A 57,671-nucleotide genomic window follows, 5' to 3' on the forward strand; every position below is an offset into this window, starting at 1 on the left:
CCTTGCTTATGCATCGAGCTATTGAATCCTTTACCATCATCGCTAATATGCAGAGCTACATGATGGCGATCTTCTTGTAAAGACAGACTTACAATCGTGGCATCTGCGTGTTTGATAATATTAGCAAGCGCTTCTTGTACAATAAGAAAAAGCTGACGTTCTTTTGCTTCCGTCAGTCGCCCTGTTAACTCAATATCTTGCATTCCTTTAAGCCCATTGTGACGACAATAATCTGGAAACCAGAATTCTAATGCTTCTGCTAAAGAACGCCCTTCCAGTTCTAAAGGTCGAAGTTGTGTAATCAATGCTCGCATTTGTTTTTGCGCTAATTGCGACATTTGAATCACTTGATCCATGACGATCTTGGCTTGTTGTTCATTTTTTTCTAACATTTTCGGTAACGATGAAGCAGACATATGAATAGCAAATAATTGCTGACTGACTGAATCATGTAGATCACGAGCCATCCGTCGTCTTTCTTCCAATACCGCTCGTTCGGTCTCAATCGCACGCTCCATGACTTCTTTTTCACCCAATTGCTGTAAAATTCGCATTTTTCGTTCAACTGTACTCATCATCGTATTGAACTGTTCATGCACCCGGTTAAATGATTCATCTTCTGTAGGCTCCATCCGTATACTAAAATTCCCTTTGCCTACCTGAGCCATTTTTAAATGAACATAATCAATCCGGCGCTGAACACGTTGACCTGCTATATAGCCTGCTGCCATACAGATCAGAATAATACCTGCAATATAATAGTACCAAACATAGGGTACACTGAGTATAATGTACCCTTGTCTGATCGCTAGAAAAATAATAATAACGGTCAATAATCCACCTGTTGTGAAAAAGCCGATTAATTCCCATTTGATATTTTTAAACCATTTTGTTCGCATCCATTAACCCACCCGACTAATCTGAATATCACCGATAAAAGCATTGACTACAAGTTCTATTTGCTTGCCTGCTTCTTCATATCCGATCGTTTCACCATCCATATGACTCATCATACCTTCGCGCTCACGTCCAAGAATATTCATATCGCCGATAAATGAATTGCCTTGCGCTTTGATGCCTACTTCAATTCCACTTGGAATATAGACTTTCACATCACCGATAAAAGCAGAAATTTCGATACGGGTTACACCATAAGCAATCTGTGCTTTGGTTAAGTCTAACATGGTATCACCAATAAAATGAGAAATATTCATCGGTTTGAGTTCAAAATAATCTTTACCGATATGCACATCACCGATAAAACCAGATTTGGTTTCTACTGAAGGATCATAATCGTAATCATAATCATAACCGCATTTTTTGCGATGATGCTTTTTCCAGTCATGACGATGCTGTTTCCATTGTTCACGATGTGCATCTTTATTTTGATTTTTATAATAAGAACGAATATCTTCTTTATTTAAATTGATTTTGGTGCGAAACGATTGCTGATCTGTACCATACGTAGAACGTGGGGATTGTGAAGATGATGAAGAACGCTCTACAAATTCTTTAGTATAATCTGTTGAATGCACCGGTTTGCCTTTACGCTCCATTTCTTGTTCAAACCAATCATCTAATGGAGATGCAGGCGGTGGTGGTGGCGGAGCAGAATAATCTTCATTCAATGGTGGTTGTTGTTTAGAAGACTTTTTCGGTTGACGTCGATTGAAGATCAAATGCAATCCACCTAATACCAGTAGCAATGGCATCATCATTTTGACTGCATCGATTAACGAATAATCAATCATCCCTATATTTCTACCTAAAAAGTAAACACCTAGAACGGTCATAATCCAACCACCGATATCACGTTTACATTTAAAAAGTAATTCGTTTAATCCTATTTCTAATAAAATCAGCGGCCATAACAATGAAATCACATCGCCGATGCCCCAATCAATCAAATTCATTCTATTTAACATAAATACGACGCCAATTCCGATTAAGCCTATACCCCAGAATGTTTTGCGGAATAAATGTCTATTCATTCTCGTTCCTCGCTTTCTGTACTTCTATATATGTAGTGTACTCATAATTAGAACAGAACAATAGTGGCATCAGAATGAACTTCGTATCCGCCTATAGACGGAGAAAAGCCCTAATCAGTAAATCATACCTGAATTAGGGCTAGTGTAACAGCTTATAAATGATAACGAAATAGCCAACTATACGTTATTTAAAAAATAGTACGATCTGCAATTTGGTCACGTAACATTTTGATCGTTTCTTCGACAGACATCATACCGATATCGCCTTCGCCACGTTTACGAACAGACACCGAATCAGCGTTCATTTCGTTTTCACCAACAACGAACATATACGGAATTTTTTCCAATTGTGCTTCACGAATTTTGTAACCTAATTTCTCGTTACGTAAATCGGATTCTACAGTTACTCCGCTACGACGAAGATCGTCTTCTACTTTGCGTGCATATTCTTCAAATGCGCCGGATACTGGAATGACTTTAGCTTGTACAGGAGCCAACCATAATGGCAATGCACCAACAAAGTTTTCTAATAAGAATGCTGTGAAGCGCTCCATTGTACCCAAAATACCGCGGTGAATAACGACCGGACGATGTTTTTGTCCATCTTCGCCGATATATTCTAATTCAAAGCGCTCTGGCAATAAGAAGTCCAATTGTACAGTAGACAATGTTTCTTCTTTACCTAATGCTGTACGAATCTGTACGTCTAGCTTCGGACCGTAGAATGCTGCTTCGCCTTCTGCTTCATAGAAAGGCATATCCAGACCTTCAACAACTTCACGTAACATGCGTTGCGAATTTTCCCACATTTCATCGTTAGGGAAATATTTCTCTGTATCTGCAGGATCACGATAAGACAGACGGAAACGGTAATCGGTAATACCGAAATCTTTGTATACTTCCATAATCAATTCGATAACACGTGCAAATTCTTGCTTGATCTGATCTGGACGTACGAATAAGTGAGCATCATTTAGCGTCATCGCACGTACACGATGTAGACCTGTTAATGCACCTGACATTTCGTAGCGGTGTTGCATACCCAATTCTGCAATACGAATCGGAAGATCACGATAACTACGTAGATCACTTTTATACACCATCATATGATGCGGACAGTTCATCGGACGAAGCACTAATTCTTCATTATCCAATACCATTTTCGGGAACATATCATCCTGGTAATGTTCCCAGTGACCAGATGTTTTGTACAAATCTACGTTACCTAATACTGGTGTATATACATGGCTATAACCCAATTTTTCTTCCAAATCTACGATATAGCGTTCCAGTGTACGACGCAATTTGGCACCATTTGGCAACCAGATCGGTAGACCTTGACCGACAAGTGGAGAAAATGTAAACACTTGTAGTTCTTTACCTAGCTTACGGTGATCGCGTTTTTTAGCTTCTTCTAAGAAATGAAGATGTTGCTCTAGTTCTGGCTTTTTGTTAAAAGCTGTTCCGTAGATACGTTGCAACATTTTGTTTTTGCTATCTCCGCGCCAGTAAGCACCTGCTACACTTAGCAATTTAAATACTTTTAATTTAGAAGTGGATGGTACATGCGGTCCACGACATAGATCAAAAAACTCGCCTTGATCATAAATTGTGATTACACTATCTTCTGGCAAAGCTTCGATCAATTCGATCTTGTACGGATCTTCCAGTTCACGGAAAATGTTAAGTGCTTCTTCACGACTCACTTCACGACGTGTAATCGGTAGATTTTCAGAAACGATACGTTCCATTTCTTTTTCAATCTTTTGCAAATCTTCTGGATTCAAAGGATGTTCCAAATCCATATCATAATAGAAACCATCTTCAATCACAGGGCCGATTCCCAATTTTACTTCATTTTGACCAAATAAACGTTTTACAGCTTGTGCAAGTAAATGCGCTGTACTATGACGAATCACTTCTACGCCTTCCGCGCTATCAGGAGTAACAATTTCGACTAACGCTTTGTCATGGAGTGGTGTATTTAAATCAACTACGATACCATCCAATTTCCCTGCTACTGCACTTTTGAACAAACTTTTACTGATTGAATTGGCTACATCTCCAATTGTACTGCCTGCTTCATACTCGCGGACAGAACCGTCCGGTAAGCTAATCTGAATCGCCATATTATTTCCTCCTTAGTAATATACATCTATTGGTGTATCTGCATGCACTGTTATCAACTGTTTTATTCGTAATGTTTACAATTAAAAACAGCAAAAAGCACCCATCCCGCAAGGGACGAGTGCTGTGTATGTACCCGTGGTTCCACCCTGATTCGATCTGTTCGTAGAATAAGCTTCTTTTTGGCAGATCCTTCATTCGACATCTGATAACGGGGATGATCCGATAAAATATAATACCGAAACGACATACAGATTCGGATTCAATTTTATAGCTCTAAAGGGGTAAGATTATAGCTGTCACAGGAAGGAATTGCAGCGTCTTACTTTCCTTCTCTCTGTACAGGACTATCACTATAACTCATATCTTTATCGATGCTTTGTCCATTTAGATGATACATTGCTTCATCATTATAAAAGTGTATCGGTCAAGCGTCAAGAGAATGAGATCGATTTGATCATATTCTCATCAAAGTCTTTCACTGTAAATGTACCATGTTCCAAAATACCGTATGAATTAGGATAATCTTCTTTCGGTAAAGCGACAGAACCTGGATTAAGCACATAGATATGATCTTGTAGATCAGCTACAGGTACATGAGTATGCCCTTGAATAAATACATCTCCTGGTTGCAACAGCGGTAGATTATCAATACTGTATCCATGACCATGCGTAACATAGATGCGCATCCCTTCATGATACAACATGATATAGTCTGCCATCATCGGAAATTCAAGTAACATTTGATCCACTTCAGAATCACAATTTCCTCGTACAGCGATAATTTTGTTTTTATATAAATTCAATGTATTCGCGACTTCAGACGGATTATATTCTTCCGGTAATGGATTACGTGGGCCATGATACATATAATCTCCTAAAAAGATCAATTGATCTGGTTGCTCAATCTCAGCTTTTTCCAACACCCGTCTTAACCAGTGTAATGATCCATGTATATCAGAAATAAACATTAATTTCATAACATCTAAAGCTCCTTCAACAAATAGGTTATTCTAGCTTTTATGCCAGTGAAAAAAGATGTGCTAACGTAAATGCACTTATATATTATATCACTAACTTCGATATAACCCTATTATCCACCTAACAGCTTTTATTACGGTAATTGATTGGATATAGCCACATCAGCTATCGGGTACTGATCTACAAAAGATTGAATACAGTCAATAAATTTCTGTGCCGCAGGTGACATCGTTTTGAACGAAGTTGCAGCGATCCCAATCGTTCGATGATGTGCTCCAGCCAGTGGTCGCAAACACAAATCTTCTGTATACATGGAGTGCAAAATCATTTCAGGTAACATACTAATGCCCAGACCATGTTTCACCATCGCTATAATGGCATGATCATCTTCTAACCGATATTTGATTGTCGGAGTCATATGTGCTTGATCCCAAATCATTTGTACATCGGTATCACAACCTGCTACTGGCATCACAAACGGTTCATCTACAATCTGCTCAAGCTCAATATAATCGTATTGGTGCAAAGGATGATGTGCAGGTAATACACATAACATTTGATCTTGATACAAAGAAATAGATTGTAGTGTTGAAAATACCGGTAAGTTCACAAATCCCAAATCTGCATGACCTTCCACAATCCAATTCTCTATCTCATCATAATTACCATCTAATAATTGAATATCAATATGAGGATACTGTTCTTGAAATTGTTGCATAATCTGTGGCAACCACTGAATCGATACACTTGAAAATGTGCCTAAAGTGACTGTACCTGTCTCTAATCCTTTAATAGCATCGACTTCGATCAGCAGTTGATCATTGATCTGCAACAGTTCGTTTATCTTTTTCAATATTCGTTCTCCACTATCCGTCAGTCGAATCCCTGATCGATTACGAATTAACAATTTCAATCCTAATTCATTTTCCAACCCAGATATCGCGTGACTTACCGCAGATTGAGTAAGATTGAGAGATTGAGCTGTTTTGGTCAGACTTCCCAACTTCACGACTGTACTAAAAATCTGATATTTATGAAGATGTATACTATCCACCTCTTTTATACTTGAAAATAATTCATACTTATTATTATAAACATTCATTTTATTTATGCGAATAGGCTAGATATACTTAACTCAAAGTGAAGTGAAAGGATGACGAATATGAATCTATTATCCAATCGTTTTGAAGTACCTTATTATGCAGTAATTTTCACCAGCCAACGAGCGACAGGTGATCAAGGATATGGGCAAATGGCAGATCAGATGGAATCGATGGGACGAGATCAAGCCGGATTTCTAGGAATCGAAAGTTATCGTGAATCTTCAGGAGCAGGTGTGACGATCTCTTATTGGAAAACACTTGAAGATATTCGTCACTGGAAAAGTAATCCCGCTCATCAGATTGCTCAAGATAAAGGAAAACAAACATGGTATCAATCGTATTCGGTGAAAATATGCAAAGTAGAACGTGCTTACGATTTTGAAAATATGTAAGAATATTCTCCTTCCTATCTAAAAGTACAAAATGATGTACTATGTTCATTAAAATTGCCTTCTTTGCAAATAAAATGTTCAAACGTATGATGGTTTTGGAACTACTCTATCGACTAGAGTGGACTAATTACACTTCATAGTAATGCATAGCTATACGTTATGTACTATTTGATAAGATGGAAGGATGAATATAATGAGTAATCGGGTAGCCGATATTCTTGGAATTGAAAAGCCTATTATACAAGGCCCTATGAGCTGGATTACAAATGCTGAATTTGTAGCGGCTGTCAGTAACGCAGGAGGTTTGGGGATTCTTGGCCCTAATGCTGGTCAAACGACTGTTACTGTTTCGCCAGAAGAAACCGCAGAACGAATGCGCCGCGAGATTCGCAAAACTAAAGCACTCACAGATAAGCCATTTGGAACAACTGTTATTGTCGATGGCGATTTGAAATACACCTGGCCTATTTTGGAAATTATTATTGAAGAAGATGTCAAAACGGTTCTTCTTAATGGGGCTGAAGGAACACTCACAGAAAAGATTGTAAATCCTTTAAAAGAAGCGAATATTAAAATTATTTATCGTCCTTTGAATCCAACTTTAGAAGATGCTAGAGCTGCTCAAGCTATGGGTGTAGATATCTATGTCGTAACAGGATTCGATGAAGGCGGTACTTTACCAACAAGTATTATTGGTACATTTACGATCACGCCTATGATTGTCGATGTACTTGATATTCCAGTCGTCTCTGCTGGTGGAATTGGTGATGCTCGCGGGGTTGCAAGTGCTTTTGCTTTAGGGGCAGAAGGTGTCTTTTTGGGAAGTCGGTTTATTCCTACGGTTGAAAATCCAGCAGCAGAATCGGTTAAGCAAAAAATTGTAGATGCTTCTGCTTCTGATTTGTTGTTATACCGCACTTTGCCTGCTTATTATCGTTCACTACCTACACCACTTGTTGAGAAATTAGTAGACATGGATCAACAAGGAGCATCTCGTGAAGAAATTGCTCAAGCTGCTGGTGGTGCTGGTGCTATACGTATCGGTATGCTTGAAGGCAATGGCGAAGGTGGTATTATCACTGTCGGAACGGGCATTACACCTATTACCAAAATCCAAACTGTACAAGAAGTCGTAGATGAATTAGCAACAGGTATCCGCTAAGCCTGTCACTTTAATAACAATATTCTACTTTCATTTTGAACATAATTATCAACAAAAAAAAGCTCAACGATCATTATAAACTGATCGTTGAGCTTTTTTATGATTACATACAGATTAGTTCTGCATAATAAAGTCATGAGCAACTTTTTGCGTCTCATCGTTAAATACTTTGAGAATATTATATTTGGTATCCCGTTGAGCAGGAATCTTGCCTGCTTCACGAATAATTTGCAACGTTTGCTCAATATTTACTTTGTGCGTTGTACCTGCCGCAGATACTACGTTTTCTTCCATCATCGTACTACCAAAGTCATCGCAACCGTAATGAAGAGACATTTTACCTACTTCTGGTCCCATGGTTACCCATGAGGATTGGAAATGCTTGATATTATCAAGTACGATTCGGCTGATGGCTACATTTTTTAGATATTGTTCTGGTGTTTGTTTTTCAGCTTTCATATTGGTGTTATCCGGTTGGAATGTCCACGAAATAAAAGCAAGGAAACCTTCAGAATCATAGCCATTACGGATACATTCATCTTGTGCTTCACGTACACGCAATAAATGAAGAGCACGTTCTTCCATCGATTCACCGAATCCGATAACCATTGTCGCTGTGGTGTTCATGCCTACTTTGTGAGCTGTCTGCATAACGTCCATCCAATCACGCCAAGAACCTTTCAAACGACTGATTTTACGACGAGTACGATCATCTAGAATCTCTCCACCACCACCTGGCAATGAATCAAGTCCAGCTTCATGAATCGCACGTACCGTATCTTCCAAAGACATACCAGAGATTTCTTTCATTTTCATGATCTCAGCAGGCGAGAAAGAATGCATCGTAATATTAGGGAAATTCTTTTTAATCTTTTTCAAAAGATCGGTATAGTATTCAAAAGGAAGATTGGGATTTACTCCACCTTGCATCAAAATTTCAGTTCCGTTTACATCTTCGGTTTCCTGAATTTTTTGCAAAATGACCTCATCCGATAGCACATAACCTTCTTTTGAATTCGGACTACGATAGAAAGCACAAAAACGACAAAATACGTCGCAGACATTCGTATAGTTAACATTACGCCCAATCACAAACGTTGTAATTGGATCTGGATTTTTGCGTAACATTAATTGATTGGCTACATGTCCCATTTTCTCGATCTCATCGGACTCATATAGCATAATAGTTTCTTCTAAATCTAAGCGTTCGCCCCGTTCGGCTTTTTCCAAGATACGGTTTACCGCGCTCATATTGCAGCCTCCCTTATCCTATTCAGACATCTTACTGGTGTCTGAAGGTGAATTTGAGCATTGTCCTATATATAACCCATTTAGGCACAAAATGCATATCTAAAAATTGAAATAATGACAACACATTCATCGTACCATATTTCACAAATGAAAAATAGTCGTTGACTGTGACAGGAAGGTGATATTTTGCAATAATAATTATACATATCGTATCAAATAAATGCCGATCAAATAAGGGAATTTAGCGATTTTATCATTTGAAAATAATTTATTTTCATTTTAGAATATGATATAGTATAAGTATATACAACATTATATTGTGAATTAGATACTTGTCGCTTTTTAGATGTATGCTATAAAAAAGCAGTAAAGATGCGTCAACATCTTTACTGCTTGGCAACAGTCTGCTTTAAGAGCAGTCGGCAACTCAGGTGGATCTAATTTATTGAAATAGACCGAAACCTTGCTACAGGCGGTCTATTTCTTTTTGTTTTGGTTCATAGCTACTATAATCGTCACAACCAAACCCAGTATTGAAACAATAAGGATACCAAATTGGATCATTAACGTTAATGTATCTTTAACCTCCACAAGCATCACCTCCCTTCTATCGGGAGACTAGCCGACCGCCCATTAAACCTTCTGTTGTTATTTTCAGTATAACAAAATAACGCATCTAAGAATATATGTTTCTATAAACACTTTTATGCGAGTAAATTATCATTTTAATATTTCAATTATTTACCTCTAATTCTACTTGTTATCATACATAAAAGCGGTATACCCTATTTTAAAAGGTATACCGCTTTTTTTCACACTTTTAATTTCTATATTCAAGACTAATCTTGTAAAGCTTGTTCCAGATCAGCAATCAGATCATCAATATCTTCCAAGCCTACAGAAAAGCGTAACAATCCGTCGGTTATACCACGTTCTTTGCGTACGCCTTCACCCATAGCGGCATGAGACATTGTTGCCGGATACGATAAAATACTTTCGACTGCTCCTAGACTTACAGCCACTAAAGGCAATTGCACTCGATCCAATACTTTTTTGGCACGCTGTCCTGAACCAACATCAAAGGAAAGCACAGAACCTGCACCTGACGATTGAGCCGCATGAATGGTAGCTCCTGGATGATTGGCTAATCCCGGATAATATAATGCTGTAATATCATCACGTTGACTCAGCCAGTCTGCTAATTTGGCAGTACTTTTTTCAGAATGATTCATTCTAGCTGCAAGAGTCTTCATTCCCCGAATAAGTAACCAGCAATCTTGAGGGCCAAGTACCGTTCCCAGTCCATTTTGTAAATGCTTGAGTTGAGCACCAATCTCAGGGGTACGTGCAACCGCTAATCCTGCCAGTACATCACTATGTCCACCTAGAAACTTGGTCGCACTGTGCAACACAATATCGACGCCCATTTCGATTGGACGCTGATAATAAGGAGTCATAAACGTATTATCTACCATAGTAAGTAGATGATGTTCTTTCGCCCAAGCGGTCACTGCGCCGATATCTGTAATTTTGAGCGTTGGATTTGATGGTGTCTCCATATAGACAGCTCTTGTATTGGGACGAAGTGCATTTTTCACTTGATCCAGATCGGTCATATCTACAAAGCTAATCTCGATATTCATTCGATTCAATACAGTAGTCAGAAAACGATATGTACCACCGTACACATCTTCAGTCACGATCACATGATCACCTGCGGATAGAATCAGAAAGGCAGTAGAAATCGCCGCCATTCCTGAAGCAAAAGCATATCCTGAAGCTCCGCCTTCTAACAAAGCAATATAATCTTCTAACGCTTGACGGGTTGGATTGCCTGAACGACTATAATCATGAAGTGGTGGATTCGAGATATCTTCTTGATGAAAAGTAGACGCTTGATAGATCGGTACACTGGATGCACCTGTTGTTTTGTCGATTTCAGCACCAAAGTGAATCAGTTTGGTATCTATTTTGCGTGAAGCTTGACGATCTGAAGAATAAGTCATTATCGATCACGCTCCTTCTACTTCAAGGCGTGCTACTTCCAGCGCTTGATCAAGATCAGCGATCAGATCATCAATATGTTCAATTCCTACAGAAAAGCGCAATAGACGATCATCGACACCAATCGCTTCACGAATCTCAGTTGGAATATCTGCATGTGTCTGTACCGTTGGATACGTCATTAATGATTCAACGCCACCTAGACTTTCAGCAAAAGCAATCAATTGAATACTACGCAAAATCGGTTCAATATAACGCGCATCTTTCACTTTAAACGAAAAGATACCTGTATTTCCGCTAGATTGGCGATTTTGGACATCATATCCCGGATGATCCGGTAGTGCAGGATAAAACACTTCTGCAATCTGCGGATGATCTACCAAATGCTTCGCCATTGCTGTAGCATTATATTCATGACGCTCCATCCGCAATGCCAATGTTTTCATTCCACGCATTAATTGATACGAATCGGTTGGAGACAATACGGCTCCGATAGAGTTGTGCAGAAAAGCCATTTCAGCGGATAATTCTTCCCCTTTGGTCATAATCAATCCTGCTAAAACATCATTATGTCCACCTAGATATTTGGTAGCACTATGAATCACGATATCTGCTCCCAGTTCGATCGGACGCTGGAAAAAAGGAGTCAACAGCGTATTATCAACAATCGTCAGCAACTGATGGCTTTTCGCCCAGGTAGCTACAGCTTTGATATCGGTAACCATCATTAACGGATTAGTTGGCGTCTCAATAAATACAGCTTTGGTATTCGGTTGAACTATTTTTTCTAACGCTTCTAGATCATTGGTATCTACATAAGAAGCAGTTACTCCAAATTTGGATAAAATTCGCTCCAACAGACGGTATGTGCCACCATACAGATCAAGCGATACGATCAGATGATCTCCCTGACCGAAAAGCGCAAAAATGGTCTGTAAAGCAGCCATACCGGAACTACAGGCAAATCCTGCATCTGCTGATTCTAATGCTGCTGCCGCTTGTTCTAGGACAGCCCGAGTTGGATTGGTTGTACGAATATAATCAAAGCCTGTACTTTTACCAAGAGCGGGATGACGGAAGGCAGTTGATTGATAAATCGGAAAATTAACCGCCCCTGTTACCGGTTCATTAATCGAACCGATCTGTGCCAATTTGCTTTCAATGTTAAGAGTTCGTTCGCTTGAATGATGATCCGTCATACTATAATTCCTCCTCTGAAATAACAATCGATTGGGTTGATCTCAAATTAGATACAGTAATTACCTGCTTCAGCTTTGGCACTTTCCAAATCATATGGTGTTTCTTGGTATACATAATAGTTTAACCAGTTGGAAAATAATAAGTTGGCATGAGCACGCCATGTAGAAGGCGGTGTGCGCGATGGATCATTATTAGGAAAATAATTTTTCGGCGGTGCGACATCCATTCCTTTAGCGATATCACGTTCATATTCCCATTTTAATGACAATGGATCATATTCAGAATGCCCTGTTACAAAAATCTGACTGCCATCTTTGGTAGCGGCTAGATATACTCCTGCTTCTTCCGATTCTGATAAAATCTCCAGTTCAGGAATCTTAGCAATATCTTCATGACGCACTTCGGTATGACGGGAATGAGGCGCAAAGTACAACTCATCAAATCCTCGTAACAATTTTACATTTTCTTTATTTAATGTATGTGGGAATACACCAAAACACTTTTCAGGCAAATCGACTTTGGGAACACCGAAATGATGGTACAGACCTGCTTGTGAAGCCCAACAGATATGCATGGTTGAAGTAACATTCTTTTTACTCCAATCAAAAATCCCTTGAATCTCTTCCCAATAGTTCACATCTTCAAAGTCCATTGTTTCTACAGGAGCGCCTGTCACAACCAGACCATCAAAGCGTAGATGTTTGACTTCTTCAAATGTTTTATAAAATAAGTTCAAATATTCAGTCGATGTATTTTTGGAAGTATGGGATTGTGCATGTAGCAAATAAATATCAATTTGAAGCGGGCTATTTCCCAGTAAGCGTAGTAACTGCGTTTCGGTTGTTTCTTTAGTAGGCATCAAGTTCAATATAGCAATTCGCAATGGACGAATATCCTGTTGAAATGCTTGGCTATCATCCATTACGAAAATATTTTCTCCAGTTAATACTTCTTTGGCAGGTAAGCTATCCGGAATCTTAATTGGCATGTTCGTTCACTCCTTGGATGTGTGTATTTCTTATCATTTCAGGAGAAAGGTTCATTATAAGTATATACAAAAATGACCTTTCTCCTGATACTTGAGAAAGGTCATTTGCGATATGTTCGCGTATATAATAGACGCCTCTCTCATCTGTCAGCAGATATTAAGTCTAGAATGATCCATCAACTTATATCTCTGCAAGAATTAGCACCGTGCGGTTATACCGCCGGTTGCCGGGTTTCATCGGGCTAGTCCCTCCACCTGCTCTTGATAAGATTTGCTTATTCAATTTAAAATAACATGTTTTGATACTTTTCTTATACCATAATTTATACTATTCTACGGTCTGCCGTCAAGTGCTGTGAAAAATGTATTAGATTGAACCGATAAATAAGTTGTTGGTAACTATATTGGTTGATTTCAAAAGAGGTTTCTTATTTAAGCTTGAAAGGCTTCCACGACCACGGTATACTTAACAAGTATTTGACGTTTTTTCATGGTTTTCATAAATATCTAAATCACAAAGAGGTGAATTTCAAAATGGAAGGCGACCCGAGGCCCAGTTGGCAGCAGGACGGATGGACAAATTGCAGGAAACAAACGACAACCATAGGGCACTGGAGTAACGCGCCATTATTGAAAAATCTTCTCCGTTTTTCATAAATTATAGCGAAGCTTTGTAAACAAGTGTGCGGTTGCCGCTTCTTTCCCTGCTCATTTCATAATAAAGGAGTAGAACACAATGAAAGTTCGGCACGTCAATGCTGGAGCATTTACTCCAGTAGAAAATATTACCGACACACTGGTAGCACCTGAAGAAGGATTTTATTGGATCGACGCAGATTTGGAAGATTTGATTGAACTACAACCACTTTTTATGCTTCATGATCTGGCTGTAGAAGATTGCTTGAGTGAAGAAGAACAGCGTCCTAAGATCGAAATTTATGAAAGTCATTACTTTATTGTAGTCAACAGTATTCGTTTTGATAACGAAGAGATTTTTTTGCGCGCCTTGAATATTTTTCTAGGACGGCATTATATTATTACAGTGACCAAGCAGAAAATTAATGAATTGCGTGTCCTCAAACCGATTTTATGGGAAGAAGAAGTGAGTCGCGCTGATAAATTTATGTATTTGTTAATTGACCTTGTCGTTGATAATTACTTCGCTGTCGGTGACCGGATCGAAGATCAGATCGAACTACTGGAAGAAAATATATTGATGCATACCAAAAAATCGCATTTGAACGAAATTATCGGTTTGCGTGGCGAAATTTTATGGCTCAAACGTGTATTGGGACCTCAGCGTGAAGTCATCAATACATTGAATAAAAAAGACCTCCGTTTGATCGATGATCAATTGCAAAAATATTTCAGTGACGTGTATGAGAATGCGGTTAAAGTATCTGAGATGTTTGATACGTTCCGCGATCTGATGGGTAACTTACGAGAAGCTTATCAGTCCAGTATCTCTAATCGTGCGAATGAAATCATGCGTGTATTTACAGCGATCACAACGATATTTATGCCGTTGACTGTAATTACAGGTATTTATGGAATGAACTTTGAAGATATGCCTGAATTGCATTGGCGTTTCGGTTATCCACTGGTGATCGGGATTATGATTACGTTAGGTTTGACTATGTTTTTCACTTTCCGCAAAAAAGATTGGATCTGAAAAGATTAAAGCTGCCCTTATTCATCGTCAATTGATGAACAAGGACAGCTTTTTTTGATTTCACTTGTTCGCGCTTATACTGCCAAGCGCTGATGGTAAAATATTTTGCCAAGCAAAAATCACTTTCTTATTTTATGGGTCGCGCTTTTGGTGCCAAGCGCTATAGGTCGCGCTTATACTGCTAAGCGCTTAATCAAGGAAGTTGCATCCAGCGGATCATGGTTTCTAGGTTTAGTCCATCTAAGCCGGGTACTGTAAAGTGTGCACTATCGATTCGGGTTAGTGAACTTACAGCGATCGTTTTCATTCCGATTTGACGGGCAGATTGGATCGATTCGGTAGAATCTTCAATAACCATCGTGTGATAAGGATGAATATTGACTGCATTAGCTGCTTTGATAAATATTTCAGGATCAGGCTTACTGAACTCTACATCATCCGATGTAATAATACGATTGAAATATTGTCGTACTCCTAATTTTTCTACCACTTCTTCTGCATCACTACGGTGAGATGCCAAAACAACAGCGATATTATGATCGGCAAAATGTTGTAGTAAATCTTCTACACCTGGCAACAATTCTGCGGATTCAATCGTTTCTGATTCTTCATCAATAACCGGAATAACTACACCTTCCAAGCCGAATACTATTGCACACAGATCACGATTGTTTGCTTCAAGTGGCTGTGTCATTGCAACTACATATTCTTGTCCATAATGTTCTATCGTTAACGGTTCTCCGCGAACAAGACTGTATGTTGTTTTGTTGCCTTCTACATTTACATTGACAAGGCGATCTTGAAATTGTACCCGGAACGAGTACTCTGTCCAGCTTGGCGGTAATTTCGGTTCAAAGTGTAATCGACCGTCATATTGACGCATACCTGCAAATCCACCAATAATCGTTAACCAGCTACCTGCCATTGATGCAGCATGGATACCGTCTTTGACATTACCATGAATATCATCCAGATCCATACGTGCCGATTCGATAAAGAAGTTATACGCATGATCCATATTACCAAGCTCTGCTGCAATAATCGCATGAATCGCTGCTGACAACGAAGAATCATGTGTTGTTAATGGCTCATAATAGGCATAGTTTTTGACTTTTTCTAGCTTGGTAAATTTCTCACCTAGCAAATAAAATGCCAGAATCAGATCCGCTTGCTTGATCACTTGCTGACGATAAATGACCAATGGATGGTAGTGCAACAGTAATGGATAATTTTCAGCCGGTGTATTGTCAAAATCCCATACGCCTTTATCCAGGAAAGAATCATCCTGACCGATTAATCCATTTTGGCGATGAATATAGATTTCATCCGCAGCACGTGCCCAATCTGCAATCTCTTCTTCGGTTAGTCCCATAACACTGTGCATCGCTAGATAAGAATCTGGAGTTAATTCTTCCCACTGTGTTAATTCATGTACAGTAAATTCTAATGCATCTTTGACCATAATATTTGTATACGTATTGTTATTTACAATCGCTGTATATTCATCAGGGCCAGTCACTCCATTAATACAGAATCCTTTACCTGTAATCCAATTCCCTACAGATAAGAAAAATCTTGAAATCTCGATCAACATCTCCAGACCTTTGCTCTGCAAAAAGTCTTGATCGCCTGTCGCTTCTACGTATTGAATAATCGCATGAGCTACATCGGCATTGATATGAAATTGAGCCGTTCCTCCTGGATAATAAGCAGAAGCTTCTTCTCCGTTGATCGTACGCCACGGGAATAGAGCACCTTCTGCTGCCATTTCAACTGCACGCTCTCTTGCTTTGGGCAGTGTGTAATAACGGTATTCTAACAGACGCAAGGCTAACTCGGGCTTGGTATATAGGAAGAATGGCAACATATATGTCTCTGTATCCCAGAAATAATGCCCTTCATACCCTTCGCCTGTGATTCCTTTCGCACTAATATTCGTTTTGCCATCACGACCTACAGATTGGAATAATTGATACGCATTGTATCGTAATCCCTGTTGTAACAGTTCATCGCCTTCTACATTCACATCTGCAATTTCCCAGAATTCATCTAGATATTCTTTTTGTTTTATCGTTAAAGCATCCCAGCCATTTGCTTTGACTTCTTTTAACGTAGATTGAGCCAAAATTAGCAAGTGATCTACTTCATAATCTTTTGAAGAATAATAAACAATAGATTTATCCAATGTAATAGATTGTCCTTCGTCTACTTGCATAGTAAATGCTTTCGCAATACGCTCATCTTCTTGAATCGTTGATAACGTATAGTCATAATCTAACGTATGCTCTGCGCCACACAATAAATGAAATTCTGTTTCGGTCGTACGTTGCTCTAGAGCCATAAACGTATTTTCTTCATACGACTGAACCGTATGTAATACTTGCCCTCCAAAAGCCGATCCTGCTCGTGGATCGTCTGCTGATATTTCATTAGTCACTTTACCATTTAAGGCAGAGATCAATTTAATTTCTCCTGTAAAATTAACAGGCTTCACCGTATAGCGAACCATGGCTACATGCTTATTATCAAATGAAATCAGGCGCTGTGTATCGACTTGTACTTGTTTACCTGTGCCACTTTCCCATACGACATGACGCGATAAAATCCCATGTTGCATATCTAAGATGCGCTCGTATTCTATCACACGACCGCTCAATAAATTAAATTGTTCGCCATCAATAAATAACTCAATGATTTTGCTATCCGTTACATTTAACATCGTCTGACGCTTACGAGCATAACCAAAAGCTTCTTCTCCATACGTAATATCTGCTGAATCGTAAAATCCATTCAAATACGTACCATTCAGTGCATTAATACCTGCACCTTCTAATCCTTCTTCAAAATGACCACGCATTCCCAAATATCCATTAGCAACCGTAAAAATAGTTTCTCCTCTACGATTGTGGATAGGGTCAAACGAAGATTCTCGAATCGACCACGGCTCTACTTCATATATTGAATTGCCTTCTCTCATTCGACATTCCTCCACTTTTATCTAGTTATTGAACAGTATTCTCTTACTATAGTTAACCGTTAAACGTACTCATTACATCAAATAGGTCAAAATTGATTCAAAATAGACGTTTTTTTCAAGTCCTACTGTTCATACATCAGGTTCATATATTTCTATCATTGGATTATAAAAAAAGTCTTCTTTTCAACAATAAATGCTAAAAAGAAGACATGGTAATGATATCAATCAATGGTATGATTACTTATTCTGTTTCTTCATCTTCATAAGCGATAGCATCTGCTGCGCGACTACCTCTCCACAATAACAAAGCGATCAAGATAAACGCAATCAATGCCATAAAAGGAATCGTAATAAAACCAAACCATTCAAAATAAGGCTTATTGCAAGGAACCCCTGTTGTACATGGTAAAATTCTGCTCAAAGCTGGAATATGTTGCTCTGCATAATGGTAAATCGCTACACATGCACCAAGAATAACGAGTGGCATCGAATATCTGACAATACGTCGATCATTATGATAAGCAGCGATACCGAGCAAAATTACCTGTGGATACATAAAAATACGCTGATACCAGCATAATTTACAAGGTTCTAGCAACATTACATCACTCAAATACAGACTTCCACCAGTAGCTACAATAGCGACTATCCATGCTAGAAATAAATAGTATCGTGCTAAAAAAGATGGAGACGATTCTGTATTCATCGTATTAGCCCTCCGCTCCGGCTTCTGTTTTGGCTTTCTCAATTGCTGCTTTGAGTGCAGTATAATCGCCTAGATCGCCTGTATATTCTACTCCGTTAATATAGATCGATGGCGTGCCTGGAAGATTTAATTCTTTGCCTTTATCGTATTGAGCTTGTACTTGTTTGGCATACGTTTTATTTTCGATATCTTGACGAAGCTTGGTCGTATCAATTGACGCATCTGCTTTTTTAGCTAAATTAACAAGAAAATCGGTAGTTGCCCATTCTGTATTTTCATCGCCTTGATTAGTATAAATAGCGTCAAAATATTTCCAGAACGCATCATTGTTTTGGTGATACACAGACTCTACAGCCAAAGCTGCTGTTGTAGAATCAGGGCCCAAAAACGGGAAGTTCATAAAGTACATAGCGGCTGTACCATTGGAAATATAATCTTTTTGAATCTGTGGCACAATAATTTCATTGAACTGTTTACAAATCGGACATTTGAAATCGCCAAATTCTACAATTTTGACAGGAGCTGTGGTTTCACCTTTGACAGGAAGCTGATTGTAATCAAACGTAGTCGCTTCGGCTGTTTTGTTGTTCGGTACGAAAATAATAAGTAGAACAATCACTGCAATCACAGCTACGGTTCCAATAATAAGATTACGCATTAACTTCTTTTGACGTAACGCTTCTTTTTGTTTGTATTCTTGTTGTTGCTGTCTTTTGATAGCTGGATTTACTTTTTTCTTATTCGCCATTGGTTGCACCTTTTTCTCCAGACCATGCTAGATCTGCTAATGCGAGCGCTCCGCATAATCCAGCATTATCACCCAATTGTGGAGGGACGATAAATTGGTCTATTTGTTCATTTAAGCTAGGATGCTGTACATAACCAGCTAAAAGCTTTTGTAATTTTTCACGAATTAGCGGGAACAATTGCTCTTGCTTCATCACGCCGCCACCCATCACAATTTTTTGTGGGGATAGAATTAGTACATAGTTCATTAATGCTTGCGCCAGATAGTAAGCTTCCATTTCCCATGCAGGATGTTCTGGAGTTAGCTCAGAACCTTTAACTTGCCAGCGTCGTTCAATCGCAGGGCCGGCTGCTACACCTTCCAGACAATCGCCATGATAAGGGCAGAATCCTTCAAAATGATCATCAGGATGACGACGAACCAAAATATGTCCCATTTCTGGATGAGATAGTCCATGTAGCATTTTACCATCGACTACTGCTCCAGCACCAATACCTGTACCTACCGTAATATAAATACAGCTCGCTAATCCTTGCGCTGCTCCCCATTTGTGTTCGCCTAAAGCCGCACCATTCACATCGGTATCAAAACCGATCGGTACATCAAAATGTTCTTTCATATGTCCTACAATATTGTATTGTCCCCAGTGTGGCTTGGGTGTAGTCGTTATGTATCCATAAGTTGGGCTGCCTTTAATCGGATCAATCGGTCCAAAAGAACCTATCCCGATTGCTTCAACCCCTTTACCTTCAAAAAAGGAAATTACATTTTTCATCGTAATCTCAGGCGTTTCGGTTGGGAAACTTACTCTTTCTAAAATTTCTCCATCCTCTGTACCGATTCCGCATACAAATTTAGTACCGCCTGCTTCAATAGCCCCTAATTTTTTCATAAATGATAGTTCTCCTTTGAGTTATCCTGTATGGACAGATTAGTATTCCCCTAGATTAGTGCAGAGATGCTCCATATTTGATCATATATGATATTGAAGTCGAGATGATGTCGACACTACTGCTTTATGAACCGCTTGCACCAAAAATTAACGTATTGCTTAATAAGCGTCCGGGTGCAGTAAGCATACGTCCATTTGCATACATTCCCGATGAAGCGCCTCCATCTAAATTCATCGCTTGTTTAGCGCCAAGCTTTTGCATAATAGCTGCCCATTGTTTCATGGTTGCTCCTGGAACAGTCGCAATCATCACCGAACCATCTGCCATTATTGCAATCCCACTACGTGCACCAGCAGCAGTCAAAATTTTGGGATCTTGGAATCCTTCTGCTTCTGCATTTAGAGCGATTTTGCTGTCTTTTACCAATCTTGGGCCTGCACCTACCGCAGTCACAACTTGTTGCCATGGAATATCTTTCCCATTGATATCCTGGTAAGCGATATTCATGTTGACAGTAGCACCTACCGTAAAGCGATCAGCCGCGTATTTCTGATCTCCTGTATACACGAGCACATATCCATTAGATGGAATTTTGGTTTTGTTGTTGTTTCCTTTATGCGTTACTTTGCCATTCACTATAGTAACTGCAATTCCACCTGTAAAGCCTGTATTTGTACCTCGATCAGACGTGTAGATAACAGATGTACTAGAAGCACCGGGAAGACGATTCACCCAGATAGCGTACCAGCTAGACGATTTGCCTGTTGTTGATTGCACTGTTCCTGTGACAGACAATCGCAACGAATCCATCAATGCTGTACCATTTGCCAAAAATCCTATCGTTGTTCCATATCTGCCCAAATGTGCGATACGACCGTTTTTAATTAACGTACCATAAGGATCAGGCGCACCACCATACGCTTCAAAAAATGCGCCATTGATAGCTGCTTGAGCACCATAATGTTTGACGATAGAAGATAAAGAAGCAGTCTGACCGACTTTTTGATTAGCTAGTCCTACGCCTGTTTTGGTTCCTTTGGGAATACGAACAGTCTGTACAGTAAATGTTCGTCCAGCAGCAGACACTTTTTGCGTTGCAGCTTTGATTCCTGACCCTGCTGCTACCGCTGAAGAACCAGCATTAGGTAGCAAGCACAGAATCATTACTATAGACAATATAGCGATCATTAAGCGCGATAATATTTTCATTTAAAATACACCTACGCCTAACATAGAACAAAGACTTTTGATCTCTAATTCTTCAAATTTCGTTAGAATGATATCATCTTCTAAAAGCAAAAGACTGGCATCCAGCGAACAGACGACAGGTACTTCACGATGAATCGCCGCCAAGCGATGAGACATATGAAGCATATCAAGATCATTTTCAATTTTTGTACGAATCGAAGGTGTTAATTGATCTAAATTTTCCAAAATTCCTGCGATTGTTCCATACTCTTTGACCAGCTTAATCGCTGTTTTTTCACCGATTCCTTTGACTCCTGGATAGTTGTCACTAGCATCGCCCATCAAAGCTTTCATATCAATAATCTGAGCAGGTGTTAATTCCTTTTCTTCCATTAGTGACTCAGGCGTATACACTTTGTAATTACCATAGCCTTTTTTCATAATAATCACGCTAGTCCGTTCATCCACTAGCTGTAACATATCATGATCTCCTGTCAAAATCAGAACTTCCATATCTGCTTCCAGCTCACGTGAAATGGTACCGATACAATCATCGGCTTCATAACCGGGCGCACTTAGATTAGGAATCCCCATACTTTCAGTTACTTCCAAAATCAAATCAAATTGCGGAATCAAATCATCCGGTGCAGCCGAACGATTTCCTTTGTAAGCAGCAAATTCTTCGGTACGAAACGTTTTGCTACTAACATCCCAACAACAAGCGATATGAGTAGGATTATACAGTTGTACAGCGTCCCATAGATAACGTACAAATCCGTAAATCGCATTCGTAGGAATCCCTGACTTTGTGCGACGAATATAACCGGATTGCGCTGTTGCATAATAAGCTCGGAATAACAGTGCCATTCCATCGACTAACATTATTTTTTGATCTTTCATTATCTTCACTTCTACCTTCTCTCTTCAATACAGATGAATCCAATCTGAGTATATCATACCGAATTTCTGCGACACTGTACAAGTATTCACAAGACTTTAAATTTTCTGCCTATTCTATATTGGGTTCTTTATTTTCATACTAATTTATTTATATCGTGCGACTCATAAAGATATCCACTTCATCTTCAGAATCAAGCTCAAATCCAAAACGTTCGTAAAGTCTTCGTGCCGGGCTACCTTGGAGTACATTGAGATGAACGACTTTACCTTGCAAATGAGGTTGAGCTAACAATTGATGAAGTGTCTGACTGCCTATGCCTTGACCTTGAACATCAGGATACATATAAAAATGCTCTAGCGTATAACCCTCCTGTTCTGGCTTTAAAGCAACGCAACCTGCTATCTTTCCTTCCACTTCGATCAACCATGTATGACTCGGATCAAAAGCATTACGAAAGCGCTGACGAACCTTATACTCATCAAATCGACCCAGACGGGTAAGATCTTCTTGCAGAACCATCGCCCGTAGTTCAGCCAATTGCTCTCTATGTATAGATGATGCTTGAACCAGATTAAGTTGTGATTTGTGCATAATCTCCATCCTTTAATCATTTATATTTATAAAAATCGCTCTATACCTGAGATGATCATGATCCATGTTCAGATATAAAGCGACTCCAATATATTATATATTATTGTTTTTTGATTTTGTACGTAAATTCCCATACCGCTTCATTACCAGAATAACGCCCTCTATTTTCGGTCACTGTGACCAACACTTTAACTGTTGAACCTTTGCTAGAGATCGAAGAGACATTTACTGTTTTGGTATTTTCGCCTTCGTCGGGAATTTTATCTTCTTCTACAACATAGCCATACAATTTGATACTTCCCTTCGAATCTACACTTACATTCATACTTTTGCCTTCATTGATTGCTTTACCAGCTACTTCTGCTGCAATAGCCCACTCATTGCCTACATGATCATTTGATACTAATCGTGCTTGTTCAAAAGTCACTTTGTACGTAGACGATGCAGCATACACAGGCGTAGATGCACTACTACTGAACAAAATTGCACTTCCTAACAAAAGAATCGCCGATGCTTTCGACCATACTTTATTCATACCCTTTTTCCCCCATTTTTGTAATTATAAATCACTCATATTATCGTTTCTTTTGCAGATAATGTAAATAAATAATTGTCTAGTGACTAGCTGTCTTGAATCATATAAACAACAGTAAACATAAAAAAAGCCTTTTGTCTGGCAAATATCTGCTCAGCAAAAGACTTTTGGACATACTCTTTAGGTAGATCGCTATATTATTCTTCCTAACTTTACGCTTTCCATGCTTCTTCATACATCGATTCTTTGAATCCTACTGTCACTTTATCCCCATCTGTTACAATCGGACGTTTAATCAATTTACCATTTTCAGATAACAATTGTAGTTGTTCTTGAGCATCCATAGATGGTAATTTTTCTTTTAGGTTCTGACTTTTATAGACTTCACCGCTGGTATTGAAAAATTTCTTCAATTCCAGTTCGCTATGTTCAACCAATTCACGTAATTGCTCTGCGGTAGGTGGAGATTCTACAATATGAATCAAGTTCAATTCATGACCTTCTGCACGTAACCATTTGATTGCATTGCGACATGTACTGCATTGTGGGTATTGATATACTGTTAATTTACTCATTGGCTGACATTCTCCTTTAATACTGGATTAAAAAATAATTTTATTGATGTGAGAATATTCCATCTTTACCGTCAAGCTTCCCGTCCTCGTAATTCTGCATCCAGTATTGCCAAATCTTCAGGTAATGGTGCATGAAAAAGCATCTCTTCACCTGTAACTGGATGTACAAAACCTAGCTCAACAGCGTGTAACGCTTGTCTGCCTGCAAGTTGATCCAGTTGAGCGATAAAGCTAGAAGGGTCTATATTATTGTCTGGTCGCGCGTAACCATATAACCGATCGCCAACCAATGGACAACCGATATGCTTCATATGTACCCGAATCTGATGGGTACGTCCGGTCTCTAATTCCAGTTCAACTAATGATACATCACGCTCTGGAAAAGATTCTAGCACTTGATAACGGGTAGCTGCTGGATATCCATCCGGTGTGACTACTCGCATATGAGGCTCAACCAGATCACGATCAATCGCTCCTTCGATGCGATCTTGCCGTATCGCCGGAATATGATGCACATAGGCGTGATATCTTTTCTGGACTGTATTCTGCATCATTTGTTCTGAGATATGTTGATGTACATACGGATTTTTGGCGATAGCCAGCACACCCGATGTATCTTGATCTAATCGATGCACCGGACGGAAGCGGAACTTCTCTCCGCGCTCTTGCCAGTAATGAACTACTCCATTTGCCAGTGTATCGGTGTAATGTCCACTCGTAGGATGCACGATAATGCCTGCTTGTTTGTTAACGATCAATAGATGCTGATCTTCATAGATCACATCGATCTGCTGTGCTTGTGGCAAAATATCATCGGATTGTTCTCGCTCCATCCGAATCTCTAATAGATCGCCTGCTTGTACTTTGACGCTTACATATACATGTTGACCGTTCAGCATTACCCCTTGCTCTGTCATTTTAAGACGTGAAAGCAATTTGCGTGAAATGCCCATCCGCCGTTGCATAATATTTTTGAGAATCATACCTTCATCTTGCGATTGGATCGTATACAGTATTGGTTCGTAATAATCGTTAGTATCGTTTTTAGCATTAATCACAATAGTCCCTCAATCACGTCGAAATACTTTTTGACTACGAATATATTCGATATCTGTGATGCCTGAACGCACATTCGCTGTACGCGCAATCACAAAAAAATAATCTGAAAGTCGATTTAAGTATTTACGCACATTTATATTAATATCTGTTATTGCACCCAGTGTTACCACTCTTCGTTCAGCGCGACGACATACCGTACGACACACATGTAGTGAAGCGGCTAACGGATGACCTCCTGGTAAAATAAACCGTTCTATTGGTGGATTTTCTTTCTCATACTGGTCAATCCACTGTTCCAATTGAACCGCTAATTCAGCATGGACTTTATACTTACTTTCATCTAATTCAACAAAGGCTAGGTCTGCTCCACAATCAAATAATTCATGTTGTATCGCCAGCAATTGTTCCTGAATATCTGCAAAGTGTTCACTATCCGCTATCGCCAATGCTTGACCGACAAAGCTATTTAGCTCATCAATCGTGCCGTATGCTTCAACTCGAGCATCGTCTTTGCTGACCCGACCTCCGATCACAGAAGTCTGCCCTTCATCACCTGTACGTGTATAAATATTCATTTGTCCCTCCACATGGATGATAGAACGATATTATTCTGTCATCGCTTTTAAGATTTTGAGCGATTTATTATAATCCGCAAACACAGGAATGGTAGCATACAGATTGTCCGGCGTATATTTGATTTGTTTGAAGATACTCATTTGATCGACAGGAATCGAGAATAGATGCTTTTCTTGTTTATCTACATCTTCTGCGGATGCACTACCCATCGTTACACCGCGAGCATATGTTTTGGAATCAAAATCTTTATCCAACACCATATGACCCCCATTAATCGAATAAGATTTCATATCATTTTCTGGCAAAATAATAATATCATCTTGTCGATCGACATATTCTAATGTTAACTTTTCAGCGGAGTAAATCGGTGTTGTATTGACTGTTATTTTCATTGTACTGCCAAGCTTGGTCTGCAAATCTTGTTTGACCTGATCTGCTAATTCTTGTGAAAATCCTTCACTACCCATAATAAAAACAGTCACTTGATTAGGATCTTTCGGTTGATCCCCACCACAAGCTGTCAAAACGAATACCATACTCATGCTTAGTAGTAATCCTTTTATACACAATTTCACCCAACGTTCCTCCTTCAATTCACTATATCCCATCATACCACAGCTATTTGACGTAAAAAAAGAAGCTCCTTTTTGAGGACCCTCTGTTGATTTCAGGCTATAAATGTTACATCGTATCCGCTATAACAAGATCGATCATATCTCAACATTCTGTTTTGATCTGAGTTATGAATGTTTTTGATGAGAGCGCATATATTCGTTAATTTTGAGGTCAAGCAACATGCTGATTTCAATAACAACTTCTGATGTAAAAGATTGCTCTTCCAAAAATAACTGTTCCATACGCATACGAAGCAAATAAATTTCATCCTCTAGGGAAAGTATCTGTGAAGACTTCTCTGAGGACGTAGACCATACTCCATTACTCTCTGCAATGTTATGTCCACGATATCCCGGCAAATTATATTCAGCGCAATACAAATAATCCCCTCCCTTGAGTCATGATTTCCTGCTTCCAAAGACCCATTATATCACAGGATCAAGCAAATGAAAGCAGGAAAATTGTTAATTCAAGGAAAAAAGAAGATTATGTGACAATTATTTTATTTTAGCTACGAATGAACCTATTCTTTCCAATGCTTCACTTAATTGTGCGACAGATGTAGCATACGAACAACGGATAAATCCTTCGCCACCTAACCCGAATACACTACCCGGAACAGCCGCGACTTTTCCTTCCACTAGAAGCTGTTGAGCAAACTCTTCAGAAGTCAGCCCTGTATTCTGAATACTTGGAAAAGCATAAAAAGCGCCTTGAGGTTCATGACATTCCAGACCGATACTGCGGAATCCATCGACAATCAGACGACGACGGCGATTATAGGACTCTACCATCTTATCTTTTTCACCTAATCCATTGGTCAATGCTTCTAAAGCGGCTACTTGACCCATTACAGGAGCACACATGACTGTATATTGGTGAATTTTGAGCATCGCAGAAATGAGATCACGATGACCACAAGCATATCCCATACGCCAACCTGTCATCGCAAACGCTTTGGAAAATCCACTGACCAAAATAGTCCGTTCTTGCATACCCGGAACCGATGCGAAGCTGACGTGCTTCGTACCATATGTTAATTCTGCATAAATTTCGTCAGAAATCACGATAAGATCATGCTTTTCGACCACTTTGGCAATCGGCAACCAATCTTCATACGTCATAATTGCCCCTGTTGGATTACTTGGATAACAAAGGATCAAAATTTTGGAACGTGGAGTAATCTGTGCTTCTAACGCTTCTGCCGTTAATTTAAAATTGTCTTTGGCAAAAGTCTCAATACCAACAGGGATTCCTCCACCAATAGCTGTAATCGGTGAATAAGAGATGTAACAAGGTTCAGGGATCAAAATCTCATCTCCCGGTGTAATCAGCGCGCGCAAAGCTAAATCGATCGCTTCGCTACCTCCGACGGTCACCAGAATCTCATCTTTCGGATCATAGGCAGTTTTGAATTCATTTTCCAAATAACCTGAAATCGCTTCACGAAGTTCAGGCATACCGGCATTAGAAGTATAACGTGTATATCCACGCTCTAATGAATAGACACAAGCTTCACGTACATGCCACGGTGTAATAAAATCGGGTTCCCCTACACCTAGCGTAATAATATCTTTGCTTGCACTCACCAGATCAAAAAACTTACGAATACCCGAAGGCTTAATATCTTGAACTAATGGTGAAAGGTACGAAGTCATCGACTTGGATGATCCGGTCTGTTGTTCATTATTGACAATCATAGCAATCCTCTTCCTTCAGCGCTTTATTCTGTAAGCGCGATTTCTTCTGCTTATATCAAAAAGAGTTGTGTATCACAACGAATATTCAGGTTATGGAGAGATAATCAAACGGCGGTCATCTTCGTGTTCTTCAAAGATAATGCCATCTTGCTTGTATTTTTTAAGGATAAAGTGAGTTTTGGTAGACAATACCGATTCAATAGGAGATAAACGATCTGAAACGAAGCTTGCTACTTCTTTCAAATTGGTGCCTTCTACTTCAACCAGAAGATCATAAGCACCAGACATCAAATAAACAGATTTTACTTGTGGATACAAATAAATGCGTTCTGCAATACCTTCAAATCCTCTGCCACGTTCCGGTGTAATCTGTACTTCAATTAACGCTGTGACTTTCTCGTCATCGACTTTACTCCAGTTCACTACAGATGTGTACTTCACGATCACATGCTCATCTTCCAATTCACGAATCGCTTGAGTCACTTCTGCTTCATCAACACCTAATAATGTAGAAAGAAGTTGTGGTGTGCGTCTTGCATCTTCTTTTAACAAATCTAATATTTGTAATTTAAGGTCGCTCAATTCTTTCATAATGTAATAGCCTCCAAGTGCGCAAGATTAATCATAAGTATGACATGAATCGCCCATTTCTGCCAACCCTCTGATTAGATCATTGTCTGTCAAACGATTATCTGAACGAACTGCTTCAAGAGGATAGCAATCAGGTTACTTAATGTTATTACTTAGACAGTCAGCACCGGTCGCCTATTATTATACCTTGAGGAGCGAAATATTATGGATTTGCACACTAACCGTACAGCCTGGGACAAAACACTATCTGAATCCGAGACACCGAAATACCAATCATTACAAGAAAATATTGCCTGTGATGTACTTATTATTGGCGGCGGAATGGGCGGAGCTTTGTCTGCGCGCGAACTTGCACATCGAGGCATCAATGTAGTGCTTGTAGAAAAATCAAAAATCGGTCAAGGTAGCTCTGTCGCCAATACCGGTTTACTTCAATATACTAACGATAAAATGATGACTTCTTGCATCAATACATTTGGCGAACAAAATGGCGTATTGTTTTACCGCCTTTGCCAGCAAGCGATGGAGTATCTAATCGACATTGCTCCAACATTACCGATTGATGCTCAGTTGATTCCACGTAGTAGTCTATATTATGCAAGTAATCCAGAAGATGTACCTGCTTTGAAAGAAGAATATGACAATCTCAAACGTTTTGGATTTGAAGCTGAATACTGGGATGCAGAAGAAATAGCCAAACGTTTTTCTTTTGAAAAAGCCGGTGGATTGTATACGCATGGCGATGCTGAAGTGAACCCTTATCGCTTTATTCATGCATTGATGGCTGATGCGATGAATCATGGCGCACAGTTATATGAAGGTGTAGAAATCACAAGTCATGTGGCTGATGATACAGGCGTTACCTGTTATGCGGGTAATATCGAGATTCGTGCACGTACTGTAATCTATGCTACAGGTTATGCAACTCAAGAAATGAAAAAAGAACGTGGCGCATTTCTAGAAACGACGTATGCGATTATGACGAACCCTGTAGAAAGTTGGGATGGTTGGCATGAGCAAAGTATGGTCTGGGAAACGACACGTCCATACCTGTATATGAGAACAACTGCGGACAACCGAATCGTTGTAGGTGGCTTGGATGAGCCATTTACAGATCCGGAATGGCGTGATGTTCGTATGGTGAAGCAATCTCAAAAGTTGCTAGAAGAAGTACAGACGCTATTTCCAAATGTAGGAGAGTTGTCGATCGATTATGCATGGGCAGCCGTATTTGGTTCTAGCCGTGATGGATTGCCTTATATCGGTGGACATCCTGATTATCCTCATAGTTATTTTGTTGAAGGATATGGCGGTAACGGAACAGTGTATAGCGCTATTGCAGCTCAATTGCTAGCAGATACGATTACTGGAATCGAGCGCCCTGAATTAGAACTGTTTGGATTGACTCGTACAACCAAGCCTTCCCCTGCAACAGTTGACGATATTGTGGTGTAATTCTACACTAGCCGATTTATTGCATAATCATACCTTCCTATATTACACAGCAAAAAGCTCTTATGCTCACCTATTATCAGGTAGAGAATAAGAGCTTTTTATTTATTGTTCGATATGCTTATTGTTCGTTTAAATTAGTAATCTTGTCGATAATCGCTACACGCTCATCTTCACATAGACTTTGATGCACATGGAAGCAACTTGGACATACATATACATTCACTTTAAATGTAGATGGTAAAATCGCTACATTTTTAGCTGTTGCAGGCAAAGGGGTAAATCCAGCTCCACCCATTGCTTGCGTACCTGCAAGCAACATATATTCCTGACAATGTGGACATTGCGGAATCTCTTCTTGCTGATCCAGCAATTGCTCTACATTTTCTTCATACTGCACCATGTTGAAATTCTCATCACCATATTGCTCAATCGTTTTGAGTGAAGATAGACTCGGTTGAGTAAATAGTTCTGCATCGTTCAACAGACTGGTTGCTCGGGAAGCAAAAGATTGTTGCTCTTCTTCAGGTTGAGCAACAGGTGCTACAGGAGCTCTACGAACTTCAGCAGGTGGCTTCTGTCCGCCTTCCACATACTCCTCATCTTCGTCTTCATCTAAAGCAATATTAAGCGTACGATAACCATTTAATTCATTATGACAGTGCGGGCACAATTCTTCCGGTCCAAATTCGGGGTCCCATACAATCTCACTATCACACCAAGGACATATTGTTGTATCCATGTTGTAATTCCTCTCATCACTCATATTTCAGTTCAATCTTGATTATAAAATAGTTGCCCCTATCACGTACGATAAGGAGATCGATATAATCATGGAGATCAAACCTACAGCTTTGTTATCTGCTGCAATTTCTTCGTCAATTTTAAAAACAGGTGTCAAAAATTCAAATATAAAATAAGCAGCTAGAAGTAAAACAAAACCGATAACCGACCAGCCGAGACTTTCATATACCGTACTATGCGCTTCGATCGAAAACCGCATAATATTACAAATCCCGAAAATCTTACCGCCTGTTGCCATCGCTACCGCTACATTACCGCGTCTTATTTCGTCCCAGCATTTATATTTGGCTACCATTTCAAAACACCATAGAAATACGATAAGCTGTAGTACAGCTACCGAGAAAAAACCGATCATCATCCCGACCGGATGTGCAAGCATCGGATCAATATAATCTTTCACGCCACTTCATAGCTCCTTCCGGTACTGAAATCATCTACAGACATTTCTATTCATTACGCATGAACACTGTAATGGTTTCAAGCCGGATTATTTCAGTACAGCTACAGTAACGCCATTGCCGCCTTCATTGTATTCACCGGTACGGAAACTTTTAACATGCTTATGACGACGCAAGAAATCTTGAATCCCTGTTCTTAGCACACCTGTACCTTTACCATGAATAATATAAATCTGACCCAGGTTCGCTAAAAAAGCTTCATCAAGAAAACGATCCACTTCCATTAATCCTTCTTCTACATTAGCACCACGTAGATCAAGTTCAGAGCGCATATTGTCTTCGCGTGAACGTTTGATCGTGGTTGCTTTCTTCTGTGGCTGTGCGTTGATCGTAGCGGCTGACTGTACTAATTCTAGATCGCTTAACGCTACTTTCATTTTTAAAATACCCATCTGTACGACAGCTTCTTTGGTTCCTGATAATTCTACGATATGTCCGCGTTGATTCAGACTATACACCATTACATCATCACCAGGGCCAAGTGGTTTGACTTTTTTGGACTCGGTAGAAGAAGCAGATTTCTTCTTCGCACGTTGCCCTGGTGTAGCATCATCCAATTGTTTGCGAGCTGCAATCAGCTTGTGATCTTTTACAGAAGCGCCTTCTTCTTGCGCAAGCTGGCGCAATGAACGAATCACTTCATCGGCTTCTTTACGCGCTTTTTCGATAATCTCACGTGCTTCTTCGTCCGCTTTTTCCAGACGTTTATCCCGTTGTTCTTCTAATCTAGCAAGATCACGTTCATAACGACCACGTAATTTCTCCATATCAGAACGCAATGTAGCTGCTGTATTACGATCTTCTTCTGCACTTAGACGATTACTTTCGAGGGAAGCGATCATATTTTCAACACGTTGATCTTCTTCTCCAACTTCGCCACGCGCAACATCAAGAATCTTTTCAGATAGTCCCAAGCGTGAAGCGATAGCGAATGCATTACTACGTCCCGGTACACCTATTAGCAAGCGATACGTAGGGCTTAAAGTATTCACATCAAACTCCATACTGGCATTGATCACGCCTTTACGATCATAAGCATAAGCTTTCAGTTCGCTAAAGTGAGTCGTTGCAATCATTCGACAACCTTGTGAATGAATATGCTCCAGAATCGCAATCGCTAACGCTGAACCTTCTGCCGGATCAGTTCCTGCTCCTAATTCATCAAACAACACCAGACTTTTTGGCGTCATTTGCTCTAAAATCGAGATAATATTGGTCATATGACTTGAAAATGTACTTAAATTCTGTTCGATACTTTGCTCATCACCAATATCTGCATAGATCGCATCAAATACACATAATTGACTGCCTTCATCAGCCGGAATAAACAATCCTGACATCGCCATCAGACTCAGCAATCCAACTGTTTTCAGTGTAACGGTTTTACCACCGGTATTCGGGCCGGTCACAATAATGCTGGTATGCTCATTGCCGAGTTCAAGATCAGTCGGCACTACATGAGCAAGTGGAATCAATGGATGACGTGCTTTTTTCAATTTCAAAAATCCACGATCATTCATCTTCGGCATTGTTGCGTCCATCGAGCGAGCTAATTTGGCTTTGGCAAAAATAAAATCAAGGTCTGCCAGAATATCAATATCGTAATTCAGCAATTCGACCTGATCCGAGACTTGAGCTGTTAGCTTCTGCAAAATCACTTCAATCTCGCGTTCTTCACGTAACTTGGCTTCACGTAGCTTGTTGTTCATCGCTACAATCGCTTCTGGCTCGATAAATAGTGTTGCACCTGAACCGGACTGATCATGAACAATACCACCGAAGTGAGCACGGTATTCTGCTTTGACCGGAATTACAAAGCGATCACCACGAATCGTTACTAATTGATCTTGTAACATTTTGGCTACACTTTGAGAACGGATCATACTGTCCAGCTTCTCGCGGATACGTACTTCACCTGAACGTAGTTCACGACGCACTGCTGCAAGTTCCGGGCTTGCTGAATCCATCACATGAGCAGAGTCATCAATACAAGCACGAATCGCTTTTTCCAGTGGACGTTGATCAGAGATCAGTTCGACCAGATCAGCTAGCATCGGTACAGGATTTTCTTCATGTACCATCTCGACATGACGACGTGCACGTCTACCGCCCATAATCGTATTTGCAATGCCTAATAGTTCACTTGGATTCAATGTCCCACCAATACGTGCACGACTCACGGCTGCACTGATATCAACAATCCCACCAAAAGGCGGAGTTCCTTTCAGACGATCAACCAATGTCGCTTCGTCTGTTGTTTGAAGTAACTTTTTGACATGCTCCAAATCGGTATCCGGTTGCAAAGCAAGCGCTGCGCGTTTACCGATAGAAGTAGCTGCATGTGAAGATAATGTATTCAAAATTTGACCATACTGCATGGTATGGAATATTTTTTCGTTCAACGTAATGACACTCCTCTAACTAGCAAATTCCTTTATAATATAATGCACTACTTCTTATTATACATCTAGACCAAATATTCACAAAATACTTGCAGGACAAATAATAAATAATGAGTATATGATCAAAAACTAACTGATCTCAATTGCTTTCTAAATGATTACTTAATGATTCGCATTTCTTTTTTTCGCCATATTTTATTTTAAATTTGATGATACCGGTTACTCTTTATGTAGAACAGAGTTATACTATTTATGAATATTGGCAATGATCATTATTATATATCACTATAGGAGGAATCAATGCATGTATACCCCATCTCAACCGAATACCAAAGTAAATACTTATAAAAGAACGCTGATTATCGTTAGTATGATGATCGCAGTCATGGTTCTTTTATCTGCTTGTGGTCAAAAAAATGAATCTGCTACCAATCAACCTCAAAGTGGTGTTACCGAGACAGGTGTTGCACCTGCTGATGGCACAGAACAATTGATGATTAAAGCAACCAATTATGCATTTGATCAAAAAGAATATCATGTCAAAAAAGGACAACCTGTACAGATCGTATTTGAAAGTGTACAAGGTAATCATGGTGTGATGATTCCAGCACTTAATGTCGATCTGGATTCACAAAATACAACAGCAACCGTTACTCCACAAGAAGCAGGTCAATTTGATATTGCTTGCTCAATCATGTGTGGTTCCGGTCATAGTACAATGGTTGCGAAATTAATCGTAGACGAAGCGTAATCGCTTATAGCTATTAAATATTATTAAAAAATCCCTTTCTGTTTCACTACAGCTAATATATGTAGTGATAAGCAGAAAGGGATTTTGATATCTAATTCTGATCCTGCTCGATTAATTCCATCCACTCATTGTATTCAATTTCCAGACGATGGTGCTGTTCTCGCAATTGTTCTAACTCACCTATAATACGTTCTTTCTCTTCACGCTGATCTTGCAGTTCGATATGAACCAATCGTAATTGGTGGGAAGACACTTCGTATTGCTGCAATATTTCTTGCATTTCTTCTGACTTCTGTGTTTCTACTGTAGCCAGTTGATCTTGTTGCTCACGCCATTCACGTTCTTGTTGCTCTAAACGCTCAATATGCTGTGCTTGCTCTTGTTGTAATTGCTCGGTTGCTTGAATACGTTGTTGCCATTCATTTAATTCTTGACGCAACTGATGGCTTTGCTGTTCTAAGCGTCCGATTTCTTCCAGATACCCTTCTTCATTACGACTCACTGTCCGATAATCTTCTTCCAGTTGAGTATACCGATCATTCCATTGATCGATATTATGATTCGCTTCTTGCAAAATTTGCTCTTGTTGACCTAGCTTATCTTGCAAAGCATGCAACTCTTGATTCAATGTAGCTACCTGAGCTTGTGCATCTTGATGATATTGCTGTTCTTGTGACCATTGAGTTTGTAACGTATGCAATTCATCTTCTTGTTCACTAGAACGCTCACGCCACATTTCCATTTCTTCCTGAATCGCTGATTTTTGCTGTTGCAGTTCATTTAACTGATCGATACGTTCAGACTGTAACTCTTCTAAATCTTGGTATTGATATTCTAATGTCTGACGTTGTTCTTCGATAACACGAAGCTGTTCTTCGAGTACCTGGCGTTCTGCTTGAGCATCTGTCCAGCGGGCTTGCAGACGATTCACTTCATCCTCTTGTTGCGTTGACAATTCGCGCCATGTCCCGGCTTCTTCGGTTGCAGTAATCATCTGTTGTTGTACATCTTCCAATTGTTGTTGAAGAGATGACTGCTCTTTTTCCAGTTGATGACGTTGTTCTTCCAGTGTCTGCAACTGTTGTTCTAATTGCCCAACCTGCTCACTCACTTGAGACAATTGAGCTTGCGCCTGTTCTACTTCTTGCTCTTGCTGGCTAGAAAGTTCGCGCCATGTCTCAGCTTCTTCTTGCGTATTGGCTAATTCTTGCTGCGCCTGATGAAGTTGTTGATTTAAAACACTCTGTTGTTCTTCTAATTGTGCTCTTTGCTGTTCTACTGTCTGCGCTTGTTGTTGCGTATCTAGTAATTGAGCTTGAATCCGCTCGACCTCTTGTTCCTGCTGTCCTGACAGCTCACGCCATGTCTCTGCGTCTTCTTGAGTAACCGTTAGTGTTTCTTTCAGTTCCACTAATTGTTGATTCAGATCAGATTGCTGTTCTTCTAATTGCTGAACTTGTGATTGAACTAATTCATGTGCTTCTTGTTCTGAAGTGTATTGCTGTTGTAAAGCTGTATATTGTTCTTGCACCTGAGCAAGTTCAGCTTGAATTTGAGATACTTCTTGTTCTTGTTGTGTTGATAATTCACGCCATGTTCCGGCTTCTTCTTGCGTTACAGTTAATGTTTCTTGAAGTTCTACCAATTGTTGCTGTAGCTCCAACTGTTCTGTTTCCAGTACATGTACTTGATTTTCCAGATCATTACGCTCGCTCTGGATACTGTTCGATTGTTGTTGCAAAGCCGTATATTGTTCTTGCACTTGAGCAAGTTCAGCTTGAATTTGAGACGCTTCTTGTTCTTGTTGTGTTGATAATTCACGCCATGTTCCGGCTTCTTCTTGCGTTACAGTTAATGTTTCTTGAAGTTCTACCAATTGTTGCTGTAGCTCCAACTGTTCTGTTTCCAGTACATGTACTTGATTTTCCAGATCATTACGCTCGCTCTGGATACTGTTCGATTGTTGTTGCAAAGCCGTATATTGTTCTTGCACTTGAGCAAGTTCAGCTTGAATTTGAGATACTTCTTGTTCTTGTTGTGTGGATAATTCACGCCATGTTCCAGCTTCTTCTTGTGTTGCTGTGAAGGATTCTTGAAGTGTACTTAGCTGTTGATTCAGATCATGTTGTTGCTCTTGTAGTTGCTGTGCTTGCGTCTGTACAGATTCATGCTCGTTCTGTAACTGTTCACTGGTTGCTTGTAATGATTCATACTCTGCTTGCACTGTAGCATATTGTTGTTGTAGAGACGTATATTGTTGCTGTTGCTGTGCAAGTTCGGACTGAGCTGTCTGTAATTCCTGTTCTTGTTGATCAGATAATTCATGCCATGTGTCTACTTCTTCTTTGAGCGTAGCGTTTTCTTGACGTAGTTCAGTTAATTGTTGATCCAGTTCTGACTTTTGTTCTTCCAATTCGTTAAGCTGTTCTTCTATCGCTACACGCTGTTCTTCCAATACAACTTGTTGCTCTTGAGCTTGTGACCATTCTGCTTGAATACGAGCCACTTCTTGTTCTTGTTGACCGGATAATTCACGCCATGTTTCTAATCTTTGTTTGGTAGCGGATACTTCGTTTTTAGCATCTGCTAATTGTTGTTGCAAAATAGACATTTGTTCTTTGGTTGCAGATGCTTGCTCTTCCAACGTTTGACGTTGCTCTTGAGCTTGTGTTAATTCGACCTGCACTTTTTGTACTTCTTGCTCTTGTTGCTGTGCTAATTCATACCAACGATTGGATTCTTCTTTGGATTCTGCTATCTCTTGCTGAGCAGTATCGAATTGTGCTTGTACTACTGTCAATTGTTGTTGAGATTCGCTTAATTGCTGTTCTAATTGTTGTTGTTCTGCTTGTACATTTGTTAAATGAGCTTGTACTGTCTGCAACTCCTGCTCTTGCTGTACAGACAATTCGCGCCATGTCTCGGATTCTTCTTGCGCTTCTGCTATTTGTTTGGTGAGCTGATCATGTTGTTCTTGTAATCCTTGTAACTCTGTCAGTGTACGTTTGTTATTTTCCTCCAGTTCGGCATGATCTTGTTGCACACGATCATGTTGTTCTTGTAACAGTTGCAACTGCTCTTCTAACTCCATTACTCGCAAACTGGCCACTTCTTCATTTTCAGTCAAAAGATTAATCTCACTGCGTAGATTTTCTGTCGTTTGTTGCAGATTTTGTTCCAGTTCTACATTGGATTTCAAAGCTTTTTGAAGAGCTTCTTCAGCGATTTTCCATTTGTGCTGTATTTGTTCGTTATTTAATTTGTGTTCTTGATTTTGCTGTTGTAATTGTTTATTTTGGCCTTCCGCAGAAGTTAACTTTTGCTGAGTCTGTGTTAATTGAGTAGATGTTTCTTTTACATTTTTTTGTAATTGTTCATTGGTCGTCGTTTGTTGTTGATTGTCCTGTTGTAATTTCTGAATCAATTCTTGTTGTTGAGCTTTTACACTTTGCAATTGTTCTAGCTCTGTATTTAAGCGCTCTTGCTCTGCGATCGCTTTGTCAAATTCAGACTGATTGATCTGGGCATTAATCGATTCTTCCGCCATGTGTACAGCTGCTAATACAGCTAATTTAGCTTTATCTAAATGAGAATGAGCTTGCGATATATCGTTCATATGCTCGTCTACATAACGAGCAATTTGTCTCATATAATCGGCACTCGTGCCAACTAATTTATAAGTTGTTCCATAAATATCCACGTTTACTCGAATACGTTCGGGTGTCGTCACAATCGTGCCCTCCTTTACTTCTTCTGTTTATTCTAGTTGGATGTAGACAAAAAAGCCACATCGATTGTTATTCGATGCGACTCTTGTCAATTCCTGCTATCATCCCTAACAAACATGATTCTTTATTTCCGAGTCATTTGGATAGGGAATCTACGCAGTGTAAAGATTGGACAAAATGATTACTTACGCAGTTCTGCACCAAATTGTTCAGACAATACCGTTAAGACTTGATCATGCACAGTAGTTACTTCTTCGTCTGTTAACGTATGCTCTGCATGACGGTATACGATAGCTATCGCTACACTCTTCTTACCTTCGCCTACACGATCACCTGTGTATACGTCAAATACTTGTACGGTTTCTAACAATTCTTTCGCTGTCAGGCGAATAGAAGCTAACAATTCTCCTGCCGCTACATCTTCGTTGATCACAACAGCGATATCGCGTTGTACAGAAGGGTAACGTGGCAATTCGCTGTATACGATTTTCTCATCAGCTTCTTCATATAATGGAGCCAATTGAATCTCTGCTACATACGTATCTTCAAGATCTGACTCACGTTGAATATCAGGATGAATCTGTCCGATTACACCGATCCATTGTTGCTGACTGCCTACTTGCAAGTATACAGATGCAGAACGCCCTGGATGGAATCCTTGTGGTTGATCTGCTTTGTATGTGATCAACGATTGCAATCCTAGATATTGTAGCAAGCTTTCTAAAGCGCCTTTGAGATCGAAGAAATCGACACGTTCATTGCCTGTATTCCATTGCGCTTGTTGACGTCTGCCTGTAAGCAATAGTCCAAGTAAAGGAACCTCTGTTGGTTGACGAGTCAATTCTTGCTCAGAGCTGAAGAATGCACTACCGATTTCGAATAAAGCTAGATTTTCTTGTTTACGATTACGGTTAAATGAAGCTGTCTCTAACAATTGCGGAATCAATGTGCTACGTAACACACTACGATCTTCACTCATTGGCATCGCTAGTGCGACTTGTTGCTGTTCTCCACGCAATTGCGGGAACAGATCATTTTTCGCTGGATGGGTAAATGAATACGTAATTGCTTCTTGATATCCACCATGCGTTAGCAAATGACGAATCGTACGACGCAAGCGTTGAGATTTGGTTAATGCTCCTGGTGTTGTTGTACCTTCAATAGAAGTCGTAGGGATATTATCATATCCATATAGACGAGCCACTTCTTCAATCAAATCAACATCGCGTACGATATCACCACGACGAGTAGGAACACGAACTTCTAATAAATCTTGTGCTACATCACCGCAAGGGAATTGCAAACGAGCAAAAATCGTTTTGATTTCAAGTAAAGACAACTCTGTACCTAAATAACGATTTAATTTACTTAAAGACAATTGCAATGTTTTCTCTTCTGCGACTTGTACCACTTCTTCTACGATACCTTCATGAATTAATCCATGAGCATAACGAACGATCAATTCAGCCGCACGATTTAGCGCAGGCACCACAGCAGAAGGATCAACTTCTTTTTCAAAACGTTGACTTGCTTCTGAACGAAGCCCTAAGCGACGTGATGTTTTGCGAATCGTTCCACCATCGAACTTGGCAGATTCTAATAAAATGTTAACCGTAGATGCAGTGACTTCAGTGTCAGCACCACCCATAACGCCAGCAAGCCCTACAGGTTGTCCACCGCTTGTAATCAGCAACATACGATCGTCTAACTTACGTTCTTGATCGTCTAGTGTAGTAAGTACTTCACCTTCACGTGCCATACGTACTTCGATAGCACCTTGATTTAATTTGTCAGCATCATAAGCATGAAGTGGTTGTCCATATTCCAACATTACAAAGTTGGTAATATCTACAATATTACTGATCGGACGAATACCTGCTGCAATCAGGCGATTTTGTAACCATAATGGAGAAGTACCTACTGTAATCCCGCTAATATAACGAGCAGAAAAGTGACTACATTGCTCGGTTGCTTCAATATTCACTGAAATATGATCTGCTGCTGCATCTCCAGCTTCAACAAAATTAAGTTCAGGCAATGTCACATCACGACCTAGAATAGCACCAACTTCATAAGCCGCTCCTAACATACTCAAGCAATCTGAACGGTTTGGAGTCAGATCGAAATCTAAAATTGCATCGTCCAAGCCAAGCAATTGTACAATCGGTGTACCGATTTCTGTGTTCTCAGGTAACACCAAAATACCTTCTTGTTGATCTTTAGGTAACAATTTATCGTTAATGCCTAGTTCTTTCGCAGAACAGATCATTCCTTGAGATAATACGCCACGTAATTTGGCTTTTTTAATATCCATACCGCCTGGTAATTTGGCACCAACAAGTGCTACAGGAACTTTTTGTCCGGCATCGATATTTTTAGCACCACATACGATCTGTAAGTCTTCACCTTGTCCAGCATCAATCACACATACATTTAACTTGTCTGCATCAGGATGCTTTTCTTTGCTTTTCACATAACCAACAACAACATTGGTAATCCCTTGATTACGATATTCGACGCTGTCAATTTCGATTCCTGAACGTGTAATGCGCTCAGCTAGTTCTTCTGGAGTGACTTGATCCAAAGAAACATATTGAGACAGCCATTGTGTAGATACTTTCACTGCTATTCACTCCTTTATATTAGATACGTGAGAATTGTTTGAGGAAACGCATATCATTGCTGTAGAAATGACGAATATCATCAATACCGTATTTCAAAATCGCTATCCGTTCTACGCCGATACCGAATGCGAATCCACTATATACTTCAGGGTCAAAACCGCCCATTTCTAACACTTTAGGATGAACCATACCGCAACCTAATACTTCGATCCAGATACGCTCACCGTTCTTTTTCACAAACGTAACGTCTACTTCTACGCTAGGCTCTGTGAAAGGGAAAAAGCTTGGACGCAAACGAATCTCTGTCGATTCACCGAACATTTCACGTGCAAATTGAAGCAATGTTCCTTTCAAATCACTCATACGAATACCTTTATCAATTACCAAACCTTCGATTTGGAAAAATTGGAAAGAGTGAGTCGCATCGTCATCATCACGACGGTATACAGCACCCGGACAAATAACTTTCAAAGGAGCTTTTCCTTTTGCTGCTTCCATCGCACGAATCTGTACAGGAGAAGTATGCGTACGCATTAATAAATCTTCTGTGAGGTAGAACGAATCTTGCATATCACGAGCAGGGTGATTTTTAGGCAAATTCAATGCTTCAAAGTTATAATGATCACTTTCAGCTTGAGGGCCTTCTGCTACGCTGTATCCCATACCTAAGAAAATATCTTCCATTTGTTCGATAACTTTGTTGATCGGATGAATACCACCTTGTGGCAATCCACGACCTGGCAAGGTTACATCGATTTTTTCAGCTGCTAGACGTTCATTCGTTTCAGCACGTACAAATTCTTCTTGCTTGCGATTAATAACTTCTTCAATCGCTTCACGTACTTCATTGGCAACTTGACCAACAACCGGACGTTCTTCAGCACTAAGCTTACCCATACCACGCAATACTTCAGTTAAAGCTCCTTTTTTACCAGAGTATTTAACACGTAGATCAGCTAGCTCTTTCGGTGTGGCTACTTTTTCTAATACTTCCAGTGCTTCTGATTTCAAAGCAAGCAAATGTTCTTGCATTTGGACGATTTCGCTCATCGTTGTTAAGCCCCTTTCTTCCTATCCCGCAGTGTGTGAACTTTCTCAAAACAACAAAAAAAGGCCTTCTCTCCCCTTAAGGGACGAAAAGACCGTGGTACCACCCTTGTTAGAAATTTATAATCTGTATCTCAACATAGAGTCTCCTCTATATCAATCACATGTAGATTATAAGCTTCTCGCTCGAAACGACGATAACGGATCGTTACACCGGCTATTCCTAATCTACAAATCAGCATACTAACGCCACTAACTTATATTTCAGAACGCTGCTCCAGAGTGAACTTCAACAGCCTGCTTCTGTAAAAATGCTCTCAATCTAATGGCATTTTCTCCCTGTACGACAGTACTGTTTACTCTTCTCTTTCGTTGCAGATGTCATAGTGAAAATAGATACTCACTATTTTACAAACAACCAGCCTTCCCGTCAACGATTGTTATGCAAAAAAGAATATTCTATTTGATTTACGAATGAGACGAGTATGATGCTAACTCTTTGCGTAACGATTGAATTTCTTGCCAGACAGGATCATTAGCTGGCTGCTCTAGATTTAAATCTTCAATAGATTGTGTCCATTTGGAAAGTTGTTCATGGGATCGAGAAGACGACTGAGATTGCTTCTGATCTGCAAGCCCGGCTAACAATTGAGATAGACGCAATTCTAGCATCATACGTTGTTGATAACCTTCTACTCCACCTGCCATAGCTTCTTGTTGCTGATGTGCTTTGGCTGCTTCATATTCTTCTACAGTTCCTTCAAACCATTGATAATGATGATTATGTTCTAACTGTAACAATCGAGTCGCTAATCGCCGCACTAACATCCGATCATGAGAGACCAAAATAATCGTTCCTGAGTATTGTTGTAACGCTGACTCGATCACTTCTTGTGCAGCGATATCTAGATAGTTGGTCGGTTCATCGAGAATCAACACATTTGCGCCGCCAAAATATAATTGTATTAATGCGACCCTACACTGCTCTCCCATACTTAGATGTCCAATCTGCTTATACACTTCTTCGCCACGGAACAAAAAACAACCTAAGATCGTTTGCGCTTCGGTGCGTGTCATCGAAGGCAATACAAGCAGACTATCCAGTAAGGTCATTTCTAACGGCAATCCTTCGAGTTCCTGTGAAAAGTAGCCTATATTCAGTGCTGGATGATGCCATAATTCACCACTGGATGGTTGGAGCTGTCCGAGTAATAGCTTGATCAGTGTGGTTTTACCTGACCCATTTGGCCCTGTAATCGCAATACGATCGCCACGTTGTACATTCATATCAAGATGTTGAATCAAGGCTTTATCTTCATGCTCTGTATTCTGATGTTGTTGTTCTATTTGTTCTGGATCAGCATCATACGCAAAACTTACATCATCTAACCGAATTAAGGTATGCCCTTTAAACTCACTTGCTTCTAGTTCAAAGTTCATTTTGTCAGTATCACGTGGTTTTTGAACGCTCTCTGAATCTAATCTCTCCAGTGCTTTTTCTTTGGCATGATAGCGTGAAATATTTTTGTTCGCTTTATCTCTATAAAAGCTTTTAGTAATTTTCACTTCATTTTGCTTACCAGCTGCCCGATGCGCTTGTTCGAACCATTGCTGATAATTGCGAATCGATTCTTCTAAAGCTTTGCGCTGTTGTTCTTGCTTTTTGTAAAGCGATTCTTGCGCTCGTAATTCACGCTGTTTGTGTTCTCGATAATCGCGATATCCACCTTTATACTTGGTCATTCCTGTCTGTGTCAATTCACATACAGACGTCGCCATCCGATCTACAAATTCACGATCATGTGAGACAAATAACAAAGTACCTGTGTATTGTTGCAATCGCTTTTCCAACCATTCCATAGTCTCTGTATCGAGATGATTGGTAGGTTCATCTAAGATCAGTAATTGCGTCTCACGCGTTAAGACAGATGCTAGACGGACTCTTGTTTTCTGACCTCCGCTTAACTGCGTATAGGGTACATTCCATAACTCAGATATAATCCCTATGGTAGTCAATTGCTTTTCCACTTCAATTTCCCATAGGAATCCATCATGCTTCTCATAGTGTTCTAACGTACTGCCATACTTTTCCAAAACCGCGTTGTAATGATCACTTTGTTGTTCCACTGAAATACTCTGGAGCTGTTGCTCTAATTCATCTAATTGTTGGCGTAAGTTCCACAATTCTGGCTTACCTTGTCTCGCTATTTCTAATGTTGTCCAGCCTTGATGAATATGCTCCATATCATCTTGCTGTCTCATCCAATCCCACTGTGCCAATGGTAAAAAGCGTTCGATTTTGCCTTCTGTAGATTCAGTATCATTCATTAGCAGTTGAATTAGTGTACTTTTCCCACTTCCATTCTCACCGATCAAGGCGAGACGTTCTCCTGCTTCTATTTGTAGATTCACTTGTTCGAAAATTCGTTGACCGTTCCAGTCTTTTGCTAGATTGCTTACTTTTACGATGGTTGTCATTGAACATCATCCTCTCTGAAATCATAAAAAAACCGCCAGAGCAGATGCTCTCGCGGTGATTAATGCTAACGTCAGATCGTTCATTATCCATATGTAAAATAAGCAAAAGGATATAAGTATACAGTGCTTCTACTTTACGATTGGTCGTGTCTATTTGTCGCCTAAGACATCATTAATCACAAAAGTAAAACCATTTTCTTCATCCTGAACTGTTATGATCACAGTTTCCTATTGCTATCCATGGACATACGTCTCCCGTTTGCATCAGCCGCTTGAGCTGTCTGCCTGCTTCATCATGTGCAGTTCGTAGGGAAATTCGTATGTTTACTTCATTGGACAATAGGACCCTCTCATTTCTTCAGAATGGTCAGCTTGAAAAGCATAACGTATATAATTACCGCTGACAACGACAGTATAACAGAGCTTTCACAAAAAACCAAATCTTATTGTGCTAATCATACTCATTTATATTCGTATACAGGCATTACAAAAAGATAAATACAACAAAAAAAGCCTTTGCTTTCGCAAAGACTTTCTCTTGGTATTTCAGTAAGCGGGTGATGGGAATCGAACCCACGCTATCAGCTTGGAAGGCTGAAGTTCTACCATTGAACTACACCCGCATAAATGGATGGTCGGGATGACACGATTTGAACATGCGACCCCCTGGTCCCAAACCAGGTGCTCTACCAAGCTGAGCTACATCCCGAGGTCACGTTTGGAAAGTCATTAGGCTTTCTTAACGACAAGATATAATATATCATATTCATTTTTATCTTGCAACTTCTTTTATTTATGTATCATTTTGAATAGCTTTACGTATATAAAAAGTATAATATACGCTTTATCAATCAGACAGGAGTGATACAAATGATTATCGTAACGACTGAACATATTCCAGGTTATCGAGTAACTAATGTGCTAGGCTCAACTTTTGGTGTCGTTGTACGTGCACGCGGAATAGGTGGCGATATTATGGCTTCTTTTAAAGGATTAGTCGGTGGTGAAGTCAAGCAGTATACTCAAATGATCGAAGATGGTCGCCGTCAGGCTTTAGATCGAATGGTTGAAAGTGCACATACAATGGGTGGTAATGCAGTAGTAATGATGCGATTTGATAGCGGAGATATCGGTAATAGCATGAGCGAAATTGTTGCTTATGGTACAGTCGTTACCATTGAACCGATCACATGAGTTTTTTTAATATGGGTGCTATCTATTTCGTATTACAAATCGCTGGTTTTCTAGCTTTACTTTTAATAAGCTGGTACTTTTTTGATAAGCGATACAAAGGAAAACAACGATCTTCTCAACAACAAAATGATATTCTCAAGCATTCCTATCCTACCCCTGAGGTCTTTGTCGATCCTGCGGATGGCAAAACATATCGAGTCTACTATCATGAACAGACAGGTACACGTTCGTATGTGGAAGAGTATTCTCAATCTTAAAATGATCTTTACTTAGAACACGATAAACTAAAAGAGCAACCTTCCTTAATGACTGGAAGTTGCTCTTTTGGTTTATTTAGTATGCTTTTTTAGCTAATTCTACTTATTTCCTTTAGAAGAATCGAAGCTCACTTCTGGAGTCGTCAACTTATCGTAGAACTCAACCGAATTATCTTTGTCGTCTGAAGCACGAAGTGCCATCGCAGAACGTGGATGCTCATCCAATGATCCTGTGATCATATAAGGAATGATATAACCCCACTCTTCTTTTTCACGCAAAGCAATCATATGCTTGTCGATCATCTCTAAGACTGGACGCAATGTGTACTTGGTATTTTTTAAATGAGTCACTAGCAATTCAGTCGGACAGTTACCTGCCGCGCGACCCATACCGTATACAGAAGCATCTAATAATTCGACACCATGCTCTGCTGCTACAAGCGTATTCGAGAATGCCATTTGCATATTGTTATGGGTATGTACACCCAGACGTTTGTTAGGCAAGTTAGTTTTGAATTTATCAACCAAGTAAATCATGTCTTTATAATCTAGACTACCATAGCTATCTACGATATAGACAACATCAACAACACTATCGTTGATCAATTCAAAAGCTTCTAGTAGTTCATTTTCCATTACGTTAGACAATGCCATAATATTGATCGTTGTCTCATATCCACGATCATGGAACGTTTGTACCAATTGAAGCGCTTTGTCTACATCTTTGATATAACAAGCTACACGAATCAGGTCTAACATACTTTCTTCACGTGGCAAAATATCTTCTTCCGCAACACGACCGATATCTACAAGCGCAGACAACTTAGTTGTTCCTTTTTGAGGAATAACTGTACGCAAGAAATCGTCATCTAGAAAGCGCCAAGGACCTGCTGCTTCTGCACCTTTAAGTAATTTTGGAGAGTTTTTGTAACCGATCTCCATGTATTCTATACCTGCTTCGTTCAAACTTTTATACAAATCTTGTACAAATTCTACGCTGAAATCCCAGTTATTCACCAGACCTCCATCACGAATCGTACAGTCTACAATTTTGCTTGGATTAAGTTTCATTGTTAATCTCCTTTCAGCCGTTTCATTCTCTCCATGATACTGTAAGCATCCTTTAAAAGTAAAGAATTTTCTAACACGCTTTAAAGCTTCACATGAATAAATTCATGAAATATTCAATCTTTTTTCTCCCAACCTTTCAGTTCTTCAGCATCCACAGACTTGGCACCATACCGAATCTGATTGTACCAGTGTATCAATATCGAGATACGTTGTTCCGAATAGGTTGACGATTCTTTTTGATTTAAATCAATCATTTTGCGTCCAAGTATATTCGGTGTATCGCCCTTATGCTGATCCAGACCACGCTTTATTCCTCGCCGAATTAATCGTTCATAATGATAACGCACACGTTCAGCAGGATCATCCGGCACTTTCTTTTTAAAATTCATTCCTATAGATACAGATGTGGGACGAATCTTTTCGGTTTGATCAATATATCCCGAAGATGGCTCTTGTACAGGTACTACAATATCACTTTCGATCCCTAGAATACGTAATAACCAGCGCCAGAGTGGTGGACCATATTTGCGAAGTAGACGGTATAGAAACAGCCCTACACCTATTACAAAAGCAGCTAGAGCAGCAATCATAATGATCTGAGCGATTCGCTCAATCCACTCCGGATTCAAAATAGAAGGGCTTTGCTCTGGTAAATCCATTGGTGGTAGCAATGGGGGCGGTGTCATCGGTTCAATCATTTGATTAGGCATGGTAGGTTCATTATTTTGGAAAAGAGACAGTATCTTCTGCCATAACCAGCTCAATATCATCGACAATTGTGTACTACCACCAATAATCGCAATCAATCCAATCAGAATCCATGTCCAACGCCGACTCCGACGAATAACCAATTGAAGAGCAGCTAGAGGAAATCCATCTTCCCAGACAGAATAGCTTATCTGACGGGAACCACACCGCATAAGAATCGCAAATAAATGAATCATACCTGCTACATAAATCGAAAAATGAGTAGATGACAGATCACCTTCTGAACCTGTAATCACATAGAAAATCCATGCTACAATCAGCAAAACCAATTGCAATGTTAACGGAAACAGTTGATCCCAATCACCCATTACTAGCATATTACCGCGAAATAATCCAACAATTAACATACATATACTGGCTATCCAGATCGATGATAAGCCCACCTGTTGTACCATTGTCCAAAGTATAATAGATCCTACAACTATCCATACTATAGACCAACTGATGATTTTCCATTTTCCAGAAGAAGGTCTACTGGCGATGCGTAATGTAATTCCCAGACCACCTGCACATAATAGCCACAATGCCCATAGTACAGGCTGATTTGTATGAAATAGATACGCATCTAACAGAACTATAATCGGATAACAGGCAGCGACCTCTGCCAGCATATAGGCAAGCGGTTGCCAGTGACTAGAGATTGAATAGCTTGTTATCGTTGAACGACTTTTGGTTGTCATACGCTCACCTTCTTACGAGGTTGGTGATCTTGCATAGTGTGATAGTGGTTAGATTTCTTCAACTGCTCTATACCAGGCACATGCAAAATGCTCACAGTAGAGCCAGACTGTTCTAATGTCATGATAGCTTGCTTGATCGGTTCCGATACATGTGGAGTAACGATCAAAATATCCATGTTATTACTCTGTCCATGTTGCGGAACAAAAGATTGTAAAAATTCATGAAAAGGCAATCTACTTTTTAATTGTACTTCTGCCATACATTGTAGTAATGCTGATAATTGTTCACTTCCATAAGCAGGTAAAATGCGCGCATCTTGTTCATTTTCTGTTGCAATAATCGCATTATGTCCAAAACCTGCTTTCATCCCTTTACCGATTAGATCTGCTGCGATTGTTGCACAATAACTAAGACCACACTCTGCTACTATCGGCTCGGTGACCACTCTCCACATCTGTTCACTAATTTCAATATTCAGAAGAATCATTACGTCTGGATCAGCGCTATATCCCTGACGATACACTTGTAATTGACCTGTACGTGCTGTCGCTTTCCAGTGAATCTGATTCATTGGATCACCCGAGCCATATTCTCGCACTCCTGTAATCAAAAAAGGATCTTCATTCGTCCAGCGTCTAACTTCTACTTCACCTTGCCAGCTTCGATACGCTTCTGGCATCTCATCTATCGCTGTATACGCAGGATAGACAGTCATTGTAGATTCAATCCGAAGCGGACGATTCGCACGTGCCAATCCAAATACATCCCCTGCACTCATCAAAGCGCTATCCATATGGAAAACACCACGTTGTCGACAAGTAATCTGGTGCCTGCGTGTAATACGTGTAAGCGCAGACAAACTAAATAGACTGGTGTGATTCTGATACAGTGTGCCTTCGCTGATCGCTGTCTCTGCTTGATGACCGAATTGAAAGCCTGCTGGTAAAATAGACTCTAATCGTAGCCAGGGTACAGGAATACGGCGCTTATTTTGAATAATCTCGATCATTTCAATATCTTCGCCAACATGACAGTAAGTTCGGGACAATTTGCGCTCATAATCGATCTGTCGAAGAGATCGTCTGCCTAACACTAGAGCTTGAAGTAAAACAACGACTCCAGCAATCAGAAGTAGCCAGAAAAACTCCATTTACTTCACTCTACTTTCCAGATTGGCTTCAGTAGGAACCTGTTCAGTATCGAGGATAGATTGGATCAATAGATGAGCTTTATGTTTATCATTGTGATGTCGATTTTTAAATACCAACCGATGGGCTAGCACCGGAGATGCCATCGTCTGAATATCATCGGGTAATACATAATCTCTCCCTTGAATAGCTGCATACGCTTGAGCAGCTCGTAGTAAGGCTTGTGTGGCTCGCGGGCTTGCACCTAGAGCAATCTCTTCATGTTCGCGTGTAGCTTCTGCAAGACGAACAATATAGCCTAATAGATCCTCATGAATGGTAACTACCTGGCATAGCTGTCTTGCTTCAATAATTTGTTCACGAGTTACTTGTTCAAACGCAGAACTTGAATTAGAATCTGTAGTTGTTTCTTTACTTGCTTGTGAAGGTAACGATGTTCTACGCAGAATCTCAATTCCTTCTTCTGCGGAAGGATAACCCATCGACATTTTTAACATAAATCGATCCATCTGAGCTTCCGGTAATGGAAAAGTTCCCTGATTATCTACAGGATTTTGCGTAGCGATCACCATAAATGGATTATCTAATTTCATCGTCTCTCCATCTACACTAATCTGCTGTTCTTCCATACATTCCAGCAGACTGGATTGAGTACGTGGTGTTGCACGATTGATCTCATCTGCAAGTACGATATTAGCAAATAAAGGCCCTGCTCGAAATGTGAATTCGCTTTCTTTTTGATTGAAAAAATGGATTCCTGTAAGGTCAGAAGGTAATAAATCCGGTGTGAATTGGATGCGCTGAAAATGACAACTCATCGCTGCTGCTAACGTTTTGGCAAGCATCGTTTTACCCGTACCGGGTACATCTTCCATCAATACATGTCCAGAAGCAAATAAAGCCGTTAGTAGTAATTGAATCTCATGATCTTTACCTACGATAACTTGTCCTACTTGTTGCTGAAGGCGATCAGCTAGTGTCTTAACGGTATATGTATCCATTATTTAGATCTTCCTTTCTGTACCTATCTAGTTTTATCATACAGTGATTTGGATGAAATGCAAAAAAGGAGAAGCATAATATAGAGCTTCTCCTTTTTTATATATTCAATTGTTCGTAATGTATAAGCTTACTTGTGTTGAAGACGAGAGCGACGTAGACTCATAACAGCAAGGCGTCTTTTCAGATCACGTTCCCATTTCTCATCATTGATTTTTTTGGCTACAGCGAGCAGGTCTAGACCCATATCAATCTGACTTTGCACCATGGTCATTGGATCATCTTCTTCCATATTCACGCAATTCTCGAACATGGTTGCTTCATCTTCCATCACATAATCCTGAAAATCAATCTCAGGTGTGCCATCGCCATGCGCATACTCAGCCAAAATCTCATACTCACTTTCTACTTTGTAGTGAACTTCAACCCGTTCACATACAGGACATACGAGTAGGGGAACATTATGAACCTGGGTTCGAAAATGTTTTAAAGTCCCTTTCGTACCTATCATACTGCCGCCACAGCAAAAGCTCATGTTGCTCACCCTCCATACATTATTCTATGATTTTCAACCTTACCCCAATATCATCAAAATAATTGATTGTGAATGATTATTAACCAGCTTGTGTCCATTCTACACTTTTTTGGGAGAAGACAAAACCCCCCCATTCGTAGAATATACGAATGAAGGGGCAAAATAGATTACTTTTTCTTATATTAAGAAGTAACTAATGTTTTTTGTCCTGGTTTCCAGTTCATTGGGCACAATCCACCAGATTGTAGAGCTTGCAATACGCGAAGAGTTTCTTCTACGCTACGACCTACATCGTTGTGGTTAACTACTTCATATTTCAATTCGCCTTCTGGATCGATGATGAATAGACCGCGAAGAGCTACGCCTTCTTCTTCGATCAATACGCCATAATCAGAAGCAACTTTTTTCGTAATATCGGAAGCCAATGGGAAGTTCAATTGACCTAGACCATTGTTTTCTGGAGCAGTGTTAATCCAAGCTTTGTGACTGTGAATAGAGTCAGTACTTACACCAACAATTTCAGTATCCAATGCTTTGAATTCTTCAGCTGCATCACTAAGTGCAGTAATTTCTGTAGGGCATACAAAAGTGAAATCTAGTGGATAGAAGAAAAATACCAACCATTTACCTTTGTAATCGGACAATTGAACGCGTCCAAAATCTTTACCATCACCAGAAACGGTCTCCATGTTAAAATCTGGTGCTTGTTTACCTACCAAACGATCTGCCATAATCCAGTATTCCTCCTTTTATATAAGAAAAGTCAATAAACACTTTTCTTTCCTATCTGTATGATAACTCTAAACGCTATGACAAGAATGTTATCATCGACCCAAATCAAAGTCAAGATTAGAAGAGATACTTTATTATAATAATTCTAAATAAGGATTTTTCAGTACAATTTAATGTCTGCTGGCTCTAGCAAAGAGAGCTAATGTCACATTTTGATCACATATACAAACGATAAACGATCTCCAAAATGTAAAATGAATTGATTATGCTTTTTGCATCGCTGCTACGATCAAATCACCCATTTGTGAAGTCGATAATGCCTGACTCTTATCTACAGCAATATCAGCTGTACGGTGACCTTCATCTAATACTTTAGCAACAGCGGCTTCAATCGCATCGGCTGCGTCTGCATAATTGAATGTCAGACGGAACATTAACGCTACCGACAAAATAGTTGCTATTGGATTCGCCAATCCTTGTCCTGCAATATCAGGAGCTGAACCGTGTACTGGCTCATACAATCCGAAGCTTCCTGCATCGGTACTGTCTCCCATAGAAGCAGATGCTAACATTCCGATCGATCCTGTTAACATCGCTGCTTCATCACTCAAAATATCACCAAACATATTTTCAGTAACGATCACATCAAAGCTAGATGGACGACGAAGCAATTGCATCGCACAGTTATCCACCAATACATGCTCTAGTTCTACATCTGGATAATCAGGAGCGATCCGATTTACCGTTTCACGCCATAGACGAGACGTTTCCAGTACATTCGCTTTATCTACAGAAGCTAATTTTTTACGACGCTTTTGAGCAATTTCAAAAGCTTGACGAGTGATGCGCTCGATCTCAGTCACATTGTATACACAAGTGTCTACCGCTTCTTCTCCATGTTCACCTTGTCTTCTTAATTTCTCACCGAAATAAATACCGCCTGTTAATTCACGTACTACCATTAAGTCTGTACCTTCTAATACTTCTGGTTTCAGTGTAGATGCTTCTTTCAAACAATCAAATACAACCGCTGGACGCAAGTTAGAAAATAGCCCTAATGCTTTGCGAATCCCAAGTAGACCTGTTTCTGGACGTAATTCTTTAGAGTTGTTATCCCATTTCGGGCCACCTACAGCTCCAAGTAATACAGCATCTGCGCTTTTACAGACATCTAACGTTTCTTGAGGAAGCGGGGTTCCTTTTTCGTCTATAGCAATTCCGCCAAATAGCGCATGTTCCGTTTCAAAAGAATAACCGTATAATTCTTCTGCTTTTTTCAATACTTTTTCAGCTTCTGCTACAACTTCTGGTCCGATACCGTCACCGGCAATTACTGCAATTTTTTTTACGTCTGTCATATTAGAAGTCTCCTTTTATGTTAAGTTCGTTCGTTTCACCTATACACAGTTTTATCATACATGTCAGGTCTTAGCCAAGATATACAAACTATGACCTTCATAGGCAAATCCTATAAGCTTCTTTTCATAGATAAGATTGAGCAATTATAATTGTACTTTGTATAGATAGAAATGGTTTTTTATTTAAAATAATATGTTATTTATAAGCTATGATTTTCCTCGTTCCCACTTCCGTATTCTTATATGTTATAGCAACATAGGAGTTTGTACCAAATTATGGATAAAGAAATTTGCTGTTCACAGGTACAAGGTCTAAAATAGTTACGGAGTGCTGTTCAACACGACATTCAATATTTTAAAAACAGAGGAGTGCATATTATGGATTATTCATATCTTGGTAAGTCAGGGTTAAAGGTCAGCCGTATTTGTCTGGGCACCATGAATTTTGGACCTGTTACAGATGAGAAAGAATCATTCCGAATTATGGACGCTGCTCTTGATGCAGGCATCAACTTTTTTGATACTGCGAATGTATACGGATTTAAAGTAGGTGTTGGAACAACTGAAGAGATTATCGGACGTTGGTTCAAACAAGGTGGTAACCGTCGTGAAAAAGTAGTGCTCGCAACCAAAGTATATGGAACGATGCATAAAGATTTGGATGGCCCAAATAGCGATGGTGGATTATCTGCTTACAAAATTCGTCGTCACCTTGAAGGTTCTCTCAAACGCTTACAAACAGATCATGTGGAATTGTATCAAATGCATCATATCGATACGAATGTAAGTTGGGATGAATTATGGGGTGCATTTGAAGTCGCTGTTCAACAAGGTAAAATCGGTTATGTCGGTTCAAGTAACTTTGCTGCATGGCATATCGCTATCGCTCAAAAAGCGGCTGAAAACCGTAATTTCTTAGGTTTAATTTCAGAACAGCACAAATATAGCTTATTGTGTCGTCAACCTGAATTGGAAGTTCTTCCGGCTGCTCATGCGCTTGGATTGGGTGTTATTCCGTGGAGTCCGCTTGATGGTGGATTGCTTGGACGTAATGCACTCAAAAAAATCGAAGGTTCACGCAGTGGTGGCGATGCCAATCGAGTAGATCAACATAAAGAACAGCTAGAACAATATGCTGAATTGTGTAATGAACTCGGTGAACCTCAAGATGTGGTTGCTCTGGCATGGGTACTTGCTAATCCAGCTGTTACTGCTCCAATTATTGGACCACGTACAGCAGAACAATTTGAAAGCTCTTTACGTATTATCGATGTGAAGCTAGATGAAGCTACAATGACTCGTCTAGATGAAATATTCCCAGGTCCAGGTGGAGCCGCTCCTAAAGCTTACGCTTGGTAAACGATACGCTATCTTCTATAAGTATTTTATTTTTTATACATGAATAACCATTAGAAAAAGCTCTTCTACTTGTCTGCAAAGACAAAAGAAGAGCTTTTTTATTGTTGCTAGCTACTTGCTAGATTGTGGCTAATTATTTGCTGTAGTATTGCTAGTTTATTGCTATCTAGTCATTTGCTAGTATCACTTTACTATTTTTTAACGCTCATATAATTAAAGAGTTTCTACCAGAATACCTAACGGTGTAGAAGAAGCACCTGCAATCATCAAAGCAAACGTATATTTACTATTTCCCGGTGGCGCATTAAGTGTATAGACAGGACATGCTTGTGTGTTGGTACCCATTAATGGAACACCATACGTCTGTCCATCTTTGCGAACAGCTCCACCATAACTACCACCACGTGGATTCAGTGAAATTTTGATTGTACGTGTCTGTGAAGATGGGTTATTAACCGGAACAGTAACATTGTAGACGGCTCCAAATTGAGCACGATTATCTAGAGAACTTGGTAGTTCACTATTGGCTGCTGTAAATAATTGATCGGCTGGTAATGAGCCATCTTTTTTCATTTTTGCAGCTGTTGGATAAATGACACGAGCTGATCCTACCGTATAGACAGGAGTGCTTGCATTGGTCTCAGAAAAATTCCAACTACCACGTGGATGAGCCTGTGGTGCAGGTGGCAACGGCGCTGATTTGATCAAAGTAAGATCATATGCAGTATCACGCGAAGCAACAGTACGCACTTCATAACTGATCTGTCCGCTATCTGTACTTTCTACTGTAAAGTCATACATAAATCCAAGCAATTTACCCGGCGGTACAATAAAGCTCTCGATCAAGCCAGATTGTAACTGTTTGATCAATGGATTCTCAGCGGTACGTTGATCAGCTGTTCCTCCTAATGTAGCTCTGGAAATACAAGTACCAATATCGTTAATCCAGTTCACATCATCTCCACCGACCCGGTATTCACGAGTAACCGATGTAATGCGAAGAGCACCATGATTAGCTTTATTTTCAAGTGTAATTCCGACTTTCACCGGATCTTTAAGCACGTTATAATGCCATGCAAAAATGCGGTGTTGTACCGTTTTGTTATTAGTCTGCACTACATCATGCCATAATGTACCATGACGTACAGGAAAATTCGCTTCATTCAACGTTTCTGGATTATCACTTACCATTAAGCGCCGGGTACCGCCTTTGGTAGCTAAAGCGATATCGTACTGAACAATTCCGGTAGTGTCTACTACTTCGATAGGTAAGTCTTTACCTTGACAGGTCATACTGTATTCCTCCTCTAATTTGATATTATTTTGATCTAGACGACAGACTACACTTCTACTTCTACTTCTACTTCTACTTCTACTTCTACTAAATAAAATAAATAACCACACTGTCATTTACAACAGTGTGGTTAAAAGGTCTTACATTATATAAAGTAAAAAATCACGAGGTATTTACAACCTACATTATTATTTTTTTGAAAAACTTTTTAGATCATCGAAATATTGTCACGTCTACCGTACGTTTTACGCTTTTCAACCAGACGATTCAGTGAGTCTACATACGCACGAGCACTCGCTTCTAGAATATCTGTACTTACTCCGCGACCTTGCGCTGTAATACCATCTTGCGTTAGAGCAACATGTACTTCACCCAGTGCATCTTTACCCTGCGTTACCCCTTTAATCGAGTAATCCGCTAGTTTTACTTCTTCTTGTGAAGCTTTGTCGATTGCATTGTAGATAGAGTCCACAGAACCGTTACCGCTAGATTCTTCTTCACGTACTTCTCCATCCGCAGTCGATAAACGAATCTTCGCTGTAGGTGCTCCTTCACTATCAAAGGAAACAAATAACGAATCCAATTGGAACAACTCGGGTGCATCCGCAAGACGCTCTTCTAACAAAGCAAACAAATCATCATCCGAAATTTCTTTTTTCTTATCAGCCAAAATTTTAAATTTAGCAAAAGCTTCATTCAATGCTTCTTCTGTCAGGTCATACCCTAATTCGATCAAATGCTCACGGAACGCATGACGACCCGAGTGTTTACCCATGACAAGTTTGGTTGCTTTGAACCCGATCGTTTCTGGACTCATGATTTCATAAGTCGTTTTCTCTTTCAACATACCATCTTGGTGAATACCGGATTCATGGGCAAATGCATTAGCTCCAACAATCGCTTTGTTACCCGGGACGACCATACCTGTCAATTTGCTGACCAGACGGCTAGTACGAGCAATTTCAGAAAGAGTCAGACTGGTTTTGGCACCAAAGAAATCTTGACGCGTTTCCAATGCCATCGCTACTTCTTCCAACGCTGTATTGCCTGCACGTTCCCCGATACCATTAATTGTACCTTCAATCTGATCTGCACCGTTCAAAATTGCAGCCAGTGCATTCGCTGTTGCCATACCTAGATCATCATGACAGTGAGCGCTCAATTGTACTTTTTCAATATTAGGTACATTTTCTTTTAAGTGTTTGAAAATGTTACCGTACTCATAAGGTGTCAAAAAGCCGACTGTATCTGGAATATTTACCACATAAGCGCCTTCTTCAACAGCCATAGTAACCATTTCTACCATAAAGTCGTATTCAGTACGCCCTGCATCTTCTAATGAAAATTCAACTTTGTCAAAATACTGACGTGCATAACGAATCGCTGAACGTGCTGTATCTTTTACCTGTTCTTTTTCCATCCGAAGCTTATGTTGACGGTGAATCGGTGAAGTCGCCAAGAACAGATGTAGGCACGGATCTTGCGCACCTTTCAGTGCCTCGCGTACCGCATCGATATCTTGTTCTCTAGCTCGCGCTAGACCGATAATACTTGCATTTTTGACTGCGCGTGCTACAGCGTTAACCGCTGCCAAATCTCCAGGTGATGCTGCCGGGAATCCAGCTTCTATCCGATCGACACCCAATTTTTCGAGTTGATAAGCAATCTCTACTTTCTCGCGAGTATTCAAGTTCACTCCCGGCGATTGTTCTCCATCTCTCAATGTGGTATCAAAAATATAAATTTTGCGCATCATCGCACCTCCTTGTTTTTTTGAAAAAAATACCGATATGCAGTAAGGCTGATATATTCCTATTCCTTACTACATACCGGTCTTAACGATACTTGGGTTCACTTCATCATGCTTGTACTGTCCAGAGATAGCGGAAAATTTAATATCCAACTATCTTTGCTTATTTCATTTAGACAACATAGATAAGTTTAATCTTTTATTTTTTGATCCAGTGCATCATACCGCGAAGTTCTTTACCTACTACTTCTAGTT

General features: G+C 39.8%; 50 protein-coding genes, 2 tRNA genes and 1 riboswitch (2 of these 53 cut by a window edge). Of the genes, 8 read left to right on the forward strand and 44 right to left on the reverse strand.

Going from position 1 to position 57,671, the window contains the following annotated elements; all coding sequences use genetic code 11:
• From QCD85_RS02430 to QCD85_RS02450, 5 genes are all read right to left on the reverse strand, one after another.
• A protein-coding gene (locus tag QCD85_RS02430; RefSeq protein ID WP_273615455.1) for a sensor histidine kinase crosses the window boundary here: on the reverse strand, window positions 1-899 show its 5' portion. Its footprint begins 172 nt before the window's first position; the window shows 899 of its 1,071 coding nt (coding positions 1-899); the start codon lies at window positions 897-899; the stop codon falls past the left edge of the window.
• A 3-nt stretch (window positions 900-902) separates the two neighbouring features.
• Window positions 903-1,991: a cell wall-active antibiotics response protein LiaF gene (gene liaF, locus QCD85_RS02435; RefSeq protein ID WP_301261538.1), complete on the reverse strand. Its 1,089-nt coding sequence runs from the start codon at window positions 1,989-1,991 to the stop codon at window positions 903-905.
• A gap of 188 nt (window positions 1,992-2,179) precedes the next feature.
• Window positions 2,180-4,120 carry a threonine--tRNA ligase gene (gene thrS, locus QCD85_RS02440; RefSeq protein WP_273615453.1) on the reverse strand — a complete coding sequence of 647 codons (1,941 nt, stop codon included), beginning with the start codon at window positions 4,118-4,120 and terminating at the stop codon, window positions 2,180-2,182.
• 432 nt (window positions 4,121-4,552) lie between these two features.
• Window positions 4,553-5,098 (reverse strand): phosphodiesterase, encoded by a 546-nt coding sequence (gene yfcE, locus QCD85_RS02445; protein ID WP_301261539.1) that lies wholly within the window; start codon window positions 5,096-5,098, stop codon window positions 4,553-4,555.
• A 134-nt stretch (window positions 5,099-5,232) separates the two neighbouring features.
• Window positions 5,233-6,153, reverse strand: coding sequence for a LysR family transcriptional regulator (locus QCD85_RS02450; protein WP_367317617.1), 921 nt, complete (start codon window positions 6,151-6,153; stop codon window positions 5,233-5,235).
• Window positions 6,154-6,261: 108 nt separating this feature from the next.
• Here QCD85_RS02450 and QCD85_RS02455 point away from each other — a divergent pair, with 108 nt between their 5' ends.
• Together QCD85_RS02455 and QCD85_RS02460 are read left to right on the forward strand one after the other, a co-directional pair.
• Window positions 6,262-6,594 (forward strand): antibiotic biosynthesis monooxygenase family protein, encoded by a 333-nt coding sequence (locus QCD85_RS02455; RefSeq protein WP_301261540.1) that lies wholly within the window; start codon window positions 6,262-6,264, stop codon window positions 6,592-6,594.
• 193 nt (window positions 6,595-6,787) lie between these two features.
• On the forward strand, window positions 6,788-7,756 hold the full coding sequence (locus tag QCD85_RS02460) for an NAD(P)H-dependent flavin oxidoreductase (RefSeq protein WP_301261541.1): 969 nt from the start codon (window positions 6,788-6,790) through the stop codon (window positions 7,754-7,756).
• Between the two features lie 114 nt (window positions 7,757-7,870).
• Here the strand turns inward: QCD85_RS02460 and mqnC are convergent, their stop codons facing one another.
• The 5 genes from mqnC to metA form a co-directional block, all read right to left on the reverse strand.
• On the reverse strand, window positions 7,871-9,007 hold the full coding sequence (gene mqnC / locus QCD85_RS02465) for a cyclic dehypoxanthinyl futalosine synthase (RefSeq protein ID WP_204825060.1): 1,137 nt from the start codon (window positions 9,005-9,007) through the stop codon (window positions 7,871-7,873).
• A gap of 477 nt (window positions 9,008-9,484) precedes the next feature.
• The gene (locus QCD85_RS02470; protein ID WP_241669310.1) at window positions 9,485-9,598 is read right to left on the reverse strand and encodes a putative holin-like toxin; all 114 of its coding nucleotides are present in this window, start codon (window positions 9,596-9,598) and stop codon (window positions 9,485-9,487) included.
• Window positions 9,599-9,846: 248 nt separating this feature from the next.
• Window positions 9,847-11,013 carry a trans-sulfuration enzyme family protein gene (locus QCD85_RS02475; RefSeq protein WP_301261542.1) on the reverse strand — a complete coding sequence of 389 codons (1,167 nt, stop codon included), beginning with the start codon at window positions 11,011-11,013 and terminating at the stop codon, window positions 9,847-9,849.
• Window positions 11,014-11,019: 6 nt separating this feature from the next.
• Window positions 11,020-12,210 carry an aminotransferase class I/II-fold pyridoxal phosphate-dependent enzyme gene (locus tag QCD85_RS02480; protein ID WP_274170538.1) on the reverse strand — a complete coding sequence of 397 codons (1,191 nt, stop codon included), beginning with the start codon at window positions 12,208-12,210 and terminating at the stop codon, window positions 11,020-11,022.
• 47 nt (window positions 12,211-12,257) lie between these two features.
• The gene (metA, locus tag QCD85_RS02485; RefSeq protein WP_273615447.1) at window positions 12,258-13,199 is read right to left on the reverse strand and encodes a homoserine O-acetyltransferase MetA; all 942 of its coding nucleotides are present in this window, start codon (window positions 13,197-13,199) and stop codon (window positions 12,258-12,260) included.
• Window positions 13,200-13,336: 137 nt separating this feature from the next.
• Window positions 13,337-13,470: riboswitch (SAM riboswitch) on the reverse strand.
• A gap of 465 nt (window positions 13,471-13,935) precedes the next feature.
• Here metA and corA point away from each other — a divergent pair.
• Complete coding sequence (gene corA, locus QCD85_RS02490; protein ID WP_204825064.1) at window positions 13,936-14,871, forward strand: magnesium/cobalt transporter CorA; 936 nt, start codon at window positions 13,936-13,938, stop codon at window positions 14,869-14,871.
• Between the two features lie 193 nt (window positions 14,872-15,064).
• Here corA and QCD85_RS02495 read toward each other — a convergent pair whose 3' ends face one another.
• From QCD85_RS02495 to QCD85_RS02565, 15 genes are all read right to left on the reverse strand, one after another.
• The gene (locus QCD85_RS02495) at window positions 15,065-17,848 is read right to left on the reverse strand and encodes an HAD-IA family hydrolase (RefSeq protein WP_301261543.1); all 2,784 of its coding nucleotides are present in this window, start codon (window positions 17,846-17,848) and stop codon (window positions 15,065-15,067) included.
• Window positions 17,849-18,089: 241 nt separating this feature from the next.
• Window positions 18,090-18,554 (reverse strand): disulfide oxidoreductase, encoded by a 465-nt coding sequence (locus QCD85_RS02500; protein WP_204825066.1) that lies wholly within the window; start codon window positions 18,552-18,554, stop codon window positions 18,090-18,092.
• 4 nt (window positions 18,555-18,558) lie between these two features.
• Window positions 18,559-19,302, reverse strand: a complete 744-nt coding sequence (locus QCD85_RS02505) for a DsbA family protein (protein WP_274170540.1) — start codon at window positions 19,300-19,302, stop codon at window positions 18,559-18,561.
• A complete protein-coding gene (locus tag QCD85_RS02510) occupies window positions 19,292-20,194 on the reverse strand; it encodes an ROK family protein (protein WP_274170541.1) in 903 nt (300 codons plus the stop codon). Before QCD85_RS02510 ends, QCD85_RS02505 begins: the two co-directional genes overlap by 11 nt.
• A 124-nt stretch (window positions 20,195-20,318) precedes the next feature.
• Complete coding sequence (locus tag QCD85_RS02515) at window positions 20,319-21,404, reverse strand: phosphodiester glycosidase family protein (RefSeq protein ID WP_301261544.1); 1,086 nt, start codon at window positions 21,402-21,404, stop codon at window positions 20,319-20,321.
• On the reverse strand, window positions 21,405-22,283 hold the full coding sequence (locus QCD85_RS02520) for a 5'-3' exonuclease (protein ID WP_274170543.1): 879 nt from the start codon (window positions 22,281-22,283) through the stop codon (window positions 21,405-21,407).
• A gap of 148 nt (window positions 22,284-22,431) precedes the next feature.
• Complete coding sequence (locus QCD85_RS02525; RefSeq protein ID WP_301261545.1) at window positions 22,432-22,875, reverse strand: GNAT family N-acetyltransferase; 444 nt, start codon at window positions 22,873-22,875, stop codon at window positions 22,432-22,434.
• A 100-nt stretch (window positions 22,876-22,975) separates the two neighbouring features.
• Window positions 22,976-23,410 (reverse strand): hypothetical protein, encoded by a 435-nt coding sequence (locus tag QCD85_RS02530; RefSeq protein ID WP_301261546.1) that lies wholly within the window; start codon window positions 23,408-23,410, stop codon window positions 22,976-22,978.
• Between the two features lie 212 nt (window positions 23,411-23,622).
• Window positions 23,623-23,985 carry an arsenate reductase family protein gene (locus QCD85_RS02535; RefSeq protein WP_273615439.1) on the reverse strand — a complete coding sequence of 121 codons (363 nt, stop codon included), beginning with the start codon at window positions 23,983-23,985 and terminating at the stop codon, window positions 23,623-23,625.
• Between the two features lie 71 nt (window positions 23,986-24,056).
• The gene (locus QCD85_RS02540) at window positions 24,057-24,968 is read right to left on the reverse strand and encodes an RluA family pseudouridine synthase (protein ID WP_301261954.1); all 912 of its coding nucleotides are present in this window, start codon (window positions 24,966-24,968) and stop codon (window positions 24,057-24,059) included.
• A gap of 84 nt (window positions 24,969-25,052) precedes the next feature.
• Window positions 25,053-25,619, reverse strand: coding sequence for a cob(I)yrinic acid a,c-diamide adenosyltransferase (locus QCD85_RS02545; RefSeq protein WP_301261547.1), 567 nt, complete (start codon window positions 25,617-25,619; stop codon window positions 25,053-25,055).
• A 30-nt stretch (window positions 25,620-25,649) separates the two neighbouring features.
• Window positions 25,650-26,195: a hypothetical protein gene (locus QCD85_RS02550; RefSeq protein ID WP_301261548.1), complete on the reverse strand. Its 546-nt coding sequence runs from the start codon at window positions 26,193-26,195 to the stop codon at window positions 25,650-25,652.
• Between the two features lie 165 nt (window positions 26,196-26,360).
• On the reverse strand, window positions 26,361-26,570 hold the full coding sequence (locus QCD85_RS02555) for an aspartyl-phosphate phosphatase Spo0E family protein (RefSeq protein ID WP_273616262.1): 210 nt from the start codon (window positions 26,568-26,570) through the stop codon (window positions 26,361-26,363).
• A gap of 162 nt (window positions 26,571-26,732) precedes the next feature.
• On the reverse strand, window positions 26,733-27,935 hold the full coding sequence (locus QCD85_RS02560; RefSeq protein ID WP_204825077.1) for an aminotransferase class I/II-fold pyridoxal phosphate-dependent enzyme: 1,203 nt from the start codon (window positions 27,933-27,935) through the stop codon (window positions 26,733-26,735).
• A 90-nt stretch (window positions 27,936-28,025) separates the two neighbouring features.
• Window positions 28,026-28,526: an Lrp/AsnC family transcriptional regulator gene (locus QCD85_RS02565; protein ID WP_069327277.1), complete on the reverse strand. Its 501-nt coding sequence runs from the start codon at window positions 28,524-28,526 to the stop codon at window positions 28,026-28,028.
• A gap of 204 nt (window positions 28,527-28,730) precedes the next feature.
• Here QCD85_RS02565 and QCD85_RS02570 point away from each other — a divergent pair, with 204 nt between their 5' ends.
• Window positions 28,731-29,981 carry an NAD(P)/FAD-dependent oxidoreductase gene (locus QCD85_RS02570; protein ID WP_273615435.1) on the forward strand — a complete coding sequence of 417 codons (1,251 nt, stop codon included), beginning with the start codon at window positions 28,731-28,733 and terminating at the stop codon, window positions 29,979-29,981.
• A 118-nt stretch (window positions 29,982-30,099) separates the two neighbouring features.
• On the opposite strand, the gene QCD85_RS02575 is transcribed toward QCD85_RS02570, so the two are convergent.
• The 3 genes from QCD85_RS02575 to QCD85_RS02585 form a co-directional block, all read right to left on the reverse strand.
• A complete protein-coding gene (locus QCD85_RS02575) occupies window positions 30,100-30,720 on the reverse strand; it encodes a hypothetical protein (RefSeq protein ID WP_273615434.1) in 621 nt (206 codons plus the stop codon).
• 42 nt (window positions 30,721-30,762) lie between these two features.
• Complete coding sequence (locus QCD85_RS02580) at window positions 30,763-31,161, reverse strand: DUF350 domain-containing protein (RefSeq protein WP_204825671.1); 399 nt, start codon at window positions 31,159-31,161, stop codon at window positions 30,763-30,765.
• A gap of 108 nt (window positions 31,162-31,269) precedes the next feature.
• Complete coding sequence (locus QCD85_RS02585) at window positions 31,270-33,642, reverse strand: endonuclease MutS2 (RefSeq protein WP_273615432.1); 2,373 nt, start codon at window positions 33,640-33,642, stop codon at window positions 31,270-31,272.
• A 304-nt stretch (window positions 33,643-33,946) separates the two neighbouring features.
• Here QCD85_RS02585 and QCD85_RS02590 point away from each other — a divergent pair, with 304 nt between their 5' ends.
• Window positions 33,947-34,393 carry a cupredoxin domain-containing protein gene (locus tag QCD85_RS02590; RefSeq protein ID WP_301261549.1) on the forward strand — a complete coding sequence of 149 codons (447 nt, stop codon included), beginning with the start codon at window positions 33,947-33,949 and terminating at the stop codon, window positions 34,391-34,393.
• 91 nt (window positions 34,394-34,484) lie between these two features.
• On the opposite strand, the gene QCD85_RS02595 is transcribed toward QCD85_RS02590, so the two are convergent.
• From QCD85_RS02595 to QCD85_RS02620, 6 genes are all read right to left on the reverse strand, one after another.
• The gene (locus QCD85_RS02595) at window positions 34,485-38,123 is read right to left on the reverse strand and encodes a hypothetical protein (RefSeq protein ID WP_301261550.1); all 3,639 of its coding nucleotides are present in this window, start codon (window positions 38,121-38,123) and stop codon (window positions 34,485-34,487) included.
• A gap of 179 nt (window positions 38,124-38,302) precedes the next feature.
• A complete protein-coding gene (gene pheT, locus QCD85_RS02600) occupies window positions 38,303-40,744 on the reverse strand; it encodes a phenylalanine--tRNA ligase subunit beta (RefSeq protein ID WP_301261551.1) in 2,442 nt (813 codons plus the stop codon).
• Window positions 40,745-40,763: 19 nt separating this feature from the next.
• Entirely contained in the window at window positions 40,764-41,777 is a 1,014-nt protein-coding gene (gene pheS, locus QCD85_RS02605) for a phenylalanine--tRNA ligase subunit alpha (protein ID WP_204825672.1), read from the reverse strand.
• Window positions 41,778-42,260: 483 nt separating this feature from the next.
• Window positions 42,261-44,270, reverse strand: coding sequence for a ribosomal protection-like ABC-F family protein (gene abc-f / locus QCD85_RS02610; protein WP_301261552.1), 2,010 nt, complete (start codon window positions 44,268-44,270; stop codon window positions 42,261-42,263).
• Between the two features lie 552 nt (window positions 44,271-44,822).
• A tRNA-Gly gene (locus tag QCD85_RS02615) sits at window positions 44,823-44,893 on the reverse strand.
• 9 nt (window positions 44,894-44,902) lie between these two features.
• A tRNA-Pro gene (locus QCD85_RS02620) sits at window positions 44,903-44,979 on the reverse strand.
• Between the two features lie 161 nt (window positions 44,980-45,140).
• Here QCD85_RS02620 and QCD85_RS02625 point away from each other — a divergent pair.
• Together QCD85_RS02625 and QCD85_RS02630 are read left to right on the forward strand one after the other, a co-directional pair.
• Window positions 45,141-45,464 carry a YbjQ family protein gene (locus QCD85_RS02625; RefSeq protein ID WP_301261553.1) on the forward strand — a complete coding sequence of 108 codons (324 nt, stop codon included), beginning with the start codon at window positions 45,141-45,143 and terminating at the stop codon, window positions 45,462-45,464.
• Between the two features lie 11 nt (window positions 45,465-45,475).
• A complete protein-coding gene (locus QCD85_RS02630; protein WP_274170552.1) occupies window positions 45,476-45,721 on the forward strand; it encodes a hypothetical protein in 246 nt (81 codons plus the stop codon).
• A gap of 99 nt (window positions 45,722-45,820) precedes the next feature.
• Here the strand turns inward: QCD85_RS02630 and QCD85_RS02635 are convergent, their stop codons facing one another.
• The 7 genes from QCD85_RS02635 to leuB form a co-directional block, all read right to left on the reverse strand.
• Window positions 45,821-46,792, reverse strand: coding sequence for an aldolase catalytic domain-containing protein (locus tag QCD85_RS02635; RefSeq protein WP_273615425.1), 972 nt, complete (start codon window positions 46,790-46,792; stop codon window positions 45,821-45,823).
• Between the two features lie 113 nt (window positions 46,793-46,905).
• The gene (locus QCD85_RS02640; protein WP_301261554.1) at window positions 46,906-48,240 is read right to left on the reverse strand and encodes a hypothetical protein; all 1,335 of its coding nucleotides are present in this window, start codon (window positions 48,238-48,240) and stop codon (window positions 46,906-46,908) included.
• Entirely contained in the window at window positions 48,237-49,391 is a 1,155-nt protein-coding gene (locus QCD85_RS02645) for a DUF58 domain-containing protein (protein WP_301261555.1), read from the reverse strand. The genes QCD85_RS02640 and QCD85_RS02645 overlap by 4 nt, the downstream gene beginning before the upstream one ends.
• Complete coding sequence (locus QCD85_RS02650; protein WP_301261556.1) at window positions 49,392-50,390, reverse strand: AAA family ATPase; 999 nt, start codon at window positions 50,388-50,390, stop codon at window positions 49,392-49,394.
• Window positions 50,391-50,518: 128 nt separating this feature from the next.
• Window positions 50,519-50,923 (reverse strand): hypothetical protein, encoded by a 405-nt coding sequence (locus tag QCD85_RS02655; RefSeq protein WP_137222228.1) that lies wholly within the window; start codon window positions 50,921-50,923, stop codon window positions 50,519-50,521.
• 182 nt (window positions 50,924-51,105) lie between these two features.
• Window positions 51,106-51,654, reverse strand: coding sequence for a peroxiredoxin (locus tag QCD85_RS02660; RefSeq protein WP_273615421.1), 549 nt, complete (start codon window positions 51,652-51,654; stop codon window positions 51,106-51,108).
• A 264-nt stretch (window positions 51,655-51,918) separates the two neighbouring features.
• Window positions 51,919-53,013 carry a 3-isopropylmalate dehydrogenase gene (gene leuB / locus QCD85_RS02665; RefSeq protein ID WP_273615420.1) on the reverse strand — a complete coding sequence of 365 codons (1,095 nt, stop codon included), beginning with the start codon at window positions 53,011-53,013 and terminating at the stop codon, window positions 51,919-51,921.
• A gap of 378 nt (window positions 53,014-53,391) precedes the next feature.
• On the opposite strand from leuB, the gene QCD85_RS02670 reads away from it, so the two are divergent.
• The gene (locus tag QCD85_RS02670; protein WP_204825093.1) at window positions 53,392-54,372 is read left to right on the forward strand and encodes an aldo/keto reductase; all 981 of its coding nucleotides are present in this window, start codon (window positions 53,392-53,394) and stop codon (window positions 54,370-54,372) included.
• A 213-nt stretch (window positions 54,373-54,585) separates the two neighbouring features.
• Here the strand turns inward: QCD85_RS02670 and QCD85_RS02675 are convergent, their stop codons facing one another.
• From QCD85_RS02675 to ilvC, 3 genes are all read right to left on the reverse strand, one after another.
• The gene (locus QCD85_RS02675) at window positions 54,586-55,665 is read right to left on the reverse strand and encodes a hypothetical protein (RefSeq protein WP_301261557.1); all 1,080 of its coding nucleotides are present in this window, start codon (window positions 55,663-55,665) and stop codon (window positions 54,586-54,588) included.
• Between the two features lie 209 nt (window positions 55,666-55,874).
• Window positions 55,875-57,419 carry a 2-isopropylmalate synthase gene (locus tag QCD85_RS02680; RefSeq protein WP_273615418.1) on the reverse strand — a complete coding sequence of 515 codons (1,545 nt, stop codon included), beginning with the start codon at window positions 57,417-57,419 and terminating at the stop codon, window positions 55,875-55,877.
• Window positions 57,420-57,615: 196 nt separating this feature from the next.
• A protein-coding gene (gene ilvC / locus QCD85_RS02685; RefSeq protein ID WP_069327257.1) for a ketol-acid reductoisomerase crosses the window boundary here: on the reverse strand, window positions 57,616-57,671 show its 3' portion. Its footprint extends 937 nt past the window's final position; 56 of the gene's 993 nt are visible here — the last part of the coding sequence; its start codon lies off the right edge, out of view; its stop codon occupies window positions 57,616-57,618.

It is taken from the genome of Paenibacillus sp. PsM32 (assembly GCF_030433815.1).
In the GTDB taxonomy this organism is placed as follows: Bacteria; Bacillota; Bacilli; order Paenibacillales; family Paenibacillaceae; genus Saccharibacillus; species Saccharibacillus kyungheensis.

Excerpts from the sequence above, each read along its gene's own strand:
- liaF (WP_301261538.1), bottom strand. The coding sequence starts at position 1,991 with ATGAATAGACATTTATTCCGCAAAACATTCTGGGGTATAGGCTTAATC.
- thrS (WP_273615453.1), bottom strand. The coding sequence starts at position 4,120 with ATGGCGATTCAGATTAGCTTACCGGACGGTTCTGTCCGCGAGTATGAA.
- yfcE (WP_301261539.1), bottom strand. The coding sequence starts at position 5,098 with ATGAAATTAATGTTTATTTCTGATATACATGGATCATTACACTGGTTA.
- QCD85_RS02455 (WP_301261540.1), top strand. The coding sequence starts at position 6,262 with ATGAATCTATTATCCAATCGTTTTGAAGTACCTTATTATGCAGTAATT.
- QCD85_RS02460 (WP_301261541.1), top strand. The coding sequence starts at position 6,788 with ATGAGTAATCGGGTAGCCGATATTCTTGGAATTGAAAAGCCTATTATA.
- mqnC (WP_204825060.1), bottom strand. The coding sequence starts at position 9,007 with ATGAGCGCGGTAAACCGTATCTTGGAAAAAGCCGAACGGGGCGAACGC.
- QCD85_RS02475 (WP_301261542.1), bottom strand. The coding sequence starts at position 11,013 with ATGACTTATTCTTCAGATCGTCAAGCTTCACGCAAAATAGATACCAAA.
- QCD85_RS02480 (WP_274170538.1), bottom strand. The coding sequence starts at position 12,210 with ATGACGGATCATCATTCAAGCGAACGAACTCTTAACATTGAAAGCAAA.
- metA (WP_273615447.1), bottom strand. The coding sequence starts at position 13,199 with ATGCCAATTAAGATTCCGGATAGCTTACCTGCCAAAGAAGTATTAACT.
- corA (WP_204825064.1), top strand. The coding sequence starts at position 13,936 with ATGAAAGTTCGGCACGTCAATGCTGGAGCATTTACTCCAGTAGAAAAT.
- QCD85_RS02495 (WP_301261543.1), bottom strand. The coding sequence starts at position 17,848 with ATGAGAGAAGGCAATTCAATATATGAAGTAGAGCCGTGGTCGATTCGA.
- QCD85_RS02500 (WP_204825066.1), bottom strand. The coding sequence starts at position 18,554 with ATGAATACAGAATCGTCTCCATCTTTTTTAGCACGATACTATTTATTT.
- QCD85_RS02505 (WP_274170540.1), bottom strand. The coding sequence starts at position 19,302 with ATGGCGAATAAGAAAAAAGTAAATCCAGCTATCAAAAGACAGCAACAA.
- QCD85_RS02510 (WP_274170541.1), bottom strand. The coding sequence starts at position 20,194 with ATGAAAAAATTAGGGGCTATTGAAGCAGGCGGTACTAAATTTGTATGC.
- QCD85_RS02515 (WP_301261544.1), bottom strand. The coding sequence starts at position 21,404 with ATGAAAATATTATCGCGCTTAATGATCGCTATATTGTCTATAGTAATG.
- QCD85_RS02520 (WP_274170543.1), bottom strand. The coding sequence starts at position 22,283 with ATGAAAGATCAAAAAATAATGTTAGTCGATGGAATGGCACTGTTATTC.
- QCD85_RS02525 (WP_301261545.1), bottom strand. The coding sequence starts at position 22,875 with ATGCACAAATCACAACTTAATCTGGTTCAAGCATCATCTATACATAGA.
- QCD85_RS02530 (WP_301261546.1), bottom strand. The coding sequence starts at position 23,410 with ATGAATAAAGTATGGTCGAAAGCATCGGCGATTCTTTTGTTAGGAAGT.
- QCD85_RS02535 (WP_273615439.1), bottom strand. The coding sequence starts at position 23,985 with ATGAGTAAATTAACAGTATATCAATACCCACAATGCAGTACATGTCGC.
- QCD85_RS02540 (WP_301261954.1), bottom strand. The coding sequence starts at position 24,968 with ATGATTCTCAAAAATATTATGCAACGGCGGATGGGCATTTCACGCAAA.
- QCD85_RS02545 (WP_301261547.1), bottom strand. The coding sequence starts at position 25,619 with ATGAATATTTATACACGTACAGGTGATGAAGGGCAGACTTCTGTGATC.
- QCD85_RS02560 (WP_204825077.1), bottom strand. The coding sequence starts at position 27,935 with ATGATTGTCAATAATGAACAACAGACCGGATCATCCAAGTCGATGACT.
- QCD85_RS02565 (WP_069327277.1), bottom strand. The coding sequence starts at position 28,526 with ATGAAAGAATTGAGCGACCTTAAATTACAAATATTAGATTTGTTAAAA.
- QCD85_RS02570 (WP_273615435.1), top strand. The coding sequence starts at position 28,731 with ATGGATTTGCACACTAACCGTACAGCCTGGGACAAAACACTATCTGAA.
- QCD85_RS02575 (WP_273615434.1), bottom strand. The coding sequence starts at position 30,720 with ATGGATACAACAATATGTCCTTGGTGTGATAGTGAGATTGTATGGGAC.
- QCD85_RS02580 (WP_204825671.1), bottom strand. The coding sequence starts at position 31,161 with ATGCTTGCACATCCGGTCGGGATGATGATCGGTTTTTTCTCGGTAGCT.
- QCD85_RS02590 (WP_301261549.1), top strand. The coding sequence starts at position 33,947 with ATGTATACCCCATCTCAACCGAATACCAAAGTAAATACTTATAAAAGA.
- pheS (WP_204825672.1), bottom strand. The coding sequence starts at position 41,777 with ATGCAAGAACATTTGCTTGCTTTGAAATCAGAAGCACTGGAAGTATTA.
- abc-f (WP_301261552.1), bottom strand. The coding sequence starts at position 44,270 with ATGACAACCATCGTAAAAGTAAGCAATCTAGCAAAAGACTGGAACGGT.
- QCD85_RS02625 (WP_301261553.1), top strand. The coding sequence starts at position 45,141 with ATGATTATCGTAACGACTGAACATATTCCAGGTTATCGAGTAACTAAT.
- QCD85_RS02630 (WP_274170552.1), top strand. The coding sequence starts at position 45,476 with ATGGGTGCTATCTATTTCGTATTACAAATCGCTGGTTTTCTAGCTTTA.
- QCD85_RS02635 (WP_273615425.1), bottom strand. The coding sequence starts at position 46,792 with ATGAAACTTAATCCAAGCAAAATTGTAGACTGTACGATTCGTGATGGA.
- QCD85_RS02640 (WP_301261554.1), bottom strand. The coding sequence starts at position 48,240 with ATGACAACCAAAAGTCGTTCAACGATAACAAGCTATTCAATCTCTAGT.
- QCD85_RS02645 (WP_301261555.1), bottom strand. The coding sequence starts at position 49,391 with ATGGAGTTTTTCTGGCTACTTCTGATTGCTGGAGTCGTTGTTTTACTT.
- QCD85_RS02650 (WP_301261556.1), bottom strand. The coding sequence starts at position 50,390 with ATGGATACATATACCGTTAAGACACTAGCTGATCGCCTTCAGCAACAA.
- QCD85_RS02655 (WP_137222228.1), bottom strand. The coding sequence starts at position 50,923 with ATGAGCTTTTGCTGTGGCGGCAGTATGATAGGTACGAAAGGGACTTTA.
- QCD85_RS02660 (WP_273615421.1), bottom strand. The coding sequence starts at position 51,654 with ATGGCAGATCGTTTGGTAGGTAAACAAGCACCAGATTTTAACATGGAG.
- leuB (WP_273615420.1), bottom strand. The coding sequence starts at position 53,013 with ATGACAGACGTAAAAAAAATTGCAGTAATTGCCGGTGACGGTATCGGA.
- QCD85_RS02670 (WP_204825093.1), top strand. The coding sequence starts at position 53,392 with ATGGATTATTCATATCTTGGTAAGTCAGGGTTAAAGGTCAGCCGTATT.
- QCD85_RS02675 (WP_301261557.1), bottom strand. The coding sequence starts at position 55,665 with ATGACCTGTCAAGGTAAAGACTTACCTATCGAAGTAGTAGACACTACC.
- QCD85_RS02680 (WP_273615418.1), bottom strand. The coding sequence starts at position 57,419 with ATGCGCAAAATTTATATTTTTGATACCACATTGAGAGATGGAGAACAA.